This is a genomic window from Massilia timonae (genome assembly GCF_001866515.1).
GTDB lineage: Bacteria > Pseudomonadota > Gammaproteobacteria > Burkholderiales > Burkholderiaceae_D > Telluria > Telluria timonae.
In genome coordinates, this window is record NZ_JRYB01000001.1 from 3,854,928 (window position 1) to 3,912,598 (window position 57,671).

The following is a 57,671-nucleotide window of genomic DNA, read 5'->3' on the forward strand; positions in this document are numbered from 1 at the left end:
TGGCCAGCACTTTCGGCGAAGGCGAGGCGCCCGATTCCGCGCGGCGCTTCAGCCGCGAGCTGGAAGCGTGGCATTCGATGTTCGACAGTTGCCGCTTCGCGGTGCTGGCGCTGGGCGACCGCAACTACGCGCGTTTCTGCGGCTACGGCCACGCGCTCGAGCGCCGCCTGCAGGCGCTGGGCGGCAAGCCGCTGTTCCCGCTGATCGAAGTGGACCAGGGCGACGCAACGGCGCTGGGACGCTGGATGCATGCGCTGGGCGGGCTTGGCGCCGCGGCGGGAGAGCTGCCGCCCGGCGCCGCGGCCGCACCGTTTTCCGACTGGGTGCTGCATTCGCGGCGCCTGCTCAACCCCGGCAGCCTGGGCGCGCCGATGTACGAGATCGCCTTGCGCCCAAGCCTGGAGGCCGGCTGGCAGCCGGGCGACCTGCTCGAGGTCGCCGTCCCCGAGGCGCCTGCGGCGCCGCGCCGCTATTCGATCGCCAGCGTGCAGGCGGACGGCGCGCTGGAACTGCTGGTGCGCCAGCAGCGCCACGCGCATGGCCTCGGCCTGGCCTCCGGCTGGCTGACCGAGCGCCTGGCCATCGGTGGATCGGTGCGTGCGCGCCTGGTCGCCAATCCGGGCTTTCACGCGCCGGACGACGACCGTCCGTGCATCTATATCGGCAACGGCTCGGGCATGGCCGGCTTGCGCGGCCACCTGCGCAGCCGCGCCGGCATGGGACGGGGCCGCAACTGGCTGCTGTTCGGCGAGCGCCAGCGCGCCTTCGACAGCCTGTGCGAGGCCGAGCTCGCGGTCCTGCGGTCGGCGGGCATGTTGCCCGAACTCGACCTGGCGTTCTCGCGCGACCCGCAGCCCGAATACGTCCAGGACCGCCTGCATGCGCGCGCCGACCTGCTGCGCCGCTGGATCGACGACGGCGCCACGATCCACGTCTGCGGCAGCCTGCAGGGCATGGCCGGGGCGGTGCACGAGGCGCTGGCCGCGATCCTGGGGCAGGCCCGGCTCGAGCGTCTGATGGAGACCGGCCGCTACCGGCGCGACGTCTACTGAGCCGCGTGCATATCGGCCGTACGGCGCCTGCAGGGCGGCGCCGCTCTCGTTATACTGCGCGCATGAACATTTCCCCATCCGACGCCGGCGGCGATTTCCAGGCCCTCGTGGCGGCGCGCCGCAACTTCACGCTGCGGCGCCTGCACGCGCCCGGACCCGATGCCCAGGCGCTTGCCCGCATCGTCGAAGCGGCCGCGCATGCGCCCGACCACGGCCTGCTGCGGCCGTGGCGCTTCGTGCTCATCCCGCAGGAGCGGCGCGCCGACCTGGGCGAGGTGTTTGCCGAGGCCCTGGCCGAGCGCGATCCCGGCTGCGGCGAAGACGCGCTGGCCACCGCGCGCGACAAGGCGCAGCGCGCGCCCTGCCTGCTGGTGGCGGTGCTGCGCGACGACCCCGCGGCCAAGGCGATTCCGGTGGCCGAGAAGCTGGTCTCGCTCGGCTGTGCACTGCAGAACCTGCTGCTCGCGGCCGGCGTCGCCGGCTTCGCGACCGGCCTGGCCAGCGGCGCCGCGATGGACGTCCCGGGCATGCGCCGCCTGCTGCGCCTGGAGGCGCACGAGCGCGCCATCTGCTTCATCGGTCTCGGCACGGCGGCGATGGAAAAACCGCCGCGTCCGAAGCCGGACGCGGCGGATTACCTGAGCAGCATCTAGATTCCCGGCGCGCCGGAAAGTCCGCGCGGCCTCCGGAACATCTCGATCTCGACCATGGTGCGCTTGGTCAGGTGCTCGACCTGGCTCAGCGAGAGCATGCGCGGCAGCACCGCGCGCTCGATGGCGGCGCGCCACGCATCCCAGCCGGCCGCCTGGGGATAGGTGTTCAGGGCCAGGAAGACCTTGCGGCCGCGCCGGTGGGCGTAGTCGATGCCCTGCGGATGGCGGCATCAAGGAAGTTCAGGCCGGCGAAGTTGCGGGCATTGGTGGCGTCGCGAAAGCCGAGGTAGACGCGGTCGGCGCCGTTGTCGACGGCGGCCTTGAGGGCGGGCAGGCTGCGGCGCTGGTCGAGGATGGCGCTCGACGGCGAGTGAGGGCCGTGAGGTCGGCATGTCGACGTACGGTTCCCAGCTCAAATCGACTATTTCAACGGTTAGCTCGGCCGTTTTTGATCCACATCAAGTTTTTGTTTCGTCAACGAATTGTAGGATGCGGCATGCGCAATCGCCGCTGTCGAGCGAATGCGCTTTCCGGTGCGCCGCTTGTTCCCGGCGCCCCCGTTTCGTTCGTTTCCACGGGCTTCGCCCTGAATTTATCGTGAGCCGACACCGCATCGCACCCCGCCAGTTCCTGGCAACCCTGCCCCTGTTCGCCGACCTCTCGCCCGAGCAGCTCGACCTGCTCGCGCAAGCGACCACCGAGCTGCACGTGCCGCGCGGCCGCGTGGTCGTCGAGCGCGGCGAATCCTGCAGCGGCCTGCACGCCGTGATCTACGGCGACGTCAAGCTCTCCATCGTCTCGCGCGAAGGCGACGAGAAGGTGGTCGAACTGATCGGCCCCGGCCAGAGCTTCGGCGAGGCGCCGCTGTTCATGGAGCGTCCCTACATGACCCAGGCCGAGACGCTGGCCGACAGCATGCTGCTGCACATCGCGAAGCACGCGATCTACGCCCAGATCGAACGCAATCCCGGCTTCGCCCGGCGCCTGCTGGCGTCCATGAGCCGGCGCCTGCACGGCCTGATCTCGGACGTCGAGTCCTATACGCTGCGCAGCGGCAGCCAGCGCATCGTCAGCTACCTGCTCAAGGACGATCCGCCGCAGGGCGCGCAGGTGACGCTGGCGGCGCGCAAGAAGATGATCGCGTCGCGCCTGTCGCTGTCGCCCGAATACTTTTCGCGCGTGCTGCACGACATGGCCCACCGCGGCATGGTCGGCATCGCCGGGCGCAGCATCACCATCCTCGACATCGAGCGCCTGCGCGCCTACGAAGGCTGACGCCGCGCCGTCATCAACCATCCACGGAGGCGTTTCATGTACATGCACCTGACCGAATTCACCGACAACGCCCTGCGCCTGCTGGTCTACCTTGGCAACCACCGCGAGCGGGTCGCGACCATCAACGAGATCGCCGAGCGCTACGGCATTTCGCGCCACCACCTGGCCAAGGTGTCCTGCGTGCTGTCCGCGTCGGGGCTGATCGAGACCTCGCGCGGCCGCCTGGGCGGGATGCGCCTGGCCGGCGCGCCGCGCGACATCCGCCTGGGCGAAGTCGTGCGCTGCACCGAGCGCGGCCTGGCGCGCGGCGCGCGCGGCGGCGCGGATGGCGAGCGGCCGCCATGCGGCCAGCCGGACGACCGCCTGCAGCAGTCGCTGGCGGTGGCCACCGCCGCCTATCTGGCCGAACTCAATCGCGTGACCCTGGCCGACCTGATTCCCGGCAGCGGCGAGGCCCACGGCGACGTGCCGGGCTGGCTGGCCACCCACGCCTGGCGCTGGCGGCACTCGGCGCTGGAAGAGGGGGCGTGAGCGGCATCGTGGCGACATGGTCCGCGTCGACGACCCGGCGCCGGCGCACAGGCGTAAGGACAAAACAGCACGACCGTGCGTAACTGCGCCCGCACGCGATGGTGTCGCTTCGGCTAGAATGTTTGCCCATGAATGGAAGGCCGCCTTCCACGCCGCGACACCCAAGTTATAGGAAGACCATGAGTACCGATAGTAATCTGAACGAAGCCCAGAACACCCAATTGCGCATCGACGCGCTGGAATACCACCGCAGCCCGACCCGCGGCAAGATCGAAGTGGTGGCCACCAAGCCGCTGTCGAACCAGCGCGACCTGTCGCTGGCCTACTCGCCGGGCGTGGCCTACGCCTGCGAGGAAATCGCCGCCGACCCGGCGACCGCCTTCGACTACACCTCGCGCGGCAACCTGGTGGCCGTGATCTCGAACGGCACCGCGGTGCTGGGCCTCGGCAATATCGGCCCGCTGGCGTCGAAGCCGGTCATGGAAGGCAAGGGCTGCCTGTTCAAGAAGTTCGCCGGCGTCGACGTGTTCGACCTGGAGCTGGACGAGCTGGATCCGGACAAGCTGGTCGACGCCATCGCCATGCTCGAGCCAACCGTGGGCGGCATCAACCTCGAAGACATCAAGGCGCCGGAATGCTTCTACATCGAGAAGAAGCTGCGCGAGCGCATGAACATCCCGGTCTTCCACGACGACCAGCACGGCACCGCCATCATCTCGACCGCCGCGCTGCTCAACGCGCTGAAGGTGGTCGGCAAGGACATCGGCCAGATCAAGCTGGTCTGCTCGGGCGCCGGCGCGGCGGCCATCGCCTGCCTCGACATGATGGTGCTGCTGGGCGTGAAGCAGTCGAACATCTACGTCACCGATTCGAAGGGCGTGATCTGGCAGGGCCGCGAAGCGAACATGGAAGCCAACAAGGCGCGCTATGCGCAGGCGACCGATGCCCGCACCTTGGGCGACATCGTCAAGGATGCCGACGTGTTCCTGGGCTGCTCGACCGCCGGCGTGCTCACCGCCGACATGGTCAAGACCATGGCCGACAAGCCGGTGATCCTGGCCCTGGCCAACCCGGAACCCGAGATCCGTCCGGAAGTGGCGAAGGCCGCGCGCCCGGACGTCATCATCGCCACCGGCCGTTCGGACTATCCGAACCAGGTCAACAACGTGCTGTGCTTCCCTTACATCTTCCGTGGCGCGCTGGACTGCGGCGCGACCCGCATCACCGACGAGATGAAGCTGGCCTGCGTGACCGCGATCGCCGAACTGGCCGAAGCCGAGGCGAGCGACGTGGTGGCGCTGGCCTACGAAGGCCAGGACCTGACCTTCGGCCCTGAATACATCATCCCGAAGCCGTTCGATCCGCGCCTGCTGGCGGCGATCGCGCCGCGCGTGGCCGAGGCGGCCGCCGCATCGGGCGTGGCGACCCGTCCGATCGAGGACATGGACGCCTACCGCGACCAGCTGGGCCAGATGATCTACCACACCGGTTTCTTCATGAAGCCGGTGTTCAACAAGGCGCGCGCCAACCTGCGCAAGGTGGCCTACGCCGAAGCGGGCGAGCCGCGCGTGCTGCGCGCGGTGCAGACGGTGGTGGACGAGGGCATCGCCCAGCCGGTGCTGATCGGCGACGAGGGCGCGATCGCGCGCGCCGTCAAGCAGGCCGGCCTGCGCCTGCAGGCGGGCGTGGACTACACGGTCATCGCGGCGGAAAGCGACACCACGCTGCAGGGCACGCGCCTGCTCAAGTCGGGCCAGGTCGACGCCCTGATCTGCGGCATGACCGGCAGCTACGACAGCCACCTGGAACACGTCCGGAACGAGATCGGCGTGGCGCCGGGCGCCGAAGTGCTGGCCGCGATGAACGCGCTGGTGCTCGACAAGCTGACCCTGTTCATCACCGACACCTACGTCAACGAGACCCCGAGCGCCCAGGAACTGGCGGCGATCACCCGCCTGGCGGCCGACGCCATGCAGCACTTCGGCCTGGAGCCGAAGGCGGCGCTGCTGTCGCACTCGTCGCAGGGTTCGTCCGAGCGTCCATCGGCGCGCCGCATGCGTGAAGCCCGCGCCCTGCTGGCCGAACAGGCCCCAGAGCTGGCGGTGATCGGCGAGATCCACGGCGACGCCGCGCTGTCGCAGGAAATCCGCGACATCTACAACATCGACGCCGGCTACGCGGGCAGCGCCAACCTGCTGGTGATGCCGTCGCTGGACGCGGCCAACATCCTGTTCAATGTGCTCAAGGTCGCCAGCGGCAAGGGCGTGACGGTGGGGCCGATCCTGCTGGGCGCGGCCAAGTCGGTGCACATCCTGAGCCCGAGCGCCACCGTGCGCCGCATCGTCAACATGACGGCGCTGGCTGCCGCGCAAGTCGTCTAATGCGCTAACCCTCCCCATCCGGCGGCCCCTTGCGAGGGGCCGTCGCGTTTTTGGCTTTCTCCATGATTTCCGTGATCGACCTCGCATTGAACTTCGGCCTGGGCGCCTCGCTCGGCATCGCCGGCGGCATGCTGGGCATCGGCGGCGGCCTGATCGCCATTCCGGTGCTGGGCCTGTTGTACGGCATGAACCAGCACCTGGCCCAGGGCACGGCGCTGGTGATGATCGCGCCGAACGTGGCGATCGGCTTCTGGCGCTATCACCAGAAGCATCCGGTCGACCTGCGCTCGGTCGGCGTGGCCGGCCTGTGCTCGATCGGGACCGCCTGGCTGGCGGCGCGCTTCGCGGTGGCGATCGACGCCGACGTGCTGCACTACGCCTTCGCGTTGTTCCTGCTGGCGCTGGCGCTGTACTTCGGCTGGCCGTCGCGGCGCAAGACCGGCGCGCCACCCCCGCCCGTGAAGGAAGTGCCGCGCCGGTTGATGCCGGCGATCGGCATCGCCAGCGGCGCGGTGTCGGGCTTCTTCACGATCGGCGGCGGCATGGTGGTGGTGCCGGCGCTGGTGAGCCTGTTCAAGATGCCGCAGACGCGCGCCCAGGGCATGGCGCTGGCGCTGGTGGTGCCGGGCGCCTTCGTGGCGCTGGCCACGTATGGCCACAGCGGCGCGGTCGACTGGCAGGTCGGCCTGCCGCTGGCGCTGGGCGGCGTGCTGACCGTGTCGTGGGGCGTGCACCTGGCGCACACCTTGCCGCCACGCCTGTTGCGGGTGGCGTTCAGCACGGTGTTGCTGGCGGCCGCCGTCACCATGCTGGTGACCGGCGGCGCTTGATGCTCAGCGCTTGCGGCGGCTGGCCGCCAGGCCGGCGAGGCCGAGGCCGAGCAGCGCCAGGCTGGCCGGTTCCGGCACCTCGTTCGGGCCGATGTACTGCGGGACGATGCGGCTTACGTGCTCCTGGTAGCCGCCGTTATAGTCGAGCCACTGCTCGTAAGCCGGTTCCAGGGTTCCCCGCGACACGGTGCCACGGTGGGTTCCCGAGAAGCTTTCGAATCCAGAGCCCTCGGGTCTGGCCAGATAGATCGAGCTGGCGTAGTCGGCAGTGTAGTACAGGATGCCGGACGGATCGTAGGCGAACGTGATGCCGAACCAGGTGGTCTGGTCACCGCCGAAGTCGCTGTAGATGCTGAAATTGGTCGGGCCGTCTTGCAGGAAATGCGTGCTGACCGCGGTGATCCGGGTGCTGCCCTCGGACCACTGCGGCGACAGCGACATCTGGAAGGGCCTGCCCACACCCTGGATCGGCACCCCGAACCGGAAGTCGGCGATGGACCCATCGGTATCGTGCTGCACGAAATAGCCGGTCAGCGGACCGTTGAAATTGTATTGCACGTAGCCCGCCCATGCCGGCAGTGCGCCCAGCAGGCCTGCAGCGACCACCATCATTTTTCTGATCATGTTGTCTCTCCCTGGTTGAGTGGAAACCGGGCAGGGAGCAAGTAGCATGCCAAAAAATTAATCTGATTACGATCAAGGACTTGGCGACTTCCCGATGAGATTTGCCGCTTGCCTGTAAAGCAGTCCGACAGGGCGATTCAGTCGGCGATGCCGCCGCCGGCGCCGAACCGGTCGAGCAGGAAGTCGATGAAGGCGCGCGCCCGCGCCGACTGGTGGCGGCGATTGCGGTAATACAGATACAGGTCGGCCCCCGGCTGCACGTAGCCGGGCATGACGATCTTCAGGCGCCCGCTGTCCACGTACTTCTTCAGGTCCCATTCCGAGCGCACCAGAATGCCGTGTCCGTCCAGCGCCCAGCCGAGGGCGATGTCGCCGTCGTTGCTCGACAGCGTGCCCCCGACCTTCACCGAGACGCTGCGTCCCTCGTGCACCAGGCGCCAGACGCCGTAGGCGTCGTCGTTCTGTCGGTGCACGATGCAGCGGTGCGCCGCCAGTTCTTCCAGCGTGCGTGGCTCGCCGTGCTGCTCCAGATAGCGCGGCGAGGCGCACAGGAAGCGTCGGTTCGACATGACGCGGCGCGCCACCAGGCCCTGGTCGGGCAGTTCGCCGAAGCGGATCGCGAGGTCGATGCCGCCCGCGGCCAGGTCGACCGGGCGGTCGGTGACGTCGAGCTGCACCTCGACCTGCGGGTAGCGCTGGGCGAAGCTCGACACCAGCGGCGCGATGGCGGTGCGTCCAAAGCCGAGCGGGGCGTTCACCCTCAAGAGGCCGCGCGGCACCGAGCGCGTGCCGGACACCGCTTCTTCCATCTCGCGCAGGTCGGCCAGGATCCGGGTCGCATAGTGCAGATAGGTTTCGCCTTCGGGCGTCAGGCTGCTGGTGCGGGTGGTGCGGTTCACCAGGCGCACGCCCAGGTGTTCTTCGAGCTGGGCCAGGCGCTTGGTGGCGGCCGGCGGGGTCAGGTCCAGTTCGCGGGCGGCCGCCGACAGGTTGCCGTGGCGCGCCAGCAGGACGAAGAATTCGAGGTGGGAAGCGAGGTCGTTTTTCACCGCAGGTTAAGAATCTAGTGAATCCGCCTCAATCATAACCGCCTTTGGAGCGAATAATCTGGTGGCTCGTACAACCGCAAGCGAAGGAACACCAGATGAGAATCGTCGAGATCCGCGAAAAAACCGTCCCGATCAGCTCCCCGATCCGCAACGCGTACATCGACTTCAGCAAGATGACGCTGAGCGTGGTCGCCGTCGTCACGGACGTCATGCGCGACGGGAAGCCGGTGATCGGCTACGGCTTCAATTCCAACGGCCGCTACGGCCAGGGCACGCTGATGCGCGAGCGCTTCATCCCGCGCATCCTCGAGGCCGATCCGGCGTCGCTGCTCGATGCCGACGGCGACAACCTGGATCCGCACAAGGTGTGGCAGGCGATGTTCACCAACGAGAAACCGGGCGGGCATGGCGAGCGCTCGGTGGCCATCGGCACCATCGACATGGCGGTGTGGGACGCGACCGCCAAGATCGCCGGCAAGCCACTGTTCCAGCTGCTGGCCGAGCGGTATGGCAACGGCGAGCCGGATCGTAAAGTGTTCGTCTACGCGGCCGGCGGCTATTATTACCCGGGCCAGGACCACGGCAAGCTGAAGGACGAGATGCGCAGCTACCTGGATCGCGGCTACACGGTGGTCAAGAAAAAGATCGGCGGCGCCTCGCTCGACGAAGACCTGCGCCGCATCGATTCGATCCTGAGCGTGCTGGGGGATGGCCAGAAGCTGGCGGTGGACGCCAACGGCCGCTTCGACCTGGACACCGCGATCCGCTACGCCAAGGCGCTGTCGCAGTACGACCTGTTCTGGTACGAGGAAGCCGGCGACCCGCTCGACTACGAGCTGCAGGCCACCTTGCGCAACTACTACGACAAGCCGATGGCCACCGGCGAGAACCTGTTCTCGATGCAGGACGCGCGCAACCTGATCCGCCACGGCGGCATGCGTCCGGACCGCGACTGGCTGCAGTTCGATTGCGCGCTGAGCTACGGGCTGGTGGAGTATTTGCGCACGCTCGACATGCTGCGCCAGCATGGCTGGTCGAGCAGCCGCTGCATTCCGCACGGCGGCCACCAGATGTCCCTGAACATCGCGGCCGGGCTGGGGCTGGGCGGCAACGAGTCCTATCCCGACCTGTTCCAGCCGTATGGCGGCTTCCCGGATGGGGTGAAGGTCGAGAATGGCTACATCACGATGCCGGACCTGCCGGGGATCGGGTTCGAAGGGAAGGCCGACCTGATTGCGGAGATGCGGCGTTTGACCGATTGAGCGGACCTCGTCGTTAATCCTTCAGGCCCGACCCGGGCCTGGCCTGGGCCGCATGCAGGTCGGCCTTGACGGTGTCGGGGGCCAGGTTGTTGACGACGTTGCCGATGAATTTGCTGCTGGCGAGGCCCGCGACGATGCGGTCCTTGCCTTCCTTGAGGGCTTCGTAACCTTCCGCGGCCACCTTTGCCGGCGACGCCTTTTCTCCCACGCCGAGCTTGTTGGTCAGCATGTCGGCGCGCGGCCAGAAATTGGTGTCGACCTGGCCCGGCATCAAGAGCGTGATGGTAATGCCTTCGATGCCGCTGTCCTTGAGTTCGGACTTGACCGCTTCGGCGAACGACACCAGGAAGGCCTTGGTCGCGCCATACACAGCCTCGTACGCCGTCGGCATGGTGCCCGAGATCGAGGCGGTGAACAGCAGCTTGCCGGCGCCTTGCTCGACCATGTCGGGCAGGATGCGCTTGGTCAGGTGGACTTGCGAGATCGTGTTCAGCTGGATCATCGCGATCTCTCGTTGCAGGTCGGTGCCGCCGACGAAGCGGCCGCCGAGGCCGACGCCGGCGTTGAGGGCGGCGGCGGCCAGCGGGCGGCCCGCGGCGCGCACCGCCGCGTACAGGGTTTCGACGCCGTCGAATTCGGTGAGGTCGGCCACCACGGTGGCAACTTGCGCGCCGCGGCTTTTCAGCTCGTCGGCCGCGGCGTCCAGGCCGGCCTGCGTGGTGGCGGTGATGATGAGGTCATGGCCGTCGGCCGCGAACTGGTGGGCCAGTTCGTAGCCGATGCCGCTGGAGGCGCCGGTGATCAGCGCCAGGGGGCGATGGGTTTGCTCTGTCATTGCTGGCTCCTTCGATTGATCGTTGGGGCCAGCGTAGCATGTCGAAAAAATAGCCCTCGTCCGGCTGGGCAGGTCGCTTCTAGGCGTCGAGATAGCGCGCGACCGCCTGTCCCACTTCGGTGGTGTTGGCGGAGCCGCCCATGTCCGGCGTGCGCGGACCCTCGACCAGGCACTTCTCGATGGCGGCCAGCATGGCGTCGTGCGCCGCGGTGTAGGTGGCGTCGCCCTGGCCCAGGAACTCGAGCATCATCGCGCCGGACCAGATCATCGCGATCGGGTTGGCGATGTTCTTGCCGTAGATGTCGGGCGCCGAGCCGTGCACCGGTTCGAACAGCGAAGGGAAGGTCCGTTCCGGATTCAGGTTGGCCGATGGCGCGATGCCGATGGTGCCGGTGCAGGCCGGGCCGAGGTCGGACAGGATGTCGCCGAACAGGTTCGAGGCCACCACCACGTCGAAGCGCTCGGGCGAGATCACGAAGCGCGCGCACAGGATGTCGATGTGGTACTTGTCCCATTTGACGTCGCCATACTGCTGGCCGATGGCGGCCACGCGCTCGTCCCAGTAGGGCATCGAGATCGAGATGCCGTTCGACTTGGTGGCGGCGGTCAGGTGTTTCCTGGGGCGGCGCTGGGCCAGGTCAAAGGCGTACTTGAGGATGCGGTCGGTGCCGTGGCGGGTGAAGACCGATTCCTGCAACACGAATTCGCGCTCGGTCCCTTCGAACATCTTGCCGCCGACCGAGGAGTATTCGCCTTCGGTGTTTTCGCGCACCACGTAGAAGTCGATGTCGCCCGGCTTCTTGTTGGCCAGCGGGCAGGGCACGCCGGGCATCAGGCGCACCGGACGCAGGTTGACGTACTGGTCGAACTCGCGCCGGAACTTGAGCAGCGAGCCCCACAGCGAAATATGGTCGGGCACCGTCTCGGGCCAGCCGACGGCGCCGAAATAGATGGCTTCGAAGCCGTCCAGTTGCTGGCGCCAGTCGTCCGGCATCATCTTGCCGTGCTGCGCGTAGTAGTCGCAGTCGGCCCAGGCGAAGGTGGTGAATTCGAGGCCGATGCCGAAGCGGCGGGCGGCCACCTCGAGGGCGCGCAGGCCTTCGGGCATGACTTCCTTGCCGATGCCGTCGCCGGCGATGACTGCGATCTTGTGGGTTTTCATGGGGCGTGGCTCCTGAGTGCTGGATGAATGTGGTCAGCATAATCCGAAACACTGTGTTTATAATATGGACTTTCGTGGTCGCCAGGAACACGTAACGTGAATAATCTGCTGGAGAATGCCGACTTGCGTGTGTTCGTGACCGTCGTGCGCAAGGGTTCGTTCGCCCAGGCCGCCGCCGAGCTGGGCATGTCGGCGGCCTATGTCAGCAAGCGCATCGGCGTGCTCGAAGAAGCGCTGGGCGTGCGGCTGTTCCAGCGCACCACGCGCCGCGTCGTCATCACCGAGGAGGGCGAGCAGGCCTTCGGGCGGGCCCAGGCGATCCTGGACAGCCTGGACGACCTGGTCGACGAGGTGTCCGAGCGGCGCCGCGAGCCCAGTGGCCGGGTGCGCATCTGCAGCAGCTTCGGCTTTGGGCGCAATGTGGTGGCGCCGGCCATCGCCAAGCTGGTGCGCGCTTATCCGGCGCTGCAGATCCGGTTCGAGGTGTTCGACCGCCTGGTCGATCCGGTGGCCGAAGGTTTCGACCTCGATGTGCGCATCGGCGACGAGATCGCGCCGCAGCTGATCGCGCGCCGCCTGATGGCGAACCACCGCATCCTGTGCGCGGCGCCGGACTACCTTGCGCAGCATGGCGCGCCGCGCTCGCTGCAGGAGCTGTCCGGCCACCATTGCCTGGTGATCAAGGAGCGCGACCACCCGTTCGGCGTGTGGCGGCTGCGCGCGCGCGGTGGCGAAGAAACGGTGAAGGTCTCGGGCGCGCTGTCGACCAACCACGGCGAGATCGCGCTGCGCTGGGCGCTCGACGGCGCCGGCATCATCCTGCGCTCGCGCTGGCATGCCCAGCCCCATCTCGATGCCGGGCGGCTGGTGCAACTGCTGCCCGACTTCACCCAGGAAGCCAATGTCTGGGCGGTGTATCCGCAGCGGCTGGGCAATTCGGCGAAGGTGCGGGTGTGCGTCGAGTTCCTGGAGCGCGAGCTGGCGATGCAGGCACCGGAATAGGGATTCTTTTGGTCGAAACCGCACCGGAATAGTAGCTGCGCGCACCGCGATAGTGCGCTGCACAAGGGTGTTCCCTCGGGTGTTTCTCATCTGATACGCATCGATGCGTGGCGTATCGACATTGCGCCGCAACATGAGCGATAATAGCGACCCGAAGCACACCATACCCCGTGCGTTTCGTGCATTTGCGCCCACCCGGCGCGCCGCCATCCCTGTTACTACCATATCGCAAGGAACATGAACTTCAGCTCGTCGCTTGTCGCTACCCCCTGCACGGCCACCCGGCGGACCCTGTCCGTTCGCGTGGCGATCGCTTTCATCATCGTCGATGCAGCGGTGCGCTGATGAGCCAATCTGTCATGTTTCCGGGCCCGGCATCGCCGGCCCAGCGTGCTGTCGTGGTCAAGCCGCATTCGCCGCTCGATGACGTCTACGGCATCGCCGTCGGCGTGCTGTTCGTCGTGATCGGCATCGTGCTGCTGCAGGCGGCGCAACTGATCACCGGCGGCGTGGCCGGCATCGCGCTGCTGACGTCCTACGTGAGCGGGATGTCGGTGGGCACGCTGTTCATGATGATCAACGTGCCGTTCTTCCTGTTCGGCTACCTGTTCATGGGGCCGCTCTTCACCTTCAAGTCGCTGGCCGGCAGCGCGCTGGTGATGGGCCTGCTCAAGCTGATGCCCTACGTGCTGGTGATCGACCACATCCACCCCGTGGCGGCGGCGCTGGGCGGCGGCACCTTCTGCGGCATGGGCATCCTGGCCATGGCGCGCCACGGCGCGGGCGTCGGCGGCACCGGCATCGTCACCCTGTGGCTGCAAAAGAAATACGGCATCAACGCCGGCCGCACCCAGGTCATGATCGACGGTGTCATCCTGCTGCTGGCCCTGGGCCTGGTGGCCCCGCACCTGGTCGGCTGGTCCGCGCTGAGCGCGATCGCCATGAGCAGCATGGTCATGGCCTGGCACCGCGCCGGCCGCTACTTCGGCAGCTAACCCTCAATAAGGGTCAGAGTAGAATTATTGAGCAATTTCTCCGCTTGATCGGCAGCTATTCTCAATGAGTAGCTGCCTGTAATCAGGCAGCGAAATAATGAGGGTCAGAGTCGAATTATTTTCCAATTGATTTTCAAAAATTGGCAAACAATTCGACACTGACCCTCTTTGTTTTTAGCCCGTGCGAGCGCTATCAGCGATGAATATCGTTCTCTATTCTAACTAGTTCTCTGCCCGTAATAAAAATGGCGCGCAATACGGCGCGAATAATGAGGGTCAGAGTCGATTTGTCGAACAATTTCTTGGATTGCCGATCAGTTCGACATCGATTTCTCAGCTAGACCAGAGATATTGCCCAATAATTAGGGTCAGAGTCGAATTGTTAACCAATTGATTTACTGAAGTTGTCAAACAATTTTACTCTGACCCTGATTAGTGCGCTTGTAGGCGCGCGCGGCTCGGCGGTATTGGCTTGTAGAATGGGCGCAATCTCATTGCCTGGAAATTGCCATGTCGCGTCTCTTGCATTGTGTCGTGCTCGCTTTTTTGTTTGCGTCGTGCCAGGGCGCTTTTGGACAGCAGCGGGCCTTGCTGATCCAGAATGCGCATGTCATCAGTCTCGATCCGCAGCAGGGCGACCGGCGCGAGGCCGACGTGCTGGTGCGCGATGGGCGGATCGTCGCCGTCGGGCGCGAGCTCGGGGCGGCGGGGGCCGAGCGGATCGATGCGCGCGGCATGATCCTGTTGCCGGGGCTGGTCGACACCCATAACCACCTGTGGCTGAGCGCGGCGCGCGGGCAGTTTCGCAATACGCCGGACACCGACTATTTTGCGCTCAAGAAGCGACTGGGGCGGCACTATACGCCGGACGACGTTCGCATCGGCACCTATGTCGGCGCCGTCGAGACCCTGGCCTCGGGCGTCACGACCACCGTCGATTTCTTCCATAACCTGCGCAGCCCGGCGCACCTCGCGGCGGCCGAACAGGCGTTGCTGCAAAGCGGCATCCGCGCCCGGTTGCTGGCCGGCGCGCATGACGACCTGGGGCCGGCCGAGAGCGTCGACCTCGACCTGCTCGCCGCCGCGGCGGCGCGGGCGCGGCCGGGACGGGTCACGCTAGGGCTGGGCTGGCGCGGCGTGGGGGAGGGCAAGGCCGACGTGGTTGCCACCGGGCGCCGCGAGATCGCGGCCGCGCGCAAGCTCGGTTTGCCGGTCTCGGTGCATTCCGGCGGCAAGCGCAACGGCGCCCTGGCCGCCAGCGGCCTGTTAGGGGAGGACGTGCAGATCGTGCACGCCACCGGCGCCACGCCCGCCGAGCTGGCGGCGTTTCGACAGGCCGGCAGCGCGCTCTCGCTGACGCCGGTCACCGAGCAGCGGGTCGGCTATGGCCTGACTATCCTCAGCGACTACGCGGCCGTGGGCCGCATCGGCCTGGGCATCGACGGCACGGCGCTGGCCGGCAGCGCCGACCTGTTCGCCAATATGCGCCTGCTCGCGCTTACCGAATCGGGCGCCCGCAAAACGGAAACGGCGGTCGCGCCGCGCCGCATCCTCGAACTGGCGACCATCGAGGCGGCGCGCTCGATCGGCATGGACGAGCAGATCGGTTCGATCACGCCAGGCAAGCGCGCCGACCTGATCCTGCTCGACCCCGGCGCCCTGAACATGGCGCTGGCCGACGCTGCCGATCCCTATGCCCTGATCGTGTACTCGGCCACGCCGGCCAACGTCGACACGGTGATCGTCGACGGCGTCGTGCGCAAGCGCGGCGGGCGCCTGCTCGGCGTCGACGTGCCCCGGGTGATGCAAGAGGCGCGCGCCTCGATCGACGCCATCCTCGAACGCGCAGGCGCCGCTTCCAGGTAAGACCTCAGTAGGCTTGCGCAGCCGGATTGGCGTGCAGCAGCAAGGTGGCGCGCAGGCCCGGATGGTTGTCTTCGAGGGTCAGGCTGCCGCCGTGCAGGCGCGCCACCGCCGAGACCACGCTCAGGCCCAGGCCCACGCCCGGCGTGCCGCGGCTGGCGTCGACCCGGTAGAAGCGCTCGATCACGCGCGTGCGCTCGTGTTCCGGAATGCCCGGGCCGTTGTCGGCCACCACCACCGCGACGCGCTCGGCGTCGATGCGGCGCGCCGTGATCGCGATCGCGCCGCGCACCGGCGCGTACTTCAATGCGTTGTCGGCCATATTGCCCAGGGCCTGGGCCAGCAGCACCGGGTCGCCCACCACCCGCAAGTCCTCGGGCGCGTCGAAGCCCAGGTCGATGTCCTTCAGCTCGGCCACCGGGCCATAGAACTCGGTGACCTCGGCCCCCAGCGCGGCCAGGTCGACCTCGACGAAGCCGCCGCGCCGGCTGCCGCTGTCGATCTCGCTAAGCCTCAGCAGCGCGTTGAAGATGCCCATCACGCGATCGACGTCGTCGATGGCGGCGTCGATCTCGGCGAAGGTTTCTTCGCTCGGCGGACGCGCCACCGACAGTTCTTCCAGCCGCGCGCGCAGCTCCGACAGCGGCGTGCGCAGGTCGTGCGCGATCGCGTTCGAGACGTCCTGCACCCCGGTCACCAGGTGCTCGATCTGGTCCAGCATGCGGTTCACGGTGCGGGTCAGCTGCTGCAGCTCGTCGCCGTCGCGCGGCTCCACCAGGCGGTGCGATAGCTTGCCTTCGATGATCGAGGCCGTGGTCTGGCTGATGCGCTGCACCCGGCCCAGGAGCGCGCGCCGGATCAGGACGCCGCCCAGCGCCGCCCCCACCAGCACCGCCAGCGCGCAGCCCAGCAGGCCATAGGCGAACAGGCGCTCGAGCTGCTGGAAGCGATCGAGGTTGCTGGCCACCAGGAGAGAATAGCCGTCTTCCAGCGTCACCCGCACCAGCTCAACGTTGCGCGGCTTGTCGTCGACCCGGATCGTCACCTGGCACAGGCCGTCGCGCTCGGGCACGCCCTCGGGCCATTCCGGCAGGTTGCCGGCCAGCTTGGCGCCATCGGGCGCCACGAACAGCATGATCTTGCGCACGCCGTCGTTGACGCCATGGACCTGGCTGTCGATCGCCGCCGCCAGCGCCGGCGGCCCCTGGCGCTCGAACAGGTTGCGCAGGTGGCGGGCGTCCGACTTGAGCAGCTGGGTGCGCACCTCGCCGATGTTCTTGTGCCAGGCGAACCACAGCGGCGCGGCGAACATCGCCAGCACCAGCAGGGTGACGACGGCGTAGCCGATCGCGATGGTGCGGGCGGAAAAGCTGGGCAGGCGCAGGTTCAAGGGACGTGTCTCACGGCTGGTCGGTCAGCATGTAGCCGGCGTTGCGCACGGTGCGCAGCAGCGGCGTCGCAAAGCCCGCGTCGATCTTCTGGCGCAGCTTGCTGATATGGACGTCGATGACGTTGGTCTGCGGGTCGAAGTGGTAATCCCACACGTTCTCGAGCAGCATGGTGCGCGTCACCACCTGGTTGGCGTGGCGCAGCAGGTAAGTGAGCAGCTTGAACTCGCGCGGCTGCAGCGCCACCGGGCGGCCGGCGCGCGTGACGCGGTGCGCCAGCATGTCGACCGACAGGTCGCCCAGGCTCATCACGGTCTCCACCGCCTGGCTCTGCGAGCGGCGCAGCAGGGCGTCGAGCCGCGCCAGCAGCTCGCCGAAGGCGAACGGTTTCGTCAGGTAGTCGTCGCCGCCGGCGCGCAGGCCGCGGATGCGGTCGTCCACGCCGTCCAGCGCGGAGAGGATCAGGATCGGCACCCGGTTGCCCTGCTGGCGCAGGGCTTCGATCAGCCCCAAGCCATCGATCCCGCCCGGCAGCATGCGGTCCATGACGATCGCGTCGTAGGGCTCGCTGACGGCATGGTACATGCCGTCGCGGCCATTGTCGGCGTGGTCGACCGTATGGCCGGCCTCGGTCAGCCCCTTCTTGACGAAGCGGGCCACGCGTTCATTGTCTTCGACGAGTAACAGTTTCACGGCAGTCTCATTGGGAAGCCGGCATTGTATCCGCTGCCTCGGCCTCGGCCTTCGGCGCGTGCGCCGGCGCCGGCGGCGGCGTGTGGGCCACCGGCGGCTTCGAGCGGCCCGCGACCAGCACGTAGAACAGCGGGATCAGGAAGGTCGCCAGGAAGGTCGCCGTCATCATCCCGCCGATCACGCCGATGCCCAGCGCGTTCTGGCTGCCCGAACCGGCGCCGCTCGAAATCGCCAGCGGCGTCACGCCCAGGATGAAGGCCATCGAGGTCATGATGATCGGGCGTAGACGCACCTTGGACGCTTCCAGCGCCGCCTCCACCAGGCCCATGCCCTGCATCTGCAGCTCGCGCGCGAATTCGACGATCAGGATCGCGTTCTTGGCCGACAGGCCGATGGTGGTCAACAGGCCCACCTGGAAGAACACGTCGTTTTCCATGCCGAAGGCGGTGGCCGCGCCGAGCGCGCCCAGCACGCCGATCGGCACCACCATGATCACCGAGATCGGGATCGCCCAGCTTTCATACAGCGCCGCCAGGCACAGGAACACGACCAGGATCGACAGCGCGTACAGCAGCGGCGCCTGGGCGCCGGCCTGCGATTCCTGCAGCGAGATGCCGCTCCATTCGTAGCCGATGCCCTGTGGCAACTGGCCCACCAGCTCGGTCATGATGGCCATCGCTTCGCCGGTGCTGTAGCCCGGCGCCGGCTGGCCCTGGATCTCGGCCGACTCGATGCCGTTGTAGCGCGCCATCGCCGGCGAGCCCCAGGTCCAGCGCGCGGTGGCGAAGGACGAGAAGGGCACCATCGCGCCCTCGCCATTCCTCGCGTACAGGTGGCGCAGGTCGTCCGGGTTCATGCGGAACTGGGCGTCGGCCTGGATGTAGACGCGCTTGATGCGGTTGTCGGTGTCCAGGAAGTTGTTGATGTAGCGCGAGCCCCAGGCGGTCGAGAAGATCTGGTCGACCTGGGTCAGGTCGACGCCCAGCGCCGCCGCCTTTTCGCGGTCGATGTCGATCTTGTAGGTGGCGTTGTCGGCCTGGCCCGAGAAGCGCACGCGCTGCAGCCGCTGGTCCTTGGCGGCCAGCTCGAGCAGGCGGTCGCGCGCCTGCCCCAGCGCCTCGTGGCCCAGGCCGCCGCGGTCCTGCAGCTGCAGGTTGAAGCCGGTGGCCGAGCCCAGGCCGCGGATCGACGGCGGTTCGACGGTATTGATCACCGCGCCCTGGAAATTGGCGTAGCGCGCGCTGATGCGGCTGGCCAGCGCCGACACCCCCAGCTCGTCGCCCTTGCGCTCGTCCCATGGCCGCAGGCGCACGAACAGGCGGCCCTGGTTCTGGCCGCGCTGCGGCTGAGAGGCGCCGTTGGTCATGAAGGTGGCCTCGACCACCGCCTTTTCTTCGTTCAGCAGGTACTGGCTGATCTCTTCCAGCACGCGGCCGGTGATTTCCTGGCTGCTGCCGGCCGGGGTCTGCACCTGGACGAACATGAAGCCCCGGTCTTCCTTGGGCAGGAAGCCGCCCGGCAGGCGCAGGAACAGCGCGACCACGATGCCGACCATGACCAGGTACGCCAGCATCCACAGGCCGCGCCGTTTCAGGATGCCCGAGACGCCGCCCAGGTAGCGGTCGCGGGTAGCGTCGAACGAGCGGTTGAACCAGCCGAAGAAGCCCTTCTTTTCATGGTGGTTCGGATCGACCGGCTTGAGCATGGTCGCGCACAGGGCCGGCGTGAGCGTCAGCGCGATGAAGGCCGACAGCAGCATCGAGGCCACCACCGTGAGCGAGAATTCGCGGTAGATCGCGCCCACCGTGCCGCTCGAGAAGGCGACCGGCACGAACACCGCCGACAGCACCAGGGCCACGCCCACCAGCGCGCTGGTGATCTGGCCCATCGCCTTGACGGTCGCTTCCTTTGGTCCCAGGCCGTCCTCGTGCATCACGCGCTCGACGTTCTCGACCACCACGATGGCGTCGTCGACCAGGAGGCCGATCGACAGCACCAGGCCGAACATCGACAGCGTATTCACGGTGAAGCCGAGCGCCGCCATGATGCCGAAGGTGCCGAGCAGCACCACCGGCACCGTGATCGACGGGATCAGGGTGGCGCGGAAGTTTTGCAGGAACAGGTACATGACCAGGAACACCAGCACGATGCCCTCGATCAGGGTGTGCACCACGCCGCTGATCGATTCCTCGATGAAGGGGGTGACGTCGTTCGGGTAGACCGTGCGCAGGCCCGGCGGGAAGAACTGGCCCAGTTCTTCCAGGCGCGCACGCACCCGTTCCGCGGTCTCGAGAGCATTCGCGTTCGGCGCCAGCTGGATGCCCAGGCCCGACGCCGACTTGCCGTTCAGGCGCACGTCGACGTTATAGTTCTCGGGGCCCAGCGCGACCCGCGCCACGTCGCCGATGCGCACCGACGAGCCGTCCTGCTGCACCTTGAGCAGGATGCGCTTGAACTCGTCGGGCGTGCGCAGCATGGTGGCCTGGTTGATGGTGGCGCTCAGCATCTGGCCGGGGACGGCCGGCAGGCCGCCCAGCGCGCCGCCCGCGATCTGGACGTTCTGGGCGCGGATGGCGTCGGCCACGTCGAGCGGGGTCAGTTGGTAGCTGGTCAGCTTGACCGGATCGAGCCAGACGCGCATCGCGTACTGGGTGCCGAACAGGTTCATGCTGCCCACGCCCGGGATGCGGCTGAGCGGATCCTGGATGTTCGAGGCCACGTAGTTGGCGATGTCGAACTTGGTCATGCTGTCGTCGTCCGAGACGAAGGCGGCGACCATCAGGAAGTCCGAGGTCGACTTGGTCACCTGCAGGCCGGACTGCTGGACCTCGCTCGGCAGGCGCGGCACCGCGGTCTGCAGCTTGTTCTGCACCTGCACCTGGGCGATGTCGGGATCGGTGCCGGCGGCGAAGGTCAGGGTGGTGGTCGAGCGGCCGGTGTCGTCGCTGGTCGACTGCATGTAGAGCAGGTTGTCGATCGCCGTCATCTGCTGCTCGATCACCTGCACCACGGTGTTCTGCATGGTGTCGGCCGAGGCGCCGGGGAAGGTGGCCTGGATCTGCACCGATGGCGGCGACACCGGCGGATACTGCTCGACCGGCATCTTGAACAGGGCGATCCCGCCGACCAGCATGATCAACAGGGAAATCACGATCGCGAAGATCGGACGCTGGATGAAGAACTTTGGCATCGTCGCTTATCCCTGGCGCGCTGCGGCCGTGGCAGTGTTGGCGGCGGCGCTGGCCGGCGCCGCCGGCGCCTGGCTGGCGGGCGCCGACGGCGCGCCGATCCGGACCACGGTGCCGGGACGCAGCTTCTGGGTGCCGCTGACCACCACGCGTTCGCCTTCCTTCAGGCCTTCGTCGATCAGCCAGTAGCCGTCGACCAGGGCGCCGGTGCGCACGGTGCGCAGCTGGGCCTTGTTCTCGCGGTCCACGATCATGACGGTCGCGGTGCCTTGCGGGGTGCGCGAGACGGCCGGCGCCGGCACCCGCATCACCGACTGGCGCACGCCCTGGCTGACGCTGGCGCGCACGAACATGCCGGGCAGCAGCAGCTTGTCGGGATTCGGGAAGCGCGCGCGCAGGGTGACCGCGCCGGTGGCCTGGTCGACCGTCACGCCGGAAAACTCGAGCGTGCCGCTGCGAGCGTAGGTGCTGCCGTCTTCCAGGGTCAGGCTGACCCTGGCGGCGTTGGCGCCGTCCATGCGCACCCGGCCGGCGGCGATCTCGCGCCGGAGCAGCAGTCCGTCGACGCTCGATTGCTGCAGGTCGACGTACATCGGGTCGATCTGCTGGATGGTGGTCATCAGGGTCGCGGCGCTGCCCTGGACATAGGCGCCTTGCGTCACCGCCGACACGCTGCTGCGGCCGGTGATCGGCGCGCTCACGCTCGTATAGCCCAGGTTGATGCGGGCGCTCTCGACGGCGGCCTTGGCGGCGGCGACGTCGGCCGCGGCTTCGAGCTGGGCGGCTTCGGCGTTTTCGAATTCCTGCTTGCTGACCGCGTTTTCCTTCACCAGCACCTGGTTGCGCTTGAGCTGGGAGGTATTGCTGGCCAGGGTGGCCTGGGCCCGCTGCAGCTCGGCCTCGGCGCTGGCCAGCGCGGCGCGGTAGGGCGCCGGATCGATCAGGTACAGCGGCTCGCCCGACTTGACGTCGGCCCCTTCCCTGAAGCGGCGCTCCTGCACGATGCCGTCGACCCGGGCCCGGACCTCGGCCAGCAGGAAGGGCGCGGTGCGACCCGGCAGGGCGATGTTGAGCGCCACGTTGGATGTGTTCATCGTCAATACGGCCACCTCCGGAACGGTGGGCGTGACGGGTTTCGGGTCTTTGGCGCAGGCGGACAGCAGCAGCGCCGCCAGCGCGGCGGCGCCAAGGGCCGGCTGGCGCCGGCGCGAGGAAGTGGTCGAGGGCATGTGGTTGGATCCGGATTGCAAGGTTGAGAGCGATATTTTCCCAACCTTCGATCATGCCCGGCGCAGGCTTAAAAGGGGGTGTGCGAATGATTAATTTTAGTTAATGTGCCTTCCCGTGTGCCAGAATGGCCATGGATGAGCGATAGATTTTCTTGTCGCGCCGCTAACGGCTGAGCGATAGCAATTTACCGCATGACCTGCGGCGCGTCCTGCACGCTCGCGCCGCAGCAGGGAGGGGGAGTATCCTGCCTCCATGGTCCGGCATGGGGGAGTATCCAGCTTAGTGGCCCACGGTTTCGCCGCGCGCGAAGGCCAGCAGGTCGGCATTGACCCGGTCCTTGTGCGTCTCGGTCAAGCCGTGCGGCGCGCCGGCATAGGCGATGAAGGTCGCGTGCGGCACCAGCCGCGCCGAAGCCCGGCCGCCGACGTCGATCGGGACCACCTGGTCGTCGTCGCCGTGGATGATCAGCGTCGGCTTGTCGAATTTCCTGAGGTCGTCGCGGAAGTCGGTCTCGGAAAACGCCGCGATCGAGTCGTAGGTATTCTTGTGCCCGCCCAGCATTCCCTGCAGGAACCACGACTGGATCAATCCCGGCGATGGCGTCGCGCCCGTCCGGTTGAAGCCATAGAAGGGGCCGGACGGGATGTCGAGGTAGAGCTGGGCGCGGTTCTCGAGCTGGCCGGCGCGGATGGCGTCGAACACCTCGCGCGGCACGCCGTCGGGGTTGTCGGGGCGCTGCACCATCAGCGGCGGCACGGCGCCGATCAGGGCCAGCCGGGCGATGCGGCCGGTGCCATGGCGGCCGACGTAGCGCGCCACCTCGCCGCCGCCGGTCGAAAAGCCGACCAGGCAGACGTCATTGAGGTCGAGCAATTCGAGCAACTGGGCCAGGTCGTCGGCGTAATGGTCCATATCGTTGCCGTCCCACGGCTGGCTCGAGCGCATGTGTCCGCGCCGGTCGTGTGCGATCGTACGGAAGCCGTTGTGCGACAGGTGCAGCATCTGCGCTTCCCAGCTGTCGGCGCCCAGCGGCCAGCCGTGGCAGAACACGACCGGCCGGCCGCGGCCCCAATCCTTGTAATAGATGTCGACGCCGTCGCGGGTGGTGAAGGTGGCCATCGTGTGTCCTTTCGGCATGGTGAGTGGGAGCGCCGGGACCATGGGTGAAATCGCCGGCAACACCGATTGTTCCGTATTGTCCAGCGAGCGGTGTCGACCGGATCAAGTCGGGGCCATGCAGCGACCCGCAGCAGGTGCGGCGATCGTGCACCGGGATGACACATGAAATCCTGGTCAATCCCGGGCTGCTACCGAAAGAAATTGCGGGTCAAAACCAGTGTTGCCGGTGAGCTAGCACTTCTGACAAGCTAGAATGTCAATAAACTGATCCGGCCGTGGCGAACAGGCCACGGAAGATATTGAACAGGGCCTGTCACGAGTTCTCGTAGAGCAACTATTCACGTAAAATCGACCGGTTACATATCCCATACAAGTTCTCGTTGATGCGTATGCCAATTGTCCGGAATCTGCCGCGCACCCTGCTTCCCCGCGGACTGGCAGGCTACATGGCGCTCGCAACCTCGGTTCTGTGCGCCGTCCTCACCATCATCCTGGTCGCCCTGGTCCAGAACCAGGCGCGCGACCATGTGCGCGAAAGCATCGGCTTCGGCCTGGGCGAGCTGGCCCAGCAGGCCGCGGACAAGCTCGACCGCGGCATGTATGAGCGCTACCGCGAGGTCAAGCTGCTGGCGCGGCGCATCGCCGACCTGGGGCCGCATGCGACGCTGGAATCGCAGCGCCGCATGCTCGACGACGCCCATCGCAGCTATGGCTATTACAGCTGGCTGGGGATCGCCACCGTGGACGGCCGGGTGCAAGCGGCCGCGCGCGGATTGCTCGAAGGCGCCAACGTGGCGGCGCGGCCGTGGTTCACCAACGCGCTGGCCGGCACCCACATCGGCGACGTGCACGAGGCGCTGCTGCTGGCCAAGCTGTTGCCGCAGGTCGGCGGCGAACCGCAGCGCTTCGTCGACGTGGCTTTCCCCGTCGAAGCGCCGGACGGCCGCCCACGCGCGGTGCTGGGGGCCAACCTGTCATGGCAGTGGGCGCACGACGTCGAACGCTCGGTGATCGAGCCGATCCAGGCCGGGCGTCAGGTGGATGCCCTGATCGTCGATACCAAGGGCCTGGTGCTGCTCGGCCCGCCCGGCCTGCAGGGCACGACGATCGACACCGCCAGCCTGCGCCGCGCGCGCGCCGAGCGCGGCATCGGCTACGTGCTGGAGCGCTGGTCCGATGACAGGGAATACCTGGTCGGCTACAGCCAGACCGACGGTTATGCCGACTATCCCGGCCTGGGCTGGACCGTGCTGCTGCGCCAGGAGGCGGGCAATGCCTATGCGCCGGTGCACCGGCTCGGCCAGTATGCGCTGTGGACCGGCGTGGGCCTGGCGGTGCTGTTCTCGATCGCCGGCGCGCTGGTGGCGAATTGGATCACCCATCCGATCAAGAACCTGCAGGCGTACGCCGACCGCATCCGGCGCGGCGCGGCGGCGCCCCTGGTGCCCGACGAGCGTTCGTATGACGAGGTGCGCAGCCTGTCGAGCGCGCTGAACACGCTGCTGGCCGACCTGGTGCGGCGCGGGCGCGAGATGGAAGAGCTCAACCGCACGCTGGAACAGCGGGTGACCGAGCGCACCCACGAGCTGGCGGGCGCCCTGGCCATCGTCCAGCAGAACGCGCAGCACATCAACACCATCATCGAGACCGCCCACGACGCCTTCATCGGCATGGACCTGGACGGCGTCGTCACCGACTGGAATACCCAGGCCGAGCGCATGTTCGGCTGGCGCCGCCACGAGGCGATCGGGCGCCCGCTGGCCGAACTGGTGCTGCCGCAGCGCTACCATGACTCGCTGCGGCGCGCCATCGTCGAGTTCCGCACCACCGGCCACACCGGCGCCCTGAACCGGCGCGTCGAGCGCATCGTGCGCACGCGCCAGGGCGAGGAATTCGCGATCGAGATGACGGCCGGCATCGCCGGCATCGGCGAGCGCAGCTTCTTCAGCATCTTCCTGCACGATGTCTCGCTCAGGAAGCGCGTCGATCAGATGAAGAACGAGCTGGTGGCCACCGTCTCGCACGAGCTGCGCACGCCGCTGACCTCGATGCGCGCCTCGCTCTCGCTGCTCAAGAGCGGCGCGGCCGGGACGATCGACGGCGAGATCCAGGAGCTGGTCGAGATCACGCACCGCCACTGCGAACGCCTGGTGCGCCTGGTGAGCGATATGCTGGACGTGGAAAAGATCGAATCGGGCCGCCTGTCGGCCGTGCCCAGGACCCAGCCCCTGATGCCGATCGTGGAAGACGCGCTCGGCGCGATGCGGGTCCAGGCCCAGGATGCCGGGGTCGAACTGCGCAGCCGCTGCGAAGCGGGCCTGGAGCGGCAGCCGGCCGAGGTCGACCGCGACCGCATCACCCAGGTGCTGATGAACCTGTTGTCGAACGCGCTCAAGTATTCGCCGCCCCAGGGCGCGGTGGAGGTCACGCTGGCGCGCAGCAGCCGCGGCCTGCGCATCAGCGTGGCCGATCGCGGGCCGGGCATCCCGCCGGCATTTCGCGCGCGCATCTTCCAGCGTTTCGCCCAGGCCGATCCGGGCTCGGACCGCAAGACCAGTTCAGGGCTCGGGTTGGCGATCAGCCGCCAGATCATGGTCGAGCATGGCGGCGAACTGTCGTTCGAGGACCGCGCGGGCGGCGGCACCTGCTTCCACGTCGACCTGCCCTCGAGGGCGTCGGAGCGCGCGCTCGCGGCCTGAAGGCCGTGTCAGGCGCCGGCGTCGGCCGTCCACACGGCCAGTTCGTAGCCGTCCGGATCGATGAAATGGAAGCGCCGTCCGCCGGGGAACGAGAAGGTGTCCTTGCTGATGCGGGCGCCGGCGTCGACGACCCGGCGTTGGGTCGCTTCCAGGTCGTTCGAGTACAGGATCACCAGCGGGCCGCCCGCGCGCACCGGCCCGTCGGTCGTGAAGCCGCCGGCCAGGCGGCCGTCGCGGAACTCGGCATAGCCGGGGCCATAGTCGACGAAGGACCAGCCGAACACCGCGCCATAGAAGGCCTTGCTGCGCGCGATGTCGGCGACGTTGAATTCGATGTTGTCGATCTGATGGTGGTTGCCTTGGGTGCCCACGATGCGTCTCCCTGAAAGTAGTGGAGCCGTCATCTTACCGTAGGGTCGGCGGCGAAGCCGTCGACCCTACGCGAGCAGGCCGGCGGCAGCGTCCACCAGCGCCTCCGGACTGAAGGGCTTGACCATGTAGTAGTCCGCCCCCGCGGCCAGCCCGGCCGCCACGTCGCTCTGCTGGCCGCAGGCCGACAGCAGCATGATCTTCATGCCGGCGGTCGCAGGCGCGTCCTTCAGCTTGCGGCACAGTTGCAGGCCGCTGATGCCTTCGCCCAGCCAGACGTCCAGGATCAGGAGGTCGGGCACGCAGCGCGCCAGCTCGGCCAGCGCGGCCTCGGCGCTGGACGCCTGGCTCACCTCGCCCAGCGCGCGCAGCGTCAGGCGGATCAACAGGCGCAGGTCGGGCTGGTCGTCGACGACGAGGATGCGGCGCGTCATCAAGTGCCCTCCGGGTCGGCGGGCACGCCGTCCCGCGGCAGCCAGACGGTCACCCGGGTGCCGTCCCCCGGGTTCGAGGCGATTTCCACCAGGCCGCAGTGGACGGCCACGATCTCGCGCACGATGGTCATGCCGAGGCCGTTGCCCGGCACGTCGGGCAGGGCGCCGGCGCGCCAGAAGGCGTCGTACACCTGGGTTCGCTGTTCAGGCGTCATGCCGACGCCGCGGTCGCTGACGGTCACGGCGGCGCCCGGGCGGCCGTCGCGCGCTTGGGGCCCGATGCCGATCTCGACCTGGCTGTCGGGCGCCGAATAGGCCAGGGCATTGGCCACGATATTGGCCAGCGCCTGCTGCACGCGCTGCGGGTCGGCCACGATCGGCGCCAGGCCCGGCGCCGCCCGCAGGACGATGCGGCCGGCCTGCGCCGCGTCCTCGATCCCGGCTTTGACCTGCTCCACCACCTGCGCCAGGTCGAGCGGCGCCGGGTGCATCTGGTCCGAGCCGCCCGAATCGATGCGCGCCAGGTCGAGCATCTGGTTGACCAGGCCGATCAGGCGCGTGGCCTGGCGGTGGATGATGTCGATCAGTTCGCGGCCGGTGGCGGCGTCGAAGTCGCGCTTGAGCAGCAGTTCCGAAAAGCCCAGGATGCTGGCCATCGGCGTGCGCAGCTCGTGGCTGGCGGTGCGGAAGTACTCGTAGCGGCGCCGGTTGGCCGCGCGCACGCGCTCCTGCTCGGCGCGGTGCCAGGCGACGTCGCGCACCGTGGCGACCAGGTAACCCTGGCCGTCGAGCGTCATCTCGGCGATCGAGACCTCGGCCGCGAAGATGCTGCCGTCCGGGCGCCGGCCATTGCCTTCATGCCGCGCCACCGGTTTGGGCTGGATGCCGATCAGGGTGCTGGGCGGCACCCCGGCCAGCACCTGGCAAGGCGCGCCGAACATGCGTTCGGCGGCCGGGTTGCACGACTGGATCGCGCCGGCCGCGTCGAACAGCAGCACGCCGTCCGGCAGGTGTTCGAGCAGGGCGCGCACGGTCTGGGCATTGCGCCGTTCGCGCTCGGTCGCGGCCTTCAGTTCGAGGGCGGCGACTTCGTTGGCGACGATGCCCGCCAGGTCGCGCAGCAGCGTGCGTTCGTCGGGGCCGAATGCGCGCGGCACGCGGTCGATGATGCACAGGGTGCCGATGCGGGTGCCGTCGCCGATGTCGATCGGCGAGCCGGCATAGAAGCGCACCGCGCTCTCTCCACGCACCAGCGGGCTGTCGGCGAAGCGCGCGTCCTTGCAGGCATCGGCCACCACCATCACGTCGTCCTGCAGGATGGCGTGGGCGCAGAACGAGGCCGCGCGCGGGGTCTGCTCCAGCGCCATGCCGACGCGCGACTTGAACCACTGGCGCTCGGCGTCGATCAGGCTGACCAGCGCGGTCGGCACGCCGAACAGGCGCGCGGCCAGCCGCGTGATGCGGTCGAAGCGCTCGTCGGGCGGCGAGTCGAGCAGGTCCAGGTCGATCAAGACCTGCAGGCGGCGCGCCTCGTCGGCGGGCAGGGAAGCGGGAAGGTGGGGCGTCTCGTTCATTTTTTTGCGCGTGCGGTGGCGGCTGCGGTCGGGTTCAGGGTGTCGCCGGCAGCCGCGCGGTGACCGCGGCGCGCAGGGCCGCGAGCGGGGCCGGCTTGGTCAGGAATGCGACGTCCTCGGGCAGGCCCCGGGCCAGCACCGCCGGCTTGTCCATGCCGCTGATGACCACCAGCGGCAGGCTCGCGGTGGCTGGATTGCCGCGCAGGGAGCGGATCATGCCGAAGCCGTCCAGGCCCGGCATGTGCAGGTCGCTCACCAGCACGTCGGGTCGCGCTTCGCCGATCCGCACCAGCGCCTCGATGCCGTTGCTGGCCTTGCGCACCGCGAGGCCCAGGCCCCAGGTCGAGATCTCCAGCTCATACAGGCGCAGCAGCATGGCGTCGTCGTCGACGATCAGGACGCTGCGCACGGCGCCGCCGGATGCGCCGTCCAGCACGATCGGACGCGGAATTGGCGCAGACCACGGCGCAGATCGCGGCGCAGGCCGGGGTCCGGCGCTCGCGCCGCTCAGGGCGGCCCGCCGTTCGTCGAGCAGGCGCGCGACCGAGTCGAGCGCGATGCGGCGGTGGCCGCCCGCCGTCTTCCAGGCCTGCAGGGTGCCGTTCTCGACCCACATCTGCACCGTGCGGTGCGATACGCCGATCCGCTCGGCGGCCTGCCTGGTGGTGCAGTAGGCGGCCCGGTCGAATGAACGTCCTTCGGTAACTCGTTGATCGGCGGTTTTCATATTTACTGATTTTACCGTTTCACATTTGCCTGTCAAGAACAAAGCGCGGGCCGGTCGAATTACCGCTGAGCAAACCGAGCGAGGACGGGGCAGGTGTGGCGCGGGCGGTACAACCGCCTCAGCCAGCTCCTTCTTCGGTGAGGACGGGAGGCAGGTACAATGTGACTTCGGTGCCGACGCCGAACTGCGATTCGAGCACGATCTGGCCGCCATGCAGGTCGACGATTTCCTTGAGGATGGTCATGCCCAGCCCGCTGCCCGGCACGCCGGACTCGCGATCGACCCGGTAGAAGGCATCGAACACCTGGGCCTGCTGCTGGGGCGTCATGCCCAGGCCCCGGTCGCGCACCCGGATCGCGACCATGGACCGCCCTTCGCGCCGTTCCAGCCAGGCCCCGATCGCGATCGGGGTGGCGGGCGCGGAATACTTGATGCTGTTGCTGACGATATTGGTCAGCGCCTGCTGCATCTTTTGCGCGTCGGCCGCCAGCGGCGGCAGGTCGGGCGCGAGGTCGGTGCGCACGCGATGCGCCTGGCCCAGGCCTTCCAGGCTGGCCAGGGTCTGCTCCACCAGCGCCGGCAGCGCGACCGCGGCGAGCTTGAGCTCGGCGGCGCCGCCGGCCTCGATGCGCGCCAGGTCGAGCAGCTGGTTGACCAGGTCGACCAGGCGCGCCGACTCGCGGTGGATGATCTCGACCAGCTCGCGCTGGGTGGCGGCGTCGAAGTCGCGCTTGAGCAGCAGCTCGGAAAAGCCCGGCACGCTCGACATCGGGGTGCGCAACTCATGGGTGGCGGTGGCGAAGTGGTGGCGCCGGCGCGCGTCGGTGGCGCGCGCGCGTTCTTCCTGGTCGCGGCGCTGGGTGATGTCGCGCACCGTGACGGCGAATTTCGGCCGCGCGGCCCAGGCCATGCGGCAATACGAGAACTCGACCGGGAAGCGGCTGCCGTCCAGGCGCCTGGCCTCGGTCTCGTAGGGGGCGCCCTCGACCAGCAGGCCGGCGCGACGCCGGCTCACCAGGTCTTCGTCGAGCAGTTCGGCCAGCGGGCGGCCGGCCAGCATGGCGCCGCTGGCGCCGAAGATCTTTTCGGCGGCCGGGTTGGCGGCGACGATCACGCCATGGACGTTGAGCATCAGGATGCCGTCCGGCAAGTGGGCGACCAGGGCTTTTTCCCAGCCTTCGGGCGCCGGGCGTCCGGCCGGGCGCGCGCGCAGCTCGTCGCCGGCGATCGCCGCCAGGTTGCGCAGGGTCGCCATCTGGTCCTGGTCGAACTGGCGCGCCTGGCTGTCGATCACGCACAGGGCGCCGATCCGGCTGCCGTCGGGCGCGGCCAGCGGGATGCCGGCATAGAAGCGCACGCGCGGCTCGCCCAGCACGAAGGGATTGGCGGCGAAGCGCGGGTCTTGCCGGGCATCCTCGATCACCAGGCCGTCGGCGTGCTGGATGGTGTGGGTGCAGAACGAGGCGGCGCGCGAGGTTTCGGCAATCTCGATGCCGACCCGCGACTTGAACCACTGGCGCTCGGCGTCGACCAGGGCGACCAGCGAGATCGGCACGCCCAGCAGGCGGCAGGCCAGGCGGGTGATGCGGTCGAAGCGTTCCTCGGGCGGGGTGTCGAGCAGTTGCAGCTCGTGCAGGGCCCGCACGCGCGCGGCGTCGGGCTGGGGATCGGGTAAGGCGGTACGAACGGTCTTGTGCGGCTCGTGTCGCATTCTTCTTGGTCCTGTTTAAGTCTCCATGGCCCGCTCGCTGGTGCCGAGGATCTGTTCGACCTTGGCGCGCAGTTCGGGGAAACGCACCGGTTTGGAGAACACCGGTATGTCGGACGGTAAACCCATCGAAGCGATCGTTGCCCGGTCCAGCCCACTGATGACGATGATGGCCATCTTGCCATAACGCGGGTCGGCGCGTAGCGTGCGTACCATGCGGAAACCATCCATGCCCGGCATGTTCAAGTCGCTGATCAACAGGTCGGGTTTGGCTTCGCCGATGCGGATCAGGGCGTCGAAGCCGTCGCGCGCCTTGATCAGCTCGGCATCCAGGCCCCAGCCCGAGATTTCCAGCTCGTACAGGCGCAGCAGGGTGGCGTCGTCGTCGGCCATCACGATGCGGCGCGCCGAAGAGGGCGCCGCCGGCGCGGCCGGCGAACTGGCGGCCGCGCCGCCTGTCACCGCCTGGTTGCGCTGGGCCACCAGCCGGTGCACCGAGGAGAGCAGGATGCGGCGGTGGCCGCCCGCCGTCTTCCATGCCTGCAGCACGCCGCCCTCCACCCACAATTGCACGGTGCGGTGCGACACGCCGAGCAGGCTTGCGGCCTCCTTGGTCGAACAAACTTCCGAGGAAGCGGGATCTGGCTGCCCCGGCGATGGACTGCTGTGCGATTTCATGGATTCAGGTGTGCATATGGTTAAGTGCCCCGCCGGCAAGGCCGGCAACAACGCGCAGAGCATGCTTGCCGGATGGACAAGCATGCCAAGCGGGCATCATACAGGCATGCCGACATGCGCAACAAATACGCACGGGCAAGTCAACAATCTATCAAATTCTCACAATTTGCGATAGCGAAACTCGATAATCCGTTTCTTTATTGTAACTTGCGGTGGCGATGTTATGCAGCACGATTGGAACGCTATTGCACTTTGACTGACACCGTGACGCTGCCGGTCGCTCCCGGCGCCAGCGTGCCGCTGACGCCCCACTCGACCTTGCCGGTGGCGCCGACTTCCGGCTTGCTCGCCACCGTGCACGACAGTCCTGCCGGCATCGCGCCGCAGCTGCTGTCCACATAGGTAGTGTAGGCCGGGGTCGGGTCGCTCACCTTCAGGTTGTCGAGCGTGGTGGTGCCGGTGTTCTGGAAGGTGATCGTGTAGACGATGGTGCTGCCTGGCAGGGCGGCGGACTTGTCGGCCGCCTTGGTCAGCTTGAAATCGTCGCAGGTCTGGCAGATGCCTTCCACGGTCACCACCATCTCGCCCAGGCCGATGCCCAGCAGCTTGAGCAGCGGGTCGGCCACGCCGGAGAGGACCGGCGCCAGCAGCGGCGACACGACCTTGGTCACCAGGGTCACCACCAGCGGCTGGACCACGCCCTGCAGCAGGCCCAGGCCCGGCATGTCGCGGAACTTCAGGTTGCTCACCAGGCTGTTGGCGGCATTGGTCACGAACACCGTGCTGGTGCTGACGGTGCGGGTCTGCGGGAAGCTGCCCGACATCGTCACGCTGGTCGAGAACCGCGCCTGGCCGCGCACGATGCTCTTGACCTCGAGCGGCACGTTGACCGCGGCCAGGCCGAGCGCCAGCGTGGCCTGCAGGCTGCCGATGCTGCCGTAGTCGACGTCCGAGTCCTGGATGGCGCGGGTGCGGCTGAAGAACACGCCGTCGTCGATCTTGCCGATGTACAGGTCGGCCACGCCCGGCGCCACCTGCAGGGTGACCGCCTTGCTGGCGGCGTTGACGGCCGCCAGGCTGCCCTGGCCGCGCGCGACGTCGACGTAGACGTCGAGCTTGCCGATCGCGATCGAGGCGCTCTGCAGCAGGCCGAGGCCGACCAGGGTGTCGGTGACCGGGGCCAGCGTGATCAGGTCGAGCTTGAGCTTGATGCGCACCGCGGCCGAGTAGAAGCTCGAACCGGTCGGGCCGCACACGTACGACGGCGGCTCGATCACCTGGGCGTACAGCTGCAGGCTGTTGACGATGCCGGCGGCGCCGAGGACGCCGCCCGAGATGCCGACCGGGACCGGCGTGGTGAGCACGTTGCGGCGGTTGTACAGCTGGATCAGGCCGGTGAACATGTCGAGCGCGTTGACGGTCGAGGCGCCGAGCGCGCCGGTGTCGACGCTGAGCTTGAGCAGGTCGCCCAGGCGCACGGTGGCGCCGACGCCGTTCAGCTGCGAGGCCAGGCCGGACAGGGCGGACGCCAGTTGCGGCTTGGCCTCGGCCTGGGCCTCGACCGACAGCGCGGTCGCGATCTGGGCCAGCGTGACGTTGGCGCCCAGCACCTGCGAGGGGCTGGACAGGTTCAGCTGCGTCTGCAGCACCTTCAGGAAGTTCAGCAGGTTCAGGTTGCCGCCGGCCAGCGCGTTCCAGTCGACCGCACCCAGCGATACGCCGGTGCCGAGCAGGCCGCCCAGCAGGGGGCCGAGCAGGGCGCTTTTATTGGTGTCGACGCTGGCCAGGCGCGGGCCGGCGGTGATGCAGGCGCCGGTCACGGTGCACTCGGCGCGCGCCGGCAGGGCGCACGCCAGGCACAGGACCACCAGCAGGGTGCGCAACCAGGTGACGCTCAGGAATCGCGAAGTCATGTCTTTATCCTCGTTCTTGTTACTTGAGCAGATTGCCGTTGAGCAGGCCCTGCAGGGTGTTTTCATCGAACTTCATGCGCATCCGCACGTAGGCGCCCTTGGCGGTGGCGTCGGCGCCGGCCAGGTCGCGCTCGGCGAAGCCCATGAAGTTGTAGCCGGCCGAGACCCACATATTCTTTTGCAGCTGGTAGCCCGCTTCCAGGCCCGCCGCGTACTGGCGGCCGCGGGTGTCGCGGTCGAGCAACACCTGGGCGGTGGCGCCGACGTCCCAGTCCTCGTTGATCTCGTGGGTCACGCGGCCGGCTACCAGGTGGCTCATGGTGCGGGTCGACAGGCCGTTCGAGCGGTCCAGCGCGACCTTGCCCGCGTAGCGCGCGCTGACCACGGTGTCGCGGCGCAGCTGCCAGTTGGCGTTCACCGACACCACGTGCACGGCGCGCTTGAGGTCGGCCGGGCCATCGTCGCGTTCCAGCTTGTACTCGTACTTGGCCAGGCCGGTCACGCCGATCGATTCCAGGGCGCGGTAGGCGACGCCGCTCTGCAGCAGTTCGGTCAGGCGCAGCGTGGTGCCGGCGCCCTTCGAGCGGGTCGCGGCCAGGGTGTTCTTGCCCAGGAAGGTCCAGCTCTCGTCGATCTTGTAGGCCAGGCCCAGGGTCGACAGCAGGCCGTCGCTGTCTTCGCCGTGGCGCAGTTCGAGGCGCGCGTTGCCGGTCCAGGTCGGATGGCGGCTCACCTCGATGGCGCCGGTCACGGCGATCGCCTCGTTGTCCTTGACGCCCGAGATCACTTTGACGCGCTCGACGCTGGTGTTGGCGCGCACGCCTTCGCCCAGGGTCCACAGGTTGCGCAGGCCGAGGGCCGCCTCGGCCTGGCGTTCACCCAGCAGCGTGCCGGCCGGGGAAGTGCCGCCGGCGCGGTATTCGGTGAACACGCGACCGTCCTGCATGTAGTCGCTGTCGACGCCGAACACGGTGGCGCTGCGCTGCTGGCCCTGGTTCAGCGCATAGGTCGAGCCCAGACTGCTGATCAGTTCATGACGGCCGTAGACGCGGCTGCCGCCGGCGAAGCGGTAGTCGCCGCCCAGGGCCAGCATGCGGCGGCCGTTGTCGTGGATGTCCTGCTCGCCCTCGACGAACACGCCGGCCTGCGGCAGGCCCGGGATCTGGGTCGCGATCTTGGCGCGCACGCTGGTCAGGTCCGGCTGGGCCAGCACCACGCTCTCGCCGGCCGATTCGCGGGCGTGGCGCACGCCCAGCTCGACCTGCACGCCGTTGTCGAAGGTGTAGCCCCCGAACAGCTGGACGCCATTGCGCTCGGCTTCGGTTTCCAGGTCGGCGGTGTGCAGGGCTTCCAGGCCGACGCTGGCGCGCTCGGTGACGCGGTAGCGCACGGTGGCGCCGCCCTCGGTGCGGCCCTTCGGCAGCGACGACGACGGGTTGTCGAAGTTGGCGTCGGCGCGGCCGGCGAACAGGCGGCTTTCCAGCTTGCCGTCGGTGCGGGTGGCGTCGATGCGGGCGGCGCGGCCTTCCTTGTCGGCCTTTTCCATGCGCGCGGCTTCGACGATCACGACCATCTTGTCGTCCGGGGTCACGCTGGCGTTCACGCTCACCAGGCGGGTCGGGTCGGCCGGGTTGCGGTCTTCCACGGCGCTGGCGCCGACTTCGACCATCTCGCCGATCTTGTACTGGGCGGCAATGCCGCCGACCCAGAAGCGCGGGTGGCCCTGGTCGACTTCGTAGCTGATGCGCAGGCTGACCGGGTTCAGGTCCTGGTCCAGGCTGGCGACCGGGGCGCGCAGCAGGATGCGGCCGGTCAGCGGCTCGATGTCGTAGTCGGCGTAGCGCGCCAGCAGGCGGCGCGACAGCATCACGCCGGTCTGGTTGCGGTCGCGCACCACGATCTCGATGCGCTCGCTGTTGATGACCATCAGGCCGCCGCCGGTCAGGAACGGGCCCGAGGTGCCGTTGGCGGCGATCTCTTCGACCATCTGGCGGGTGGTGTCGTAGCTGGCGAAGGAATCGAAGGTCAGGTTGCCGACTTCCGCATGGGTGCGCAGGCCGGTCAGGTTGCGGTTGTAGGCGCCCAGGTTGCGCGCCGGGGTGACGCCCGGGGGCACGTAGTCGCCGTACATCACGTAGGATCGGTCGCGCTCGGCTCGCAGGTAGAGGCGGCTGGTCGACTGCGCCTCGAAGCCGCGGCGCGCCTCGTCGCCATAGGTCGGGTACCAGGCCAGCGGATCGATGTCGCGGAACAGCTTCGGCTCGGTTTCCTTGTCCGAATCGTAGGCCATGGTGAGCAGGATGTCTTTGCCCACCTGGCCCTTGGCGAACATGGCGGCGCGGGCGCCGGCGGCCACGCCGTTGCCACTGACGTTGCCACTGCTGCGTTCGGCCAGGTGGCGCAGCTTGTCCTCGAAGCCGTCGAAGTCGCGCAGCGGATTGGCGGTGTTGCCGCGCACGCGATTAAGGCTGATGGCGCCTTCGACCACGCCCGCCGCGACCAGCGGACGCAGGTCCGGCACGAAACGCAGCGCGCCCTTGGCCTGCAGCAGGCCGCTGGCGGCCAGCAGGCGCGCTTCGCCCGCTTCCTTCGGCGCGCGCAGCGAGAACTCGGCGCTGCCGCCTTCGATGAACACCTGGTGCCCGGGCTCGCGCGGGTCGAGGTCGGTCGTGTCCCACTGGCCGGCGCTGGCGTCCAGGGTCACCGGGGTGCGCTCGACCACCGGCACGCCGTCGGCGTCTTCCAGGCTCACATTGACCAGCACCAGGCGCTGGCCGTCGGCCGGGGCGGTCTCGGACTGCGGCTTGATGCGCAGGCGCGCCAGCTTGCCCGGCACCACGACGCCGATGCGCTGGCTGCCGCGGGCGTTGCCGAAGGCGTCCTTCTGGGCGATTTCGAGCTCGTTGCGGCCCGGGCGCAGGGCGACGCCGACGTACTCATACACGTCGAGCTGGCGGTCGGCGACGGTGCTTTGCTGGCCCACGTGGCTGTCGTCGACTTCCACGCCGTTGACGGTGAGGGTGAAGCTGTTGCCGGCGGCGCCCTTGATGCGCACCATCGCCTGGCCGTATGGCAGGACGGCGCCGTCTTCCAGGCCGATGAAGGCCAGTTTGTTGTCCATTTTCGCCAGGTCGAGGTCTTCGATCTTCGTGATCGTCACGGTCTTTTCCGGCATGGTCAGTTCGGCGGCGGCCCGCAGTTCGGCGCGCAGGCGCTCGGCGCGGCCGGCAATCGCGGCGCGCAGCTCGTCGGAGCAGGCATCCAGCGCGAAGTCGGCGCGCGCCAGCTCGCCGTCCTTGAGGTCAACGAAGCGGCTGCCGGCGTCGCCCGCGTTGCGGTTCGACAGGATGGCCAGCTGGCTGCCGGCCGGCAGGGTGGTGGCGTCGACCTTGGCCACGTGGGTGCGCGGGGTGACGCCGGCGAAGCTGTAGCGGCCTTCGGCATCGGTCTGCGCGAAGTTGCCGTCTTCCAGCCAGATGCGCACGTCGGGCACGCCCGGCTCGCCACGATCGCGCAGGCCATTCGCATTGCAGTCGGCGAACACGGCGCCCAGGATATGGCCCTTGTCGCTGAAGACGCCCGCTTCGACCTTCACCCTGGCGGCGGCCACGGTGCTGGTGAAGACCAGGGGCGCGGCGCTGGTGGCGTGGGCGCGGTTGATGCCGTCGCCCTGCAGCGCGCCGGCGCCGATGCGCACGCGGTAGCGCAGCACGCGATTCGAGCGGCGCGGCACGTCGCCCACATTGATCGCCAGTTGCGGGCCACGGTTGGTGAACTTGTCCTCGAACGGCGCGTTATCCAGGCGCATCGAGCCCGGCATGTAGCTGAAGCCGGCCGGCAGGTCGTCGATGACGGTCACGCCGCTCAAGGCGTCGTCGGCGGTATTGAAGACGCGTACGGTGTAGTCCAGCACGTCGCCGACTTCGACCACGGCGCGCGAAGCGGTCTTTTGCAGGTAGAGGGTGCCCGGGATCGGGTCGAGCGGGATGTCGATGGTGACCACGCCGAGGGCGGCGCTGACGGTGAATTCGCCGCCGTAGGAGCCGTACAGATTGGTCTCGCGGTTGCCCGGCAGCTCGCCCGGCGCGGTCCTGGACGGGAAACCGTAGTTGTTGGGCGCGACGACCTTCAGCCGGTACAGGCTTGGGGCGACCAGCGGGAAGTGGTACATGCCGTTGCCGTCGGTGACGACCGTGCTCGGCATGCGGGTGGCGCCGTCGACGTCGAACACGATCGCCGGCGCGCCCGGGTTGCCGCCGTTGCCTTCGCCGGTGACGTCGACCAGGGTCACGGTGGCGCCCGGGACCGGTTCGTTGCTGACGCTGTCGTAGACGACGCCGATCGGGTCGACCAGGATGTCGGTCGAGATGGTGCCGTTGCCGCAGCCGGCGATGCTGGCGGTGAGGACGTCGTCGGCCATGACTTCGAGCATGCCGTCGCCCGAGTCGTTGTCGTGGCCGTCCGCGTCCTGCGAACGGTCCATGGTCATCGGGGTAATGCGGAACAGGCCGCTGTCGGCCGCGGTCTCGGCGGCCAGGAATGCCTGGCTGTCACCGCTCTTCTTCGAGGAAATGGTGACGTTGATGTCTTCGGCCCGGGCCGGGTCGACATTGCAGTCGGCCGCCGAGATCTGCACGAACAGCTGGCCGTTGGCGCGGGTGGCGCGCGCGACGGTGGTGAAGGCGGCCGAGGTGAAATAGGTGATGGTGTCGGTGCGCTGCGCGCGCACCGTGTTCGATTCCACGGCGCCGGCGATACCGTTCGGCTGGGCGAAGCTGGCGCTGGCCTTGTTGACGATGGCGGCTCCCGCGTCGCCGCACAGCAGCAGGGTGGCGGCCAGGCAGAAAAAGACGAACTGTCGGAGCTGAGTGATCATGGCGCGGGAGTCGGGAGGGGATTCGAAAAGCGGCGTCCGAAAGACGCCGCGCCTGCTGGTTGAAACGAAGGCTTACGGGTTGATCTTGACGCCGAAGTTCAGCGTGTTCGACTCGTTCGGGGCCAGGTTGAAGCCGGTGGCCGACACGGTGCTGACCAGGCCCGCCGTGACCGGCGCCAGGATCGAGCCGAGCAGGGTCTGGGCGGCGGCGCCGGTGTGGTAGGTGGTGTTGGCCGGCACGTTGTCGGTGATGACCACGGCATTGATGGTGGTCAGGCCCTTGTTGGTGGCGACGATCTGGTAGCGGATGCAGGCGCCCGGCGCGGCGGTGATCTGGTCCTTGGTGAATTCGCCTTCCGGGGTGCCGTTGCAGTCGGCGTCGAGGGCCTGGGTCTTGACCAGTTCCAGCAGCGATTCGCCGGCGACGACGGTCACGGCTTCGTGGATGCGGTCCGAGATGGCGCCGTTGGTGGTCGATTGCGCGCGGAACCAGATGTCGGTGGTGCCCGGGGCGGTGCCGGCGGCCGGGGTGACTTCGGCGGTGACCTTGACGTTGGCGCCGGCGGCGACGGTGGCGTTGGTGATCACCTGGCCGTTGGCGTCCTTGAACACGACGGTCCAGCCGGCGGGCAGCGGGGCGCCGCCGAAATTGACGTCGGTGCTGGCGGCCAGCGTGAAGGTGTCGGGGCTGCCGCCGGTGTTGTTCAGGTAGATGACGAACGAGGTCATGGCGCCGGCGGTGGTGAGCTTGGTCTCCATGGCCGTGGCTTCCGGGCCCTGGCCATTGCCCGGCGCGGTCGGGCCATAGGCGTTGGCCGTGATGTCCATGATGGCGCCGGCGCCGACGGTGGTGGTGTCGGTGCTGGTGGCGCTGACGCTGCCGTTGAAGCCGCTGGTGGCCTTGACCTGCATGGTGTTGGTGGCGCCAGTGGTCGCACCCGCCGCCAGGGTGGCGACGGCCACGAAGCGGTAGGTCGCGCCCGGGGCCAGTTGGCCGGTGGTGGTGACCGGAGTGGCGTTGTCGGCGGCGCCGTTGCCGTCGGCGTCGAGATAGAACACCACGCCGGTCAGGGCCAGGGCGCCGCTGTTGGTCTGGGTCAGGGCGAAGGTGTCGGGGCCGTTACCGGTGTTGGTCACGCTGTGGGCGAACACCACCTGGGTGCCGGCCGCGCCGCTCTTGGCGGTGCCGTTGTTGATGTTCAGGCTGGCCACTTGCTGCACGGTGGTGGTGACCACGTTCGACTGGACGGTCTTGGTGCCGGTCGAGTCGGTATAGGTGGCGCTGGCCTGGTTGGTGATCAGGGTGCCGGCGGCGGTCGGAGCGGCGCTGGCGCCGTTGGCGGCTGCCAGCAGGGAGGCGGCGGCGACGAGGGTAAGGCGGGTTTTCATGGCTTCTTCCTTCTTGTGAGACGGGAAATGAATCGGGTTTGAACTGCGAACGAACCGGTGATAAACGGCTTAAAATTATAAAAATAGCAACTATTTGGATGGAGTTCGGGCGTCAGGGCGGCTGTCCTTTATTTATTTGCCAACTTGGGTGCGCTGCCGATCGAGATCACCTTCATGCGCGAGCTGACGGTGACGGCCTGGGCCGGGCGCGAGGTCGCCCAGGTTCCAGCGCAGGAAGCGGTATTCGGAAGCCGGCACCCGCTCGACCACGCGCAGGCCCTTGCGCACGACTTCACGGGTGAGGGGCAGGGGGGCGAAGGTCTTGCCGTCGAGGCTGGCCTGGACCGCCCTGGGCGCCGCGCTGCCGGCCAGGTAGCTCATCGCGCCTTCGGGGACCGGCAGGGTCGCCGCGACTGCCTGGGCCACGGCCTTGCCCTGGTTCTGGTAGGTGATCTGGTATTCGATCGTGTCGCCGACTTCGGCTTCGAGGGCCGGGACCAGTTTCTCGCCGCCCTGGGCCTGGACGACCTGGAAAGCCTGCAAACGCACGTCGACGGCCTGGGTATCGGCCGCGAATACTTTGGTGCCTGCCAGCACGATGGTCCAGAACAGCAGGATATTCAGAATACGAATGGTCATGGAATTCCTTTGAGTCAAACGGTAGGTGGGTGGCGTCATCATGGTTTCGGTTTTACTGGTTTAGTTGCGGATTGCATTTTATCGAATTTACCGAATTACTCAAGAAAAATATTTCGTATTTGCAGATTTTAATGTTGGGAGGAAACATCCTGAACAAGCCACACGGGCTTTTTGGTCGAGGAACAGCAGGGAGAACTGTCGGGTTGGGAACGTTGTTGCTGAGAAACTACAACATTTGTCCTGTTTTCTACTCTTTCGACTTTGCTGGATTTACTGTTTACGGATTTTGGCGCATGATTGCTTCCATGCATGCTCGTGGCGCCGCTTCGCGTCGTCTTGACCCACTTACCCCTGGATATATGGAAACGATCTTCCTGGAATCGCCCGAAGACCTGCAGGACCTGCGCGCGATCTACGCGGCGCTCGACAGCGCCCAAGCCATCGTCGAGTTCGATCTGAATGGCAACATTCTGCGCGCCAACGACAACTTCCTGGCCGTCACCGGCTACTCCGACGACGAGTTGACGGGACGTCACCATGCGATGTTCTGCGAGCGCGACCTGATCGACTCGCCGGTCTATGCCCGCTTCTGGCAGGACCTGGCCGCCGGCAAGGCCGACCGTGCCGAGTACAAGCGCATCGCCAAGGGCGGGCGCGAGTTCTGGATCAATGCTTCCTATAACCCGGTGCGCGACGCCGGCGGCCGCGTGTGCAAGATCATCAAGTTCGCCACCGACGTCACGGCCGAAAAACTGCGCGCCGCCGAGACCTCGGGCCTGGTGGCCGCGATCGGCAAGGCCCAGGCCGTGGTCGAATTCGACATGAACGGCATCCTGCTCGACGCCAACGCCAACTTCCTCGACCTGCTCGACTACGCGCTGGAAGACGTGCGCGGCGAACACCACCGCGTGTTCTGCGACGACGAATACGCCGCCAGCGCGGCCTACCGCCGTTTCTGGGGCAAGCTCAATCGCGGCGAATTCGACGCCGGCCGCTACAAGCGCCATGGCAACAACGGCAAGACCGTGTGGATCCAGGCCACCTACAACCCGATCTTCGACGCCGACGGCAAGCCGGTGAAGGTGGTGAAGTTCGCCACCGACATCACCGAGCAGGTGATGCTGGAGCAGGCCGCCGTCGCGCGCGCCGAATCCGAGCGCCTGAAGGTCGACGCCCTGCTGGAGCAGGTGGCGCGCGCCTCGCGCGGCGACCTCACCGGTTCGATCGACACCAGCGGCGACGAGCCGCTCGACCAGCTGGCGCGCGGCGTCATGAAGATGATCGGCGACCTGCGCGCCGTGATCGGCGATGCCGTCTCGGCGGCCGGCAAGCTCAACGACTCTTCGCGCGCGATCGCCGACCGCTCCAACACGGTGGCCGCCAGCGCCCAGGCGCTGGGCGCCACGGTGGAGCAGATGAATGCCTCGGTCGACGGCCTGACCGCCTCGATCGACACCATCGCGCGCAGCACCCAGGAAGCCAATGCGCTGGCCCAGAATACCCGCGACGAGGCCGAGATCGGCGCCAGGGCGATCGCCCGCTCGATCGAGGCGATGGCCATGATCAACCAGTCGTCGGAAGACATCGGCGAGATCGTGAAAGTGATCGGCGAGATCGCCGGCCAGACCAATATGCTGGCCTTCAATGCCGCGATCGAGGCCGCTAGAGCCGGCGAGCACGGCCTGGGCTTCTCCGTGGTGGCCGACGAAGTGAGGAAGCTCGCCGAGCGCTCGTCGCAGGCGACCAAGGAAATCTCGAAGCTGATCAACGAATCGGTGCGCCGCGTGGCCCAGGGCAGCGAGATCTCGCGCCAGGCCAGCGAGGCGTTCGACCGCATCACGACGGGCGTGGGCAAGACCTCGCTGGCGATCGCCGAGATCTCGGACAGCGCCAGCGAGCAGTCGCTGACGGCCAAGGAAGTCAGCGCCGCGATATCCTACATCGCCCAGGAAACCGAGCGTTCGGCCGGTTCCTGCGACAGCATCGCGCGTTCGACCGAGGGCTTGAACGAGCATGCCGGGCACCTGAACGCCACGGTGGCCCGCTTCGTGGTGTAAGGATTGAACATGGAATTGTCCGACGACAAGCTGGAAACCATCATCGGCCTGGTGCGCCAGCACACCGGCATCGCCATGGGCCGCCACAAGCGCGTGCTGCTGGAGGGGCGCCTGCAGCCGCGCCTGCGCGCGCTGGGACTCGACAACTACGGCGCCTACATCGCGCGCCTGGCGCACGACCGCCAGGAAGTGGCCTCCTTCATCAATTCGGTGACCACCAACGACACCGCCTTCTTCCGCACCCCGGCCGTGTGGCGCTGGCTGGAACGCGAGTTCCTGCCCGAATGGTCGGTGCGCGCGGCGTTTTCCAACACCAATGCGCCGCTGCGGATCTGGTCGGCCGCCGCCGCCACCGGCGAGGAAGCGTATTCGCTGGCCATGACCTGCCTCGAGGCGCGCCGCAACTTCCCCGGCCTGCGCTTCGAGATCCTGGCCACCGACATCTCGACCGACGCCCTGGCCACGGCGCGCGCCGCCCTCTACCGCGGGCGCAGCGTGGAGCGTTTCGAGCGCGACCACCCGGAGCTGTTCCGCAAGTACCTGCGCCCGGCGGGCGAAGCGTTCCGGGTCGCGAGCGAGGTGTCGCAGTACGTCGAGTTCGCCGAACACAACCTGCTGCAGCGCCCGCCGCGCGCGGCCGGCTTCGACCTGGTCCTGCTGCGCAACGTGCTGATCTACTTCGACGCGGAAGGGCAGCAGCGGGTGCTGGCCGGCGCCCGCGCCGCCATGCAGCGCGAGGCGCGCCTGGTCCTGGGCGAACAGGAATCCATCACCCGCCTGGACACCGACTTCGTGTTCGAGCAGGCCCACGTCTACCGTATCGGGGATTGAAAACACCATGACCACGCACCTGAACCACCGCTTCGACCACACCGCCCATGTCCTGTCCGGCCAGATGCAGATCGGCCACGGCGAGCAAGTCCTGACCGCGCTGCTGGGCTCCTGCGTCGGGATCGGCATGATCTGGCGCAAGCAAGGCCGCTGCGGCCTGGCGCACTGCTTCCTGCCCGAGGGCGTCGAGACGGGCGAGCACTCCGCGCGCTACGTGAGCGCCGCGGTGCCGCGCCTGCTGGCGGCGCTGGGCGTGCGCCGCGAGCAGTACGACGAGGTGGACGTGGTGATCGCCGGCGGCGCGCGCATGCTGAACCTGCGCACCCACGACGGCGCGGTGGGCACCCGCAACATCGCCGCGGCGCGCTCGCAGATCTCGCTGCGCGGCCTGCAGGTGGCTTTCCAGGACGTGGGCGGCTCGCAGGGGCGGCGCCTGTCGATCGATTGCGACCGCCAGACCTTCAGCGTGGTGCGCATCCAGTCCGCCCAGCGCGAACAGATGGTGGCGGCATGAACGCGCTGGACGGCATGCATGCCGATGCGCGCGCCGCCGCGGCCGCGCTCGACGCGCAGCAGGCCGCTGCCGCGCGCGTGCTGCGCGAGGCCGCCGGCATGGAAGTGGTGGGCACGTTCTTCCTGGCGGGCCAGGAATTCGCCCTGCCGGCCGAGCACGTGCGCGAAGTGGTGGGCATGCCGGAGCGGATCACGCCGATCCCGCTGTCTCCCCGCTGCCTGGAAGGCATCTTCACGCTGCGCGGCGCCGCGATTCCGCTCCTGAACCTGGGCCGCATCTTCGATCCGGGCTCGCCTGCCGCGTCGAACGAGCAGCGGGTCGCGATCGTCGACGTCGACGACATCCAGGTCGGCCTGGTGTTCGACGCCACCGGCGAAGTGCTGCGCGTGCGCCCCGAGCAGCGCGCCGGATTGCGCTGGAGCGACGGGCAGCGTCCGGACGCCAACCCGGGCGTGGTCGCGGGCGCGATCACCCTGGAAGACGGCGCGCGCATCGTCCAGATGCTCGATGCGGCGCGCCTGGTGCGCATCGATAACGTGCCGCAGGTGCGGGCCCACGCCAGCGTGGCGCGCGACGCCTGGCGCATGCGCTTCCTGCGCCAGGCGCAAGGACGCAAGTGCATCTCGTTCACCGTGGGCGGACTGCGCTTCGCGCTGGCAATGGAGGCGATCCAGGAAATCATGCGCGTGCCCGTGCTGCAGCCGTCGGTGATGCTGGGCCGCCTGTGCAAGGGCTGGCTCAACCTGCGCGGCGCGCCGGTCGGCGTGGTCGACTTCGGCGCGCTGCTGCAGTGCGCGCCAGGGACGGGCGATCCGGAGGACGCGCGGGTGCTGGTGGTGCGCATCGGCGGCGAGCAGCTCGGGCTGCTGGTCGACGCGGTGGACGACATCCGGCCGTATTTCGACAGCGACATCCTGCCGATCCCGATGCTGGGAACGGCGCGCGGCGCCATGTACCGCGGCTGCCTGCCGCACGCGGAGCTGGGCGACAGCCTGTTCCTGGCGCACGAGGCGCTGTTTTCGGACGCCGAGGTGGCCGAGATCTGCGCCGGCCACCGCCGCCTGTATGCGCAAGAGGCGGGCGCCGCCTGCGCGGCCGAGAAGAAGGTCGGGGCGCGCCGCGTCTACCTGGCGTTCTCGCTGGAGACCGGCTGGGCGGCCGACATCGGCCAGGTGCGCGAGATCGTCGACTTCGACGGCCCGGTCACCCGTCCGCCGGGCATGCCGGACTGCGTGCACGGCATGATGCAGGTGCGCCAGCAGATGGTGTGCGTGATCGACCTGCGCACCCTGTACGGCATGGCGCCGCTGGCCGACCGCTCCGGCTGCCGCATCCTGGTGCTGGAGCACGAGGGCGAACGCTTCGGCCTGGTGGTGGACCGGGTCGACACCATCCTGTCGCTGCCCGACAGCCAGCGCCGTCCGTCGCCGCAGCTGCTGCGCGTGAACGGGCCGGACGACATGCGGCGCGACGCCGCCGAGGTGCTGGAAGTGCCGGGCGAGGACGGTCGCGAGGATGTGCGCACCTTGCTGGACAAGGAGCGTTTCCTGGCCACCCTGCGCCGGCAACTGGGCGGCGCCTGAGCGCGCCCGGATCAGGCCAGCTTTTCCAGCAGCGCCTGCAGCTGTCCGGCGTCGTAGGGCTTGGGCAGCAGCGCGTCGGCGACGCTCGACGCGTGGCTGGCCCCGCTCATGAAGGCGATCCGCGCGCGCGGCAGCGTCTGGCGCACCGTGCGCGCCAGCGCCTCGCCTCCCAGGCCCGGCAACTGCAGGTCGGTCAGCACGATGTCCGGCCGCCGCTCCAGCAGCGCCAGCGCCGCTTCGGCGCTGGCCGCCTCCAGCACCTCGTATCCCATGATGCGCATCAGTTCCGCGGTGTTCTCGCGGATGTCGTCCTCGTCTTCCACCAGCAGCACGCGCGCCTTCGAGCCGGCCGGCGCGGCGGCGCCGGTTTCCGGCTGCAGGGCCGCGTTCTTCTGCTGCTGGTTGGCCAGCACATGGCGGATCTTGCGCGCCAGGGCGTCGCGGGTATAGGGCTTGCCGAGCAGTTCCACGCCCGGATCGAGGCGGCCGCCGTGCACGATCGCGTTCTCGGTATAGCCCGAGGTGAACAGCACCGCGACGTTCGGCAGGCGCTCGCGCGCCTTCTTCGCCAGCTCCGGGCTGCGCAGGGGGCCCGGCATCACGACGTCGGTGAACAGCAGGTCGATGTGGATGCCGCTGTCGATCACGGTCAGGGCCGAGGCGGCGTCGCCGGCGCGCAGCACCCGGTAGCCCAGGTCGGCCAGCATGTCGACCACGGTCAGGCGCACCTGCTCGTCGTCCTCGACCACCAGCACGGTCTCGTGGCCGCCATTGGCCGGCTGCGCCAGCTGCTCGCCGGCATGGTCTTCGGCCTGCAGCGAGCGTGGCAGGTAGATCTTGACCGTGGTGCCTTCGCCGACCTCGCTGTAGATCTTGACGTGGCCGCCCGACTGCTTGACCAGGCCGTACACCATCGACAACCCCAGGCCCGTGCCCTTGCCCTCGGGCTTGGTCGAGAAGAAGGGCTCGAAGGCCTGGTCGATGACTTCCTGCGGCATGCCGCTGCCGGTGTCGCTCACGGCCAGCAGCACGTACTGGCCGGGCGCGACCTCCGGGTGCGCGGCGCAGTAGGCGGCGTCCAGCGCGGCGTTGGCGACCTCGATGGTGAGCCGGCCGGCGCCGTCCATGGCGTCGCGGGCGTTGATCGCCAGGTTCAGGATCGCGTTCTCGAGCTGCGCCGGGTCGACCTCGGTGGTCCACAGGCCGCCCGAGATCACCATCTCGACGTCGATCTCCTCGCCCAGCGCGCGCCGCATCATGTCTTCCATGCTGCCCAGCAGCCGACCGATCTTGACCGCCTTCGGCTCGAGCGGCTGGCGGCGCGCGAACGACAGCAGGGAGCTGGCCAGCTTGGCGCCGCGCTCGACGCCGTTCATGGCGTTCTCGACGCGCTTTTTGATCTCGGGCAGGCCGTCGGCGCGGCGCGCGATCAGCTGCAGGTTGCCGCCGATGACCTGCAGCAGGTTGTTGAAGTCGTGCGCCACGCCGCCGGTCAGCTTGCCGATGGTCTCCATCTTCTGCGCCTGCTGCAGCGCGGCCTCGGTGCGCCGCATGGCCTCCATCCGGGCCAGGTCGGTGCTGATGTCGCGGCCCACCGCGTGGATGTACTGGTCGTCGGGAGAGGCCGTCCAGGACAGGTTGCACCAGCTGCCGTTCTTGCGCCGATAGCGGTTCTCGAAGCGGTATACCTGGCCGCCCAGGCGCAGCACCTCGATCTGGCGCGTGGTGGATTCGCGGTCGTCCGGGTGCACCAGGTCGAGCAGAGGAGTAGCGAGCACCTCGGATTCAAGCCAGCCCAGGATGGTCGTGAACGCCGGGTTCACGGCCGACAGGGTCCCCTGCAAGTCGGCCACCAGCATGATGTCCTTCGACAGCCGCCACATGCGGTCGCGCTCGGCCGTGCGGCGCTCGACCCGTTCCTCGAGCGTGGCGTTGACGGCGGCCAGCGCGTCGCTCGCGCGCTTCTGGTCCTCGATGTCGATGCTGCTGCCGATCCACAGGGCGCCGTCGCCGGCCTCGCCCGGCTCGCGCCGCGCGCGCACCAGGTGCCAGCGGTATTCGCCATCGTGGCGGCGCACGCGGATCTCGGCGTCGAGCGGGGCGCCGGAGGCCATGCTGGCGGCCCACAGCGCGCGGTAGCGAGCCTCGTCGTCCGGATGCACCAGTCGATCGGAACCGTGGCCCAGCAGCTCCCCGCGCTCGACGCCGGCGTATTCGTGCACGCGGTCGTTGATCCATTCGACGCTGCCGTCCTCGCGCGCCGCCCACACGTGGTTGGGCATGGCCTGGGCGAAGGTGCGAAAGCGCGCCTCGCTGGCGCGCAGCGCGCGCTCGGCGCTCACCCGCTCGGTGACGTCGTTGCCTTCGACGAAGGTGGCGAACACCGCGCCGTTCGCGTCCCGCAGCGGCTGCAGCATGAAGTCGATGAAGAAGTGCGCCGGCGCGTCCAGGCCGGGATTGCGCAGCGTGAGTTCGACGCCCTCGGCGCGGAAGGTCGTGCCTTCGGCGAAGCAGCGGTCGAGCACCTCGACGATGCCGCGCTCGGCCAGTTCCGGCACCGCCTGCGCCACCGGCAGGCCGAGCAGGGGGCGGTTGCCGGTCAGCGCGCGGTAGGCTTCGTTGGCCAGGGAGTAGCGGTGTTCGGCGCCGTCCAGCAGGCAGATGAAGCCGGGCGCCTGCTCGAACATCGTGTTCAGGCGCTCGCGCTCGGCGCGCACATGGCGCTCGGCCTTGACCTTGCTCGACGTTTCCACCACCACCGACATCACGCCGGCGATGGCGCCGTCCTGGTCGCGGATCGGCGAATAGTCGAGATTCATCCAGACCTGCTCGGGCTGGCCGCTGCGGTGCAGGGTCAGTTCCTGGTCCTGGTAGCTGAGGGTGCCGCCGGCCAGGCCCACCTTCATCACGTTGTCGTTGAAGTCGGCCACCTCGGGCCAGCCTTCCCGCACTTTTGAGCCGAGCAGCACCGGGTGGCGCCCGCCGGCGAACACCCGGTAGGCGTCGTTGTAGATCATGTAGCCGTCCTCGCCCCACAAGGTCACGATCGGCGCCGGGGTGGCCATGATCAGGGCCACCGTGGTCTTGAGCACGGTCGGCCAGCCTTCGATGGGGCCCAGGCTCGTGGTGTCCCAGGGGAAGGCCAGAATCAGTCGCGAAGTCTCGTCAGTGGCGGGCAGGAAGGGAAGGCTGGCTGGCGGCATCGGTGCGATTGCTAAAAGGTGAACGACGCATTTTACACTTCAGTTATCATGGGGCACGCCATGTTCGCTGGCACTGTTATTTTTAGGCAACAATTTCCAGGTCTTTTTCATGTGCGTAAATTATCGTCCTCCGACGCCCGAGCAATTCAACGGCCGCATTGGCGCCTTCAGCATCCTGCCGCGCGACTGGCACTGGCCCGAGGAAACCTGGAAGGATTACGCGGCGCCGATCCTGCGCGCAGCGCCCGGCTTGCCGCTCGAAGCCTGCGTGGCCAGCTATGGCATGGTGCCGCGGCGCCACATCCCGCCCGAGGTCAAGCCCTTCGACACCATGAATGCGCGCGCCGAATCGCTGCTCGAGCGGCGCTCGTTCGCCCCGGCCTGGCGCCGCCTGCAACTGTGCGCGGTGCCGATGCTGTGGTTCTACGAGCCGTGCTACGAGAGCGGACGCGCCGAGCGCACCGCGATCGGCATGGCCGACGAGTCGATGTTCTGGGTGGCCGGCCTGTGGCGCGAATGGCAGGAGGCCGATGGGGAGATGTCGACCGCCTTCACCCAGATCACCATCAATGCCGACGACCATCCGCTGATGCGGCGCATGCACAAGCCGGGCGACGAGAAGCGCTCGCTGGTGCTGCTGGCGCAGGAGGAGGTGGGGGACTGGCTGGCCTGCCGCGACACCGACGTCGCGCGCAGCTTCCTGCGCCATTACCCGGCCGAGGCCATGAAGGCGTGGCCGGCGCCGCTGGCGCCGAAGCGCGCGGCGCCGCCGCCCTCGCCGAACCTGGAGCTGTTCTAGCCTCGCGCTAAAGACGGCGCACGCGCCGGGCCACGACCTCAACGCACCAGGCAGGGGCGCTTGTTGTCGAACTTCCAGTCGCGCACCAGGTATTGCATGGCGACCGCGTCGTCGCGCGCCCCCAGCCCCATGTTCTTGTAGGCCTGGTGCGCCAGTTCCAGCTTGTCGGGGTCGAGTTCGATGCCCAGGCCCGGCTGCCGGGGCACCTGCACCATGCCGCCTTCGATGGTGAGGGGACGTTTGGTCAGGTGCTGGCCGTCTTGCCAGATCCAGTGGGTGTCGATCGCGGTGACCCTGCCCGGCGCGGCGGCGCCGACGTGCGTAAACATCGCGAGCGAGATGTCAAAGTGGTTGTTCGAATGCGAACCCCAGGTCAGGCCGAACATCTCGCACAGCTGGGCCACCCTGACCGAACCCTGCATGGTCCAGAAATGCGGGTCGGCCAGCGGGATGTCGACCGACTGCAGCTGGATCGAATGGGCCATCTGGCGCCAGTCGGTCGCGATCATGTTGGTCGCGGTGCGCAGCCCCGTCGCGCGCCGGAATTCGGCCATCACTTCGCGTCCCGAGAAACCGTTCTCGGCGCCGCACGGGTCTTCGGCATAGGCCAGGATGCCGTGCTTGTCGCGGCACACGCGGATCGCGTCGGCCAGCAGCCAGCCGCCGTTGGGGTCGAGCGTCACGCGCGCCTGGGGGAAGCGCTCGTGCAGGGCGACAATCGCTTCCATCTCTTCGTCGGCCGACAGCACGCCTCCCTTGAGCTTGAAGTCGTTGAAGCCGTAGCGCGCCTGGGCGGCCTCGGCCAGCCGCACGATGGCCTGGGGCGTGAGCGCCTCTTCATTGCGCAGGCGGTACCAGTCGTTGTCGGCGTCCGGCTCGCTGCGGTAGGCCAGCGGCGTGCGCTTGCGATCGCCCACATAGAACAGGTAGCCCAGCATCTCGACCGCGTCGCGCTGCTGGCCGTCGCCCAGCAGCGCCGCCACCGGCACGCCCATGAACTGGCCGAGCAGGTCGAGCAGCGCCGATTCCACGGCCGTGACGGCGTGGATCGTGGTGCGCAGGTCGAAGGTCTGAAGGCCGCGGCCGCCCTGGTCGCGTTCGGCGAAGGCGCTGCGCATGGCGCCCAGCACCTTGTTGTAGTCGCCCAGGGTCGCGCCGACGATGAAGGGGCGGGCGTCCTCGATGGTCTGGCGGATAGCCTCGCCGCCGGGCACCTCGCCCAGGCCGGTATTGCCGGCGCTGTCGGTCAGGATGACGATGTTGCGGGTGAACCAGGGGCCGTGCGCCCCGCTCAGGTTCAGGAGCATGCTGTCCTGCCCCGCGACCGGGACGACGCGCAGGCTGGTGACGACGGGGGCATTCGGATTCGGGTTGCGCATGATGTACGGGTCAAAAAAGTGGAGGTTCGGGAAAGCGCTGGCGCCGGATCAGTCGATCTCGATCTTGCCGTTGGTGATCACGTCGCGCCAGCGCGCCAGTTCCTGGGCCTGGAACTTGGCGAACTGTTCGGGCGAGGAGGCCACGATCTCGAACCCCTGCTCGCTGAGCTTGTTCTTGATCTGCGGGTCGCGCAGCGTGTTCACGATGGTCGTGTGCAGCCTGGCCTTGACGTCTTTCGGCAATCCCTTCGGCGCGGCGATGGCCTGCCATGAATACACGTCGACGTCCTTGACGCCCGATTCGGCGAGCGTGGGCACGTTGGGCAGCGCCGCCGACCGGTTGGCGCCGGTCACGGCCAGGGCCCTGAGCTTGCCTGACTTGATATGGCCGAGCACGACGTTGATGTTCTGGAACGAGACGTTGGCGTGGCCGCCCAGCAGGTCGGTGATCGCCGGCGCGCCGCCCTTGTAGGGCACGTGCAGCCCCGAGGTGCCGGTCTTTTGCCAGAACAGCGCCGCCGTCAGGTGGTCCGAGCTGCCCGCGCCGGAGGTAGCGAAGGTCACCTTGCCGGGATGCTTCTTGAGGTAGGCGATGAAGTCGCCCACCGTGTTGGCGGGGATGGTGGCATTCGTCACCAGCACGTTCGGGGCCTGCACCGCCACCGTCAACAGGTCGAAGTCCTTCGATGGATCGTAGGGCAGCCGCTTCTGGAGCAGGGGATTGACCGAGTACACCGCGATCGAGGCCACCATCAGCGTATGGCCGTCGGGAGCCGCGCGCTTGACGTAGCCGGCGCCGATCGCGCCGGTGGCGCCCGGACGGTTGTCGACCACCCAGGGCTGGCCCAGCGTGGCGCTGATTTTCGGGCCGATCGCGCGGGCGATGGCGTCGGTCGATCCCCCGGACGGGAAGGGTACGACGGCGGTGATGGCCTTGCTCGGAAATGGCGCGGCCTGCGCGCCGCCCATCAACGCCAGGCCCAGCAGCAGGGACGATACGGTCGTATTCATTCTCATGGTGTCTCCTCGTTATAAGTATTCAAGCGTATTCAAGCGTATTCAAGCGTGATCAGAAGCTGTGGCGCATGCCGAGGTTGTAGCCGGTGTCGCCGCTGCCCGCTTCGGTATTGTTCGCAATGGTATAGCCGGCGCCGTTGCGGTTGTCGACGTGGCCATAGGCCGCGTACAGGCCGGTGCGTTTCGACAGCGCGTACAGGTAGCCGATGCCCCAGGCATTGGCGTCCTGGTTGAATGCGGTGCGGTCGTCCTTGTGCAGCACCGACGCCATGAGGGTGCCGGCGCCGATCGGCGCCGTGACGCCGAGCAGGACGCTGCGGCCGTCGGTCGACGGCGTCGGCCTGACGCCGCCGTAGGGGTTGTTCGGGTTGATCAGCGGCGCGGCGTTGAAGCCCTTGTCGACGCTGAATCCCGCATGCAGCTTGACGCGCGCCAGCTTGTACGATGCGGCCAGCAGGTAGTTGCGGCCCAGGGTCCGTTCCACGGCCGGCGTGGCGCCGCTGGCCGGGACATCGGTGTTCTTGTTGTTGTAGACCAGGCGCAGCGCCAGCGGGCCGGCGGCGTAACCGACCGCGCCGCCGAACTGGCGCCCCACCGAGGAATCGGCCTGTTCGCCGAGGCTGTACGCCAGCTCGGCGTCGAAGCCGTTCACCTTGGGAGTCGCGTAGGTGATGGTGTTGCTGGTGCGGATATTGGCGCCGTTGTGGGGGAACAGGCTCTTGGCGCTGCCGGCGTAGCCGGTGCTGAACGGGTCGACGATGGTCACCATCGCGGTGTGGTAGGGGGTGTACTGGCGGCCTAGGGCCACCGCGCCATAGCCGCCGCGCAGGCCGACCAGGGACTGGCGGTTGAAGATCGTGCCGGCGGCGTCGATTTCGCCGGTGTCGATCTTGGCGCCGCCTTCGAGGGTGAAGAAGGCCGACACGCCGTTGCCCAAGTCCTCCACGCCGCGCAAGCCGAAGCGCGAGGCGGCGCCGACGCCGCTCGTGACCTTGGTGATCCGCCCGTTCGCGCCGCCATCTTCGACGACGATGCCCGCATCGACGATGCCGTAGAAGGTCACGGACGCCTGCGCATGGGCGACGGTGCCGGCGCAGGCCAGCGCCAGCGCTGCCAGTTGTTTCATGCTTGTCTCCTGTCATATGGCCGGATTGTTTGTCATCCGTACGCAGCCGGCGCCAGTTCATGCCGGCGCGGCAGAGCCATGATAGGACCGGGATCGATTCCCGAGCAATTCAAATGCTGTCGTGTCTGATTCAATAATTGAATCGATCGCGGCGGCAGGTGGGTTCAGTCCTGGAGAAAGGCGGGGAGCACCTGCTGCTTGAACAGGTCGAGCACGGGGTTGTCGTTGTTGCGGCGGTAGGCGCCTACCAGGTAGACGGGTTCGGTCATCATCCGGCGCGTGACGACCCCCTCGAACTTCAGGCGGCAGGCGCCTTCGGCGATCAGGGCGGCGCCCATTCCCGCGCCGACGAGCGCCAGCATGGTGTGGACCTGTCCGACGTACTCGACGACGTCGGGCACGACGCCGGCCCTGGCAAAGCGTTCGCTGAGCATCTGGTAGAAGGGCCGCGCCTCGTAGGGCGAGTACATGAGGAAAGGCCGGCCGTGCAGGCATTGCAGGGTGAGCTCGGCGGGCCAGGCGTGGGCCTCGCTCGCCTGCACCGCCAGCATGAGCGATTCGGTCGCCATCGGCACGCTTTCCAGTTCGCCGTTGATGGGGTGCGGCCGCATCAGGGCCAGGTCGATCTCGCCCGCGTTGAGCGCCTCGACCTGGGCCGTGCTCACGAGCTCTTTCAGGTTGAGCGCCACGTCGGGGCAGACCTGGCGGATGCCGCGCACGACCGCCGGCAGCAGGCTGTAGCCGGAGGCGGCGGAAAAGCCGATCGAGAGCGTGCCCTGTTCACCTCTGGCGGTGCGGCGCGCCTTGACCGCCGCCTCTTGCGCCAGGCGCAGGATGCGGACGGCTTCCGGCAGGAAGGCCTTGCCGGCGGCGGTGAGGGTGACGGAACGGCTGCTGCGCTCGAGCAGGGCCACGCCGACGCTGTGTTCGAGCAGCCGGACCTGGCGGCTCAACGGCGGCTGCGTCATGTTCAGGCGCTGCGCCGCCCGGCTGAAGTGAAGTTCTTCGGCAACGGCGACGAAGCAGCGAAGCTGGCTGATTTCGAACAAGGTGGACTCCCGGGCTGCCGCGGCGGGTCGCCGCAGGCAGCATGGTAACCGCGGCGCCCGGTTTCGGCGTTATTCCTGCGCCGCCAGCCCGAGATAACGGCGCGCGAAGCGCCCGCCCAGGCGGGTCAGCACCTCGTAGCCGATGGTGCCGGCCTGGAGCGCGACGTCGTCGACCGTCTGCTGCGGGCACAGCAGGTCGACCGTCCGCCCCGGCGCGATCCGATCTTCGGGGATGCCGGTGACGTCGAGCGTGATGCTGTCCATCGACACGGTGCCGGCGAAGGGCACGGCCACGCCGTCGACAAAGGCCTGCGAACGGCCGGTGAGGGCGCGCAGCCAGCCGTCGGCATAGCCGATCGCGATGGTGGCGATGCGGCGCTCGCCCGGCGCCACGTAGCGCGCGCCATAGCCGACGATGTCGCCGGCGGCCACGGTGCGCAGCTGCACCACGCGCGCCGCCAGCGACACCGCCTGCGCCAGCGGATTGGCGTGACCCGGCTGGGGATTGATGCCGTACAGCGCGCATCCCGGGCGCAGCAGGTCGAAGTGCCAGGCGCCGCCCAGGAACACGCCCGAGGAATTGGCCAGGCTGGCCGGCACGCCGGGAAACAGCGCGCGCGCCTCTTCGAAGCGCCGGCGCTGGCGCGCGTTGAGCGGGTGCGCCGGCTCGTCGGCGCAGGCCAGGTGGCTCATCAACAATCGCGGCGCGATGCCGTCCAGCCAGGCCGGGTCCTGGCGCAGCCGGTCGAGATCGGCGGCCGCGAGGCCCATGCGCGACATGCCGGTGTCGACCTGGAGCGCGGCCGGCAGTTCGCGCCCGAGCTCGCGCGCCAGCGCGCGCCATTCGGCCACCTGGCCGGGGTCGTTCAGCACCGGCGTCAGGTCGTGCTCGACGCAGTCGCGCGCCGTGCCCGGCATGGCGCCGTGCATCACATAAATGGTGCAATCGCCGGGCACGAGCCGGCGCAGGCGGATGCCTTCGTCGAGGTGAGCCACGAAGAAGCTGCGGCAGCCTTCGCGCGCCAGCGCCGCCGCGACCTTGTCCATGCCGAGCCCGTAGGCGTCGGCCTTCAGGACCGCGCCGCAGGCCGCCCCGGTGCTGGCGGCGCCGCGCGCGCGCAGCAGGCGGTAATTGGCGCGCACCGCGTCCAGGTCGATCGTGAGGGTGGCGCCGGCGCGCGCCGCGCCGTCATCGCGCCGATCGGTGTGTTGATCCATGCGCTTACGCCTGCGCCAGCTTGGCGCCGGCGGCGCCGCCGCTGCCGCCCGCGTAGCGGAACACGGCCAGGTCGTCGGCGCGGATCGACGGCGCCTTGCCGCCCACCAGGTCGGCGATCACGCTGGCCGAGCCGGCCGCCATGGTCCAGCCCAGCGTGCCGTGGCCGGTGTTCAGGAACAGGTTGCGCAGCAGCGTGGCGCCCACCACCGGGGTGCTGTCCGGCGTCATCGGACGCAGGCCGGTCCAGAAGCTGGCCCGGGCGGTGTCGCCCGCGCCCGGGAACAGGTCGTTGACGACCAGCTCCAGGGTTTCGCGGCGGCGTGGATTGAGGTCGAGGTTGTAGCCGGAAAGCTCGGCCATGCCGCCGACGCGGATGCGGTCGTCGAAGCGGGTGACGGCAATCTTGTAGGTCTCGTCGAGGATGGTCGACACCGGCGCGCGCGCCGCGTCCGTGATCGGCACCGTCAGCGAATAGCCCTTCATCGGATACACCGGCAGCGGGAACCAGCGCTGCAGCAGCAGGCGCGAATAGCTGCCCAGGGCCAGCACGAAGCGATCCGCAGCGAATGCGCCCTTGTCGGTTTCAACCGAGACGATCTCGCCGCCCGCCTCGTTGAGGCAGCGGATCGTGGTGTCGAATTCGAAGCGCACGCCCAGGTCGCGCGCCATGGCCGTCAGGCGGCTGGTGAACAGCTGGCAGTCGCCGGTTTCGTCGTTCGGCAGGCGCAGGCCGCCGACCAGCTTGTCGGCCACGTTGGCCAGCGCCGGTTCGGCCGTGGCCAGCTGTGCGCCCTCCAGCACTTCATAGGCCACGCCGGCGTCGCGCAGCACCTCGATGTCCTTGGCCGCGCCGTCGAACTGCTGGCGGGTGCGGAACAGCTGGACCGTGCCCTGCTGGCGGCCTTCGTAGGCGATGCCGGTGTCGCGCCGCAGCGCGCGCATGCAATCGCGGCTGTATTCGGCCAGGCGCACCATGCGCTCCTTGTTGACGGCGTAGCGGGCAGGGTCGCAGTTGCGGTACATCTCCCACATCCACTGCAGCTGGAACAGCGAGCCGTCGGGACGGATCGCCAGCGGAGCGTGGCGCTGGAACAGCCACTTGGCGGCCTTCAGCGGAATGCCGGGCGCGGCCCAGGGCGAGGCATAGCCGGGCGAGATCTGGCCGGCATTGGCGAAACTGGTCTCGAGGGCGGGACCGGGCTGGCGGTCGATGACCGTGACCTCGTGGCCGGCCTGCGCCAGGTAATACGCGGTGGTGACGCCGACCACGCCGCTGCCCAATACGATGACTCGCATATGTTCCTCGAAAAATCCAGATTTAGAAAAGCTTGCCATCGTAGCGCGGGTGAGGAGATAATTGTTTCTGTTAATACGCAATTTTTCAGCAAATACTTCTGCATTCACCCACCGGAATCGACCCATGCGCGTGCAAAAAGCCTCGAACCGCATCCTGGACCGGATCGACCTGCATATCCTGTCGATCCTGCAGCAGGATGCGCGGATCGTGATGAAGGACCTGGCCGAGCAGGTCGGGCTGTCGCTCACGCCCTGCATCGAGCGGGTCAAGCGCATGGAGCGCGACGGCGTCATCCAGGGCTACTACGCGCGCATCAATCCACAGGCGCTGGGCATGCAGATCCTGGTGTTCGTCGAGATCAACCTGCACCAGAAATCCGACAAGGCCTTCGAACGCTTCCGGCGCGCGATGCTGGCCATTCCCGAGGTGATGGAATGCCACCTGGTGTCGGGCGACTTCGACTACCTGATCAAGGCGCGCATCCCCGAGATGTCCGAGTACCGGCGCCTGCTGGGGGAGATCCTGCACGTGGCTGACGCCGGCCAGTCGAAGAGCTATGTGGTGATGGAAGAACTGAAGGAAACCCTGGCGCTGTCGATTCCGCGCTGACCCCGGTGGTCAATCCCGCAAAAACCGCAAGGATGGAGCCGGCTCATCCTATAATGGACGTTTCCTTTCTGGAACACCCATGCGCGCCGTTGCCGGAACCGTCCTGTCCCTCCGACACCTCCTGATCCTGCTCACCGCGATCGGCCTGCTGCCGCTCGTGCTGCTGGGAGTCTGGACCATCCACGGCGCCGGCCTGTACCTGGAGCAGGAACAGGAAAGGATGATGATCGGCCATGCGCGCGCGCTGTCGAGCGCCGTCGACGCCGAGCTGGACGCCACCGTGGCAGCCCTGAGCGGCATCGCCAAGAGTCCGCAACTGGCGGGCGGCGACCTGCGCGGCTTCCACGACACCGCCAGCCGCCTGTCGCGCCCCGACTGGCTGGGGGTGGTGCTCTCCGACGCCGCCGGCCGTCCGCTGTTTCGCACCATGGCGCCATATGGGGCGCCGGCGGCGCGCATCGCCGATCCCGGCAGCCTGCACCAGGCGATGGAGCAGCGCCGCCCGATGGCCGGCCGCGTCGCGCGCGGGCAGGGCGGGCGCCCGGCGGTGCCGGTGCGGATCCCGGTGACGGGGCCCGACGGCCAGCCCTGGGTCTTGACCGCCGTGGTCCAGCCGAACCGCTTCCTGGACGTGATCGCGCGCCAGAAGATTCCTCCGGAATCGGTGATCGCGGTGATGGACGGCGGCGGCGCGCTGGTGGCGCGCTCGCGCGACCAGGAGCGCACCGTGGTCGGCGCGCCCAGCGCCTCGCTCACGGCGCTGATGAAGAGCGGCGGGCCGGAAGGCGTGGGCGTGACCACCACGCTCGAAGGCGACCAGGTGATCAGCGCCTACACGACCTCGCCGCGC

At 68.2% G+C, this 57,671-nt stretch carries 44 protein-coding genes and 1 pseudogene (2 of these 45 cut by a window edge); 18 read left to right on the top strand and 27 right to left on the bottom strand.

Annotation, left to right across the window (positions count from 1 at the left end; genetic code table 11):
- Positions 1–1,052: the 3' end of a PepSY domain-containing protein gene (locus LO55_RS16525; RefSeq protein WP_083415373.1), read on the top strand. It extends 1,351 nt beyond the left edge of the window; only the last 1,052 of its 2,403 coding nucleotides appear in the window; the start codon falls outside the window, past its left edge; it ends in the stop codon at positions 1,050–1,052.
- 62 nt (positions 1,053–1,114) lie between these two features.
- Positions 1,115–1,705 (top strand): nitroreductase family protein, encoded by a 591-nt coding sequence (locus tag LO55_RS16530; protein ID WP_071362295.1) that lies wholly within the window; start codon positions 1,115–1,117, stop codon positions 1,703–1,705.
- Positions 1,706–1,740: 35 nt separating this feature from the next.
- Here LO55_RS16530 and LO55_RS25940 read toward each other — a convergent pair.
- Positions 1,741–2,060, bottom strand: a pseudogene (locus LO55_RS25940) (peptidase U32 family protein); the annotation flags it as partial.
- A gap of 239 nt (positions 2,061–2,299) precedes the next feature.
- On the opposite strand from LO55_RS25940, the gene LO55_RS16535 reads away from it, so the two are divergent.
- The 4 genes from LO55_RS16535 (at position 2,300) to LO55_RS16550 (ending at position 6,722) form a co-directional block, all read left to right on the top strand.
- On the top strand, positions 2,300–2,980 hold the full coding sequence (locus LO55_RS16535; protein ID WP_177185603.1) for a Crp/Fnr family transcriptional regulator: 681 nt from the start codon (positions 2,300–2,302) through the stop codon (positions 2,978–2,980).
- A 36-nt stretch (positions 2,981–3,016) separates the two neighbouring features.
- Positions 3,017–3,511, top strand: coding sequence for an RrF2 family transcriptional regulator (locus LO55_RS16540; RefSeq protein WP_229410159.1), 495 nt, complete (start codon positions 3,017–3,019; stop codon positions 3,509–3,511).
- A gap of 179 nt (positions 3,512–3,690) precedes the next feature.
- Entirely contained in the window at positions 3,691–5,892 is a 2,202-nt protein-coding gene (locus LO55_RS16545; RefSeq protein ID WP_071362297.1) for an NADP-dependent malic enzyme, read from the top strand.
- Positions 5,893–5,954: 62 nt separating this feature from the next.
- On the top strand, positions 5,955–6,722 hold the full coding sequence (locus tag LO55_RS16550) for a sulfite exporter TauE/SafE family protein (protein ID WP_071362298.1): 768 nt from the start codon (positions 5,955–5,957) through the stop codon (positions 6,720–6,722).
- 3 nt (positions 6,723–6,725) lie between these two features.
- On the opposite strand, the gene LO55_RS27035 is transcribed toward LO55_RS16550, so the two are convergent.
- Together LO55_RS27035 and LO55_RS16560 are read right to left on the bottom strand one after the other, a co-directional pair.
- Positions 6,726–7,346 (bottom strand): PEP-CTERM sorting domain-containing protein, encoded by a 621-nt coding sequence (locus LO55_RS27035; protein ID WP_229410160.1) that lies wholly within the window; start codon positions 7,344–7,346, stop codon positions 6,726–6,728.
- 137 nt (positions 7,347–7,483) lie between these two features.
- Complete coding sequence (locus LO55_RS16560) at positions 7,484–8,395, bottom strand: LysR family transcriptional regulator (RefSeq protein WP_071362300.1); 912 nt, start codon at positions 8,393–8,395, stop codon at positions 7,484–7,486.
- 95 nt (positions 8,396–8,490) lie between these two features.
- On the opposite strand from LO55_RS16560, the gene LO55_RS16565 reads away from it, so the two are divergent.
- Positions 8,491–9,657, top strand: coding sequence for a mandelate racemase/muconate lactonizing enzyme family protein (locus LO55_RS16565; protein WP_071362301.1), 1,167 nt, complete (start codon positions 8,491–8,493; stop codon positions 9,655–9,657).
- Positions 9,658–9,670: 13 nt separating this feature from the next.
- Here LO55_RS16565 and LO55_RS16570 read toward each other — a convergent pair whose 3' ends face one another.
- Both LO55_RS16570 and LO55_RS16575 read right to left on the bottom strand, forming a co-directional pair.
- The gene (locus tag LO55_RS16570) at positions 9,671–10,492 is read right to left on the bottom strand and encodes an SDR family NAD(P)-dependent oxidoreductase (protein ID WP_071362302.1); all 822 of its coding nucleotides are present in this window, start codon (positions 10,490–10,492) and stop codon (positions 9,671–9,673) included.
- A gap of 79 nt (positions 10,493–10,571) precedes the next feature.
- A complete protein-coding gene (locus LO55_RS16575) occupies positions 10,572–11,654 on the bottom strand; it encodes a tartrate dehydrogenase (protein WP_071362303.1) in 1,083 nt (360 codons plus the stop codon).
- Positions 11,655–11,750: 96 nt separating this feature from the next.
- Here LO55_RS16575 and LO55_RS16580 point away from each other — a divergent pair, with 96 nt between their 5' ends.
- The 3 genes from LO55_RS16580 to LO55_RS16590 all read left to right on the top strand — a co-directional run bounded on the left by LO55_RS16580 (position 11,751) and on the right by LO55_RS16590 (position 15,517).
- Entirely contained in the window at positions 11,751–12,656 is a 906-nt protein-coding gene (locus LO55_RS16580) for a LysR substrate-binding domain-containing protein (RefSeq protein WP_071362304.1), read from the top strand.
- Positions 12,657–13,000: 344 nt separating this feature from the next.
- The gene (locus tag LO55_RS16585) at positions 13,001–13,651 is read left to right on the top strand and encodes a YitT family protein (RefSeq protein ID WP_229410161.1); all 651 of its coding nucleotides are present in this window, start codon (positions 13,001–13,003) and stop codon (positions 13,649–13,651) included.
- A 588-nt stretch (positions 13,652–14,239) separates the two neighbouring features.
- Positions 14,240–15,517 carry an amidohydrolase family protein gene (locus LO55_RS16590; protein ID WP_229410162.1) on the top strand — a complete coding sequence of 426 codons (1,278 nt, stop codon included), beginning with the start codon at positions 14,240–14,242 and terminating at the stop codon, positions 15,515–15,517.
- 4 nt (positions 15,518–15,521) lie between these two features.
- Here LO55_RS16590 and LO55_RS16595 read toward each other — a convergent pair whose 3' ends face one another.
- The 5 genes from LO55_RS16595 to LO55_RS16615 form a co-directional block, all read right to left on the bottom strand.
- Positions 15,522–16,904, bottom strand: coding sequence for a sensor histidine kinase (locus tag LO55_RS16595; RefSeq protein ID WP_071362306.1), 1,383 nt, complete (start codon positions 16,902–16,904; stop codon positions 15,522–15,524).
- A gap of 10 nt (positions 16,905–16,914) precedes the next feature.
- Complete coding sequence (locus LO55_RS16600; RefSeq protein ID WP_071362307.1) at positions 16,915–17,595, bottom strand: response regulator transcription factor; 681 nt, start codon at positions 17,593–17,595, stop codon at positions 16,915–16,917.
- A 7-nt stretch (positions 17,596–17,602) separates the two neighbouring features.
- The gene (locus LO55_RS16605; protein ID WP_071362308.1) at positions 17,603–20,785 is read right to left on the bottom strand and encodes an efflux RND transporter permease subunit; all 3,183 of its coding nucleotides are present in this window, start codon (positions 20,783–20,785) and stop codon (positions 17,603–17,605) included.
- 6 nt (positions 20,786–20,791) lie between these two features.
- Entirely contained in the window at positions 20,792–22,012 is a 1,221-nt protein-coding gene (locus LO55_RS16610) for an efflux RND transporter periplasmic adaptor subunit (protein ID WP_071362309.1), read from the bottom strand.
- 280 nt (positions 22,013–22,292) lie between these two features.
- Entirely contained in the window at positions 22,293–23,174 is an 882-nt protein-coding gene (locus LO55_RS16615; protein WP_229409793.1) for an alpha/beta fold hydrolase, read from the bottom strand.
- Positions 23,175–23,578: 404 nt separating this feature from the next.
- On the opposite strand from LO55_RS16615, the gene LO55_RS16620 reads away from it, so the two are divergent.
- On the top strand, positions 23,579–25,831 hold the full coding sequence (locus LO55_RS16620) for a sensor histidine kinase (protein WP_229410163.1): 2,253 nt from the start codon (positions 23,579–23,581) through the stop codon (positions 25,829–25,831).
- An 8-nt stretch (positions 25,832–25,839) separates the two neighbouring features.
- On the opposite strand, the gene LO55_RS16625 is transcribed toward LO55_RS16620, so the two are convergent.
- From LO55_RS16625 to LO55_RS16670, 10 genes are all read right to left on the bottom strand, one after another.
- Positions 25,840–26,202, bottom strand: coding sequence for a VOC family protein (locus LO55_RS16625; RefSeq protein WP_071362311.1), 363 nt, complete (start codon positions 26,200–26,202; stop codon positions 25,840–25,842).
- Positions 26,203–26,268: 66 nt separating this feature from the next.
- Positions 26,269–26,634, bottom strand: a complete 366-nt coding sequence (locus tag LO55_RS16630) for a response regulator transcription factor (protein ID WP_071362312.1) — start codon at positions 26,632–26,634, stop codon at positions 26,269–26,271.
- Entirely contained in the window at positions 26,634–28,208 is a 1,575-nt protein-coding gene (locus tag LO55_RS16635; RefSeq protein ID WP_071362313.1) for a sensor histidine kinase, read from the bottom strand. Before LO55_RS16635 ends, LO55_RS16630 begins: the two co-directional genes overlap by 1 nt.
- Before the next feature lie 34 nt (positions 28,209–28,242).
- The gene (locus LO55_RS16640) at positions 28,243–28,935 is read right to left on the bottom strand and encodes a response regulator (protein ID WP_071362314.1); all 693 of its coding nucleotides are present in this window, start codon (positions 28,933–28,935) and stop codon (positions 28,243–28,245) included.
- 118 nt (positions 28,936–29,053) lie between these two features.
- Positions 29,054–30,646 (bottom strand): sensor histidine kinase, encoded by a 1,593-nt coding sequence (locus tag LO55_RS16645; RefSeq protein WP_071362315.1) that lies wholly within the window; start codon positions 30,644–30,646, stop codon positions 29,054–29,056.
- A gap of 15 nt (positions 30,647–30,661) precedes the next feature.
- Complete coding sequence (locus LO55_RS16650; protein WP_071362316.1) at positions 30,662–31,321, bottom strand: response regulator; 660 nt, start codon at positions 31,319–31,321, stop codon at positions 30,662–30,664.
- Between the two features lie 242 nt (positions 31,322–31,563).
- Positions 31,564–33,234 (bottom strand): CLIPPER-2 domain-containing protein, encoded by a 1,671-nt coding sequence (locus LO55_RS16655; RefSeq protein ID WP_071362317.1) that lies wholly within the window; start codon positions 33,232–33,234, stop codon positions 31,564–31,566.
- Between the two features lie 19 nt (positions 33,235–33,253).
- The gene (locus LO55_RS16660) at positions 33,254–38,110 is read right to left on the bottom strand and encodes an SdrD B-like domain-containing protein (protein WP_071362318.1); all 4,857 of its coding nucleotides are present in this window, start codon (positions 38,108–38,110) and stop codon (positions 33,254–33,256) included.
- Positions 38,111–38,182: 72 nt separating this feature from the next.
- On the bottom strand, positions 38,183–39,499 hold the full coding sequence (locus LO55_RS16665) for a DUF11 domain-containing protein (RefSeq protein WP_071362319.1): 1,317 nt from the start codon (positions 39,497–39,499) through the stop codon (positions 38,183–38,185).
- 132 nt (positions 39,500–39,631) lie between these two features.
- Complete coding sequence (locus LO55_RS16670; protein WP_071362320.1) at positions 39,632–40,138, bottom strand: hypothetical protein; 507 nt, start codon at positions 40,136–40,138, stop codon at positions 39,632–39,634.
- A gap of 359 nt (positions 40,139–40,497) precedes the next feature.
- Here LO55_RS16670 and LO55_RS16675 point away from each other — a divergent pair, with 359 nt between their 5' ends.
- The 4 genes from LO55_RS16675 to LO55_RS16690 are packed head-to-tail and all read left to right on the top strand — an operon-like array spanning position 40,498 to position 45,123.
- Positions 40,498–42,195: a methyl-accepting chemotaxis protein gene (locus LO55_RS16675; protein ID WP_083415378.1), complete on the top strand. Its 1,698-nt coding sequence runs from the start codon at positions 40,498–40,500 to the stop codon at positions 42,193–42,195.
- A gap of 9 nt (positions 42,196–42,204) precedes the next feature.
- Positions 42,205–43,026, top strand: coding sequence for a CheR family methyltransferase (locus tag LO55_RS16680; RefSeq protein WP_071362322.1), 822 nt, complete (start codon positions 42,205–42,207; stop codon positions 43,024–43,026).
- Between the two features lie 7 nt (positions 43,027–43,033).
- Positions 43,034–43,540 carry a chemotaxis protein CheD gene (locus LO55_RS16685; protein ID WP_071362323.1) on the top strand — a complete coding sequence of 169 codons (507 nt, stop codon included), beginning with the start codon at positions 43,034–43,036 and terminating at the stop codon, positions 43,538–43,540.
- Complete coding sequence (locus LO55_RS16690; protein WP_083415379.1) at positions 43,537–45,123, top strand: chemotaxis protein CheW; 1,587 nt, start codon at positions 43,537–43,539, stop codon at positions 45,121–45,123. Before LO55_RS16685 ends, LO55_RS16690 begins: the two co-directional genes overlap by 4 nt.
- A gap of 11 nt (positions 45,124–45,134) precedes the next feature.
- Here the strand turns inward: LO55_RS16690 and LO55_RS16695 are convergent, their stop codons facing one another.
- A complete protein-coding gene (locus LO55_RS16695; RefSeq protein WP_071362324.1) occupies positions 45,135–48,326 on the bottom strand; it encodes a PAS domain S-box protein in 3,192 nt (1,063 codons plus the stop codon).
- Positions 48,327–48,435: 109 nt separating this feature from the next.
- Here LO55_RS16695 and LO55_RS16700 point away from each other — a divergent pair, with 109 nt between their 5' ends.
- Positions 48,436–49,125 carry an SOS response-associated peptidase family protein gene (locus LO55_RS16700; protein ID WP_071362325.1) on the top strand — a complete coding sequence of 230 codons (690 nt, stop codon included), beginning with the start codon at positions 48,436–48,438 and terminating at the stop codon, positions 49,123–49,125.
- 38 nt (positions 49,126–49,163) lie between these two features.
- Here LO55_RS16700 and gudD read toward each other — a convergent pair whose 3' ends face one another.
- From gudD to LO55_RS16730, 6 genes are all read right to left on the bottom strand, one after another.
- Positions 49,164–50,504 carry a glucarate dehydratase gene (gudD, locus tag LO55_RS16705; RefSeq protein WP_071362326.1) on the bottom strand — a complete coding sequence of 447 codons (1,341 nt, stop codon included), beginning with the start codon at positions 50,502–50,504 and terminating at the stop codon, positions 49,164–49,166.
- A 48-nt stretch (positions 50,505–50,552) separates the two neighbouring features.
- The gene (locus LO55_RS16710) at positions 50,553–51,521 is read right to left on the bottom strand and encodes a Bug family tripartite tricarboxylate transporter substrate binding protein (RefSeq protein ID WP_071362327.1); all 969 of its coding nucleotides are present in this window, start codon (positions 51,519–51,521) and stop codon (positions 50,553–50,555) included.
- Positions 51,522–51,573: 52 nt separating this feature from the next.
- Complete coding sequence (locus LO55_RS16715; RefSeq protein WP_071362328.1) at positions 51,574–52,647, bottom strand: porin; 1,074 nt, start codon at positions 52,645–52,647, stop codon at positions 51,574–51,576.
- 164 nt (positions 52,648–52,811) lie between these two features.
- Positions 52,812–53,696 carry a LysR substrate-binding domain-containing protein gene (locus LO55_RS16720; RefSeq protein WP_071362329.1) on the bottom strand — a complete coding sequence of 295 codons (885 nt, stop codon included), beginning with the start codon at positions 53,694–53,696 and terminating at the stop codon, positions 52,812–52,814.
- Positions 53,697–53,765: 69 nt separating this feature from the next.
- Positions 53,766–54,914 (bottom strand): alanine racemase, encoded by a 1,149-nt coding sequence (gene alr / locus LO55_RS16725; protein ID WP_071362330.1) that lies wholly within the window; start codon positions 54,912–54,914, stop codon positions 53,766–53,768.
- Positions 54,915–54,918: 4 nt separating this feature from the next.
- Positions 54,919–56,211: a D-amino acid dehydrogenase gene (locus LO55_RS16730; protein WP_005667186.1), complete on the bottom strand. Its 1,293-nt coding sequence runs from the start codon at positions 56,209–56,211 to the stop codon at positions 54,919–54,921.
- Positions 56,212–56,335: 124 nt separating this feature from the next.
- Here LO55_RS16730 and LO55_RS16735 point away from each other — a divergent pair, with 124 nt between their 5' ends.
- A complete protein-coding gene (locus tag LO55_RS16735; RefSeq protein WP_005667188.1) occupies positions 56,336–56,821 on the top strand; it encodes an Lrp/AsnC ligand binding domain-containing protein in 486 nt (161 codons plus the stop codon).
- Between the two features lie 79 nt (positions 56,822–56,900).
- A protein-coding gene (locus tag LO55_RS16740; RefSeq protein ID WP_071362331.1) for a hybrid sensor histidine kinase/response regulator crosses the window boundary here: on the top strand, positions 56,901–57,671 show its beginning. It continues 1,413 nt past the right edge of the window; the window shows 771 of its 2,184 coding nt (coding positions 1–771); it begins with the start codon at positions 56,901–56,903; the stop codon falls past the right edge of the window.

Coding starts and splice junctions, on each gene's coding strand:
- LO55_RS16680 (WP_071362322.1), top strand. CDS start 42,205: ATGGAATTGTCCGACGACAAGCTGGAAACCATCATCGGCCTGGTGCGC.
- LO55_RS16575 (WP_071362303.1), bottom strand. CDS start 11,654: ATGAAAACCCACAAGATCGCAGTCATCGCCGGCGACGGCATCGGCAAG.
- LO55_RS16695 (WP_071362324.1), bottom strand. CDS start 48,326: ATGCCGCCAGCCAGCCTTCCCTTCCTGCCCGCCACTGACGAGACTTCG.
- LO55_RS27035 (WP_229410160.1), bottom strand. CDS start 7,346: ATGATCAGAAAAATGATGGTGGTCGCTGCAGGCCTGCTGGGCGCACTG.
- alr (WP_071362330.1), bottom strand. CDS start 54,914: ATGGATCAACACACCGATCGGCGCGATGACGGCGCGGCGCGCGCCGGC.
- LO55_RS16650 (WP_071362316.1), bottom strand. CDS start 31,321: ATGAAATCGCACAGCAGTCCATCGCCGGGGCAGCCAGATCCCGCTTCC.
- LO55_RS16700 (WP_071362325.1), top strand. CDS start 48,436: ATGTGCGTAAATTATCGTCCTCCGACGCCCGAGCAATTCAACGGCCGC.
- LO55_RS16530 (WP_071362295.1), top strand. CDS start 1,115: ATGAACATTTCCCCATCCGACGCCGGCGGCGATTTCCAGGCCCTCGTG.
- LO55_RS16635 (WP_071362313.1), bottom strand. CDS start 28,208: ATGAACGAGACGCCCCACCTTCCCGCTTCCCTGCCCGCCGACGAGGCG.
- LO55_RS16685 (WP_071362323.1), top strand. CDS start 43,034: ATGACCACGCACCTGAACCACCGCTTCGACCACACCGCCCATGTCCTG.
- LO55_RS16605 (WP_071362308.1), bottom strand. CDS start 20,785: ATGCCAAAGTTCTTCATCCAGCGTCCGATCTTCGCGATCGTGATTTCC.
- LO55_RS16655 (WP_071362317.1), bottom strand. CDS start 33,234: ATGACTTCGCGATTCCTGAGCGTCACCTGGTTGCGCACCCTGCTGGTG.
- LO55_RS16615 (WP_229409793.1), bottom strand. CDS start 23,174: ATGGTCCCGGCGCTCCCACTCACCATGCCGAAAGGACACACGATGGCC.
- LO55_RS16730 (WP_005667186.1), bottom strand. CDS start 56,211: ATGCGAGTCATCGTATTGGGCAGCGGCGTGGTCGGCGTCACCACCGCG.
- LO55_RS16645 (WP_071362315.1), bottom strand. CDS start 30,646: ATGCGACACGAGCCGCACAAGACCGTTCGTACCGCCTTACCCGATCCC.
- LO55_RS16545 (WP_071362297.1), top strand. CDS start 3,691: ATGAGTACCGATAGTAATCTGAACGAAGCCCAGAACACCCAATTGCGC.
- LO55_RS16660 (WP_071362318.1), bottom strand. CDS start 38,110: ATGATCACTCAGCTCCGACAGTTCGTCTTTTTCTGCCTGGCCGCCACC.
- LO55_RS16585 (WP_229410161.1), top strand. CDS start 13,001: ATGAGCCAATCTGTCATGTTTCCGGGCCCGGCATCGCCGGCCCAGCGT.
- gudD (WP_071362326.1), bottom strand. CDS start 50,504: ATGCGCAACCCGAATCCGAATGCCCCCGTCGTCACCAGCCTGCGCGTC.
- LO55_RS16620 (WP_229410163.1), top strand. CDS start 23,579: ATGGCGCTCGCAACCTCGGTTCTGTGCGCCGTCCTCACCATCATCCTG.
- LO55_RS16570 (WP_071362302.1), bottom strand. CDS start 10,492: ATGACAGAGCAAACCCATCGCCCCCTGGCGCTGATCACCGGCGCCTCC.
- LO55_RS16670 (WP_071362320.1), bottom strand. CDS start 40,138: ATGACCATTCGTATTCTGAATATCCTGCTGTTCTGGACCATCGTGCTG.
- LO55_RS16565 (WP_071362301.1), top strand. CDS start 8,491: ATGAGAATCGTCGAGATCCGCGAAAAAACCGTCCCGATCAGCTCCCCG.
- LO55_RS16710 (WP_071362327.1), bottom strand. CDS start 51,521: ATGAGAATGAATACGACCGTATCGTCCCTGCTGCTGGGCCTGGCGTTG.
- LO55_RS16675 (WP_083415378.1), top strand. CDS start 40,498: ATGGAAACGATCTTCCTGGAATCGCCCGAAGACCTGCAGGACCTGCGC.
- LO55_RS16665 (WP_071362319.1), bottom strand. CDS start 39,499: ATGAAAACCCGCCTTACCCTCGTCGCCGCCGCCTCCCTGCTGGCAGCC.
- LO55_RS16735 (WP_005667188.1), top strand. CDS start 56,336: ATGCGCGTGCAAAAAGCCTCGAACCGCATCCTGGACCGGATCGACCTG.
- LO55_RS16630 (WP_071362312.1), bottom strand. CDS start 26,634: ATGACGCGCCGCATCCTCGTCGTCGACGACCAGCCCGACCTGCGCCTG.
- LO55_RS16690 (WP_083415379.1), top strand. CDS start 43,537: ATGAACGCGCTGGACGGCATGCATGCCGATGCGCGCGCCGCCGCGGCC.
- LO55_RS16550 (WP_071362298.1), top strand. CDS start 5,955: ATGATTTCCGTGATCGACCTCGCATTGAACTTCGGCCTGGGCGCCTCG.
- LO55_RS16715 (WP_071362328.1), bottom strand. CDS start 52,647: ATGAAACAACTGGCAGCGCTGGCGCTGGCCTGCGCCGGCACCGTCGCC.
- LO55_RS16540 (WP_229410159.1), top strand. CDS start 3,017: ATGTACATGCACCTGACCGAATTCACCGACAACGCCCTGCGCCTGCTG.
- LO55_RS16610 (WP_071362309.1), bottom strand. CDS start 22,012: ATGCCCTCGACCACTTCCTCGCGCCGGCGCCAGCCGGCCCTTGGCGCC.
- LO55_RS16640 (WP_071362314.1), bottom strand. CDS start 28,935: ATGAAAACCGCCGATCAACGAGTTACCGAAGGACGTTCATTCGACCGG.